This window comes from Hydrogenivirga okinawensis (genome assembly GCF_055385515.1).
This window is the reverse complement of sequence record NZ_AP042386.1, coordinates 762254-818265: the sequence shown is the minus strand read 5'-3', so window position 1 is coordinate 818265 and position 56012 is coordinate 762254. Positions and strand designations below refer to the sequence as shown.

Sequence of the window (56012 nt, the reverse complement as noted above, 5' to 3'; positions counted from 1 at the left end):
CGTTCCATCCTTTCCTCTGCTGGTTCACTATATCACTTTGCAGGAAGACGCCGCAACCCATGGTGAGCGTGGGCATGGCACGGGCGGAGAAGGCTCGCTCCGCTATTTCCTCAAGGGGGATCCCGAACCTCTCCGCAACTCCCTGAAGGAAGGCTCCGTTTCCCGAACTGCACTGTGAGTTCAGTCGGAAGTCCACAACCGCACCGTTTCTGAGGATTATTATCTTTACGTCCACCCCTCCCACGTCGCAGATGCAGTCCGCATCGGGGAAGAAGTGGAGTCCCGCGGTGGCGTGGGCAACGGTCTCCACTATAGGAGCATCAGCACCTATGATGTCCTTGAGAAGGTCCTTCCCGTATCCCGTTATCCCGACTCCCAGAACCTTAGCGTCTCCTATCCTCTCCTTTATCTTCCTGAAGAGGAACTTGGCATCCTCTATGGGATTTCCTTTGCTGAGCGTATAGACCGAGAAGAGAACCTCTTTATTTTTAGCCAGACAGACCGCCTTGGCGGTGGTAGAACCGAAGTCACAACCTATAACTACCTCCTCAATCTTACCTTCGTAAGGCTTCCTGTTCCTGTAGGCGAAGACCTGCGGTTCGTAAACCCTCCTGAACTCCTCAAGCTCCTTCTCGGTCTTCCAGAGTCCCTTTCTTCCTTCCTTCTCCTTCTGCCTATGCTGTCCCTCCTCAACCCACCACCTGAGCCTATCCATTCCCTTATAAAGTCCGCTGTCCTCCGGCTCACCCATGGCGGTGAAGGCACACCCCAAGGCGGCGTAGTAGAGGGCGTTTTCGGGAACGATTATCAACTCCTCAGGATCTTTACCCTCCGGAAGGGGAACGTTCCTCTCCTTCCAGAGTCTCGTGAGATGGTGTCTCCACGCCTCCTGAAGACCCTTAAAGAAGAGGTTCGGACCTCCCAAGAGAAGGACGTAAGGTCTCGGAGTGTTTCCCTTCGTGAGTATGGCGAGGTTCTGATAAACAACCGCTTCAAAGAGGCTCGCTATTATCTCTTCAACGGGAACCCCCGCTTTAACGAGGGTGTTCACGTCCGCTTCGGCGAATATTCCGCACTTGGAGCTTACCTTGTGGAGCTGGTAGCCGAGATAACCCATCTGGGAGAGTTTTTCGGGAGGAATTCCCAACTTCCTCGCCGACTTCTCTATGAAGGCTCCTGTCCCGCCGGCGCAGGCGCTCTGCATGAAGACCTGCCTCGTCTTCTTGTCCCCCTCTCCATGGAAGAATATGGTCTTCATGTCCTCCCCACCTATCTCCGAGACGAATCTCACCTCCGGATGGAGCTTCTCAACGGCGGTGGCGACCGCAACAACCTCCTGAACGAAGCGGGCTCCTATCATCTCCCCTATGATTCCCGCTCCCGAACCCGTTATATAGACCCTGTCCCTTCCCGGAGTGAGTCCATGTTCCTTCTCTAACCTTTCCAAAAACTCAAGGACCTTCTCCGCCTGCTTGGTGTTGTGCCTCTCGTAGTTCTTGTCTATTATCTTCCCTTTCTCATCTATGAGAACGTACTTGCAGGTAGTCGAGCCTACGTCCAGTCCTAAGATCATCTTATCCCTCCGTGATAATTGGTGATGTGCTCAGGAGGTATTGGGCGGAGAGCTTCAGAAACTTCGGAATAGGTCTTATGGTTGCCTTGGTCGTTCTGAAGATATCGGAGAGGATATCCAACGAAACTCTCGTTGTTGTGTTCCTTCTCGGACTTTTCAATGTCTTTGTCGGTGCTATATTAATCAGAGGGCGAAGAGATGAGTGATGATCAGATGGTCCTGCTACTTGCGGTCTTAGGAACCTTGGGGTTGATGTTAATATACCTTGTAACCACGAGACTTTTTGAAAAAACATCCTAAGCTCTCCCCATCAGTTTAGCCACGTGCATCACGTAGTTGGCGGAAGTTCCCGCGTAGCCGTAGTGGGGAATCCTGTAGGTAGCTTTGGTCAGTTCGGGTCTCTCCTCCTCAAAGTTTCTAATATCCTCCACGCCCAGTCCTGTTCTTTCTAAAACCTCCTCAAACTCCCTCTGGGCGCGTTTCTTAGCTTCGGTTAGTATCATCTGACACCTTGATAGGGCGTGAACCTCTGCATCTCCCTTTATCTCAATGGGAGCGTAGAGTAGGTCCGGATACTTACCCAATACCGCCTGCATCGCACCTATGGACATGGTGTTGGGCATGCACCCGTAGGGGGAGAGTTCGCATATCATGTGGGCGTGTTTGTTGAGGTGGGCGTAGAGCGCCTTACCTATTAGCATGTGTCCCTCTCCTCCGGCGAGACGGAAATGGAAGTAGGGTTTTGCAAGTCTCTTCAGTTCTTCCTGAGGAGGGAGTTGATTAGGAATGTTGTTCATGGCTCTTCTCAACCTGTTGTAGGTGAAGTGATAGAGCTTAAGTAGGAGCTTCACGATTGCCTTCTTCAGCCAGAACTTCTCCACGAAATCTCTGTTTTCTTCCATCCTCCAGAGTTCCATGTGGATCAGGTAGTCCATCCATATTGCTATCGGAGGTGGGATTACCTCGGCTCCTTCCTGTTCGAGCCACCTCTTTATGTTGTAGTTTCCGTCCCCCTCGTGGGTCTGTAGCCAGAACTCTCCGGTTATCTTCACCTTCGGCTTTACCCTGAGTCTGTCAACTTTGATCTCATCCCAGAGTTCCATAACCTCCCTCAGAGCTTTTACGAAGTAGGGAGTTGTGATGTGCCACAGGAGCGATCCCCACTTCTCACCGCGAAGCGGTCTCTTCTTAAACTTTTCATACAGTAGTTCCATACTTTCCTTCAAAACCCTGTCGGTTTCACCGGGGACAACTTCGTAGGGTCTCACCGCATACTCCATATCTGTCATCAGGTCTCCGATGAACATCGCGTAGATTAGACCGAAGGTCAGGGGCATGGTTATCTCGAGTCCTCCCTCGCTCTGCTCCATCTGGAGGAGATCAAGGAGAAAGAGTCTGAAATCGGTCATGTCAAGGTTCTCAAGAACCCTTTCATAGGACTCGTGATACTGCCCGAACCTGCAGGGACCGCATGCCCCTACCGTTACAAATATATACTTGTCTTTCACCACCTCCCTTCCTTCCTCTTCCGATCTCTCCTTCAGAAAGCGGGCGAGGTTTCCCGCGGTGAAGGTGGTCGGGCAGCAGGCTCCCGTGTCTATAAGCTCCTTCCCTATGTCGAGATCATGTCTCTCTATGTTTGGAAGGGGCTCGGCGTTGTAGCCCATGTTCTCAAGGGCTCCCTTTATGAGCTTCTCGTGTTTCCAGGTGAGTCCCCCGTAAACGAGCGTAACCTTCTCCCTCTCCTCCCTCTTGAAAGGTCTCGGTCTATATGCCCTGTAATGCTCCAAAATTTCCATGGCTCTCACCTCCCGTGTTTTTCCAGACTCCCCTCGTCCCAAAATCGATTATCTCCCTTGCGACCTTATAGACATCCACATCTTCTTTATCGAGCAGACCGATTATTATCTCCTTTACACCTCCCATTATTCCCCTTGCCACAACTTCCGTATCACATTCCCTTATAAGTCCGAGTCTTATTCCCTTATCCAAGGAGCTTTTAATCATATTTACAACCTCTTCCATGAAATCCTCTATAATTTCAAATAGACCGGGGTCACAATTTCTCTGAAGGACTATCCGTGCTAACTCCCTCTCTTCTAAGGTAAACTCAAGGACACGGGCTATGTTTTCTATAACCTGCTCAACAGGGTCCTTAGTAAGATCTATTACCTTTATTCTCTCCCTTAGCTCCGCCACAACCTCCTTCAGGAGCTCACGGAGTATTTCTTCCTTGCTCTTGAAGTATAAGTAGAATGTCCCTCTTGCTACTCCCGCCTCGTCTATTATGTGGGATATTTGGGCGTTGTAGTACCCCCTTTCAGAGAATACCCTCTTAGCCGCCTCTATAAGCTTCCCTCTCGTATGAACTGACATGTCAGTCTAATTTGAGCATAGACTATAATGCCACAGATTTTATGATTTTGATCATCAAGTCTTCACATGTGTCTAAAACATAGTTATAAACCCTTCTTTTGATTACCATATTTTCATGAAGTTTTTGGGAAAGCTTGTAGGTAAAAGAGAAGAGAGGAAAGGTCAGAGAGAGATTTACGAGTTCGGAGAACTCAAACTATATCTTGCGGATTATATAGAGCGGGACCCCGACGCCAAGATAGAGGAGTACTGGATAGAGGCTGTAGATTCAAGCGACGACGGCTACTGGACACTCGTAGGGAGAAGGTACGGAGTCTTTCAGCTCTACGACTGGCAGGGAAAGCTCCACAGGCTCCCGGCAAGGCCACCTTCCCAGTCGGTTACCGACATAGTCTTCAGCGGAAAGTACCTTGGCATAGTTGCGCCTCCCTACCTTGCCATCTACTACCTGAACGAACTGAAAGATCTCTCCTCCTGGAAGACAGTCAGGATATCTCAGGAGGGATTGCGTCCCACGGGGGGGCTCGACATAAGGAACGGAACCTTAGCCTTCGGAGTTGTGGGGGAGAAGGTATATGCAATAGACCTCGGTGGAGATCTCTCTCAGGAGACGGTGGACTTCAAGAGCACCTTCATATACAGAGATTCCGGGATAGGAGATCTCAAGGTCATAAAGATACTGCCAAGCGGTAAGCTCGCTTTGGGAGGAACTCAGGGAACCGCCATCTTCAGTATGGGAGGAAATCTTTTAAAAAAGCTTAACTGGGCTCCCTCGAGGGCTATGACCAACTTCGAGGAGAAGCTCTTTGTAGCGGACAACAACGAGGGAAAGATATTCATCTACGATCCGAACTTGGACAACGTTGAAGGGGAACTATCCTTAGAAAATCCTATTTCCACTTTAGACATCTCTCCGGAAGGGAGGTTTCTCTTCACTGCCGATCTTGAAGAGAACAGGCTCGGTGTGTACGACCTCTCTTCCAAGGAGTTCCTCGGCTTCTTAGAGGGATACGGCTACAGCATCGTGAAGGTTTCTCCCGACGGGAGTATATACACCTCAAGGTATGAGGACGCGGAGGACAGAAGGCTCTACTACTTAGAGAAGCTCGAGACGAACCTCATAGACTTCCTCTACCCGAAGGAGAGACAGAAGCAGATAATTAAGAATGCCGAAAAGCTCTTTAAAGAGTTCTCCAAGAAGCTCAAAAGCACCCTTGAGGAGGAGGAGCTTACAAAGATAAAGGAGTTCCTCGAACTCGACAGGATAGACATACCCCTCAGGAAGGTAAGAGAACTGACCGCGGAGGCAAGGAAGAAAATAGAAGGGAGAGCTTACGAGATATTCGTAAACAGGATAGAGGAAAAGTTACGGAAGGGAGAGATCACAGGAGAGGACTACAGGCTCTTGGAGGACAGGCTTTCGGGTGCGGAAGGAGATTGGAAAGAGAGGCTCGAAAGTCTTAAAGAAAAAGTTAAAGAGTACTTCGAGAAGGAATTAGAGAGACATTTAGAAAAGGTCAGGCTCGCTCTCAGGGAGGCTCACACTACCGACATAAGGGATCTCGAGGCTTTAGGGGAGGTGAAGGAGGCGAGATCCTTCATATCTAAGCTACCCAGAGAGATGTACAACTCCGCTACCGAGAGGCTCGTCAGAACCCTTCAAGAGAAGATAATCGAAGATAGGCTCAGAACCTTTTCCATCCAGATCGGTGAAGAGGAGGTCAGGTTCGGAAGGGAGAGCTTCCCGAGGTTCAAATACCAGCCTGTCAAGCTAAGGTGGAGCATAAAGGTGGAGGACAAAGTCCTTCAGGATGGGAAAGTTTTTGGGAGGCTCGTTTTCGAGAGAGAGGACGGACTGATAGCAGAGCCGAAGAGATACAACAACATCCTAACTCAGGAGGAGCTGAAGCACTTCCCCTCTTGGGTCAACAGGTATCTTAGACATCTCAATGGTCTCTGCTCTACCGAGAAGCCGAGGGTTCCCGAGTTCGTATCCTACGAGGAGACCCCGTGGTTCGTCCAGAACCTCGAGAGGTTTACTTCCTTAGTAAAGGAACAGCTCGAGTACGAGGAGGGAATACTCATTCTTGAAGGAGATGCGGGCGTAGGTAAAAACTTCCTCGTAGAGGTCTTCTCCGCTCTGACCAACAGACCTCTCTTTATAGTTCCCTGCAACTCCAAGATGGAGAAGGAGGACATAACCTTCGTCTATGAATTCGACCCCAAGAGGGGAACGAGAAGGGTCTATTCGGATCTCGTCAAAGCTCTCCAAACGCCCGGAGCGGTCATATACTTGGACGAGATAAACACCCTCCCCCCTTCCCTTGTTAAGATCTTCAACCCCCTCTTCGATTACCGGAGGTACTTAGTTCTATCCTACGGAGAGGTGGTTAAGGCGAGATCCGACGTTATTCTTGTAGGAGGTATGAACCCTCAGAACTACCTGGGTGTTTCCGAACTCCCTCAGGACATAAAGTCGAGGGCGGACGTGATGTACGTGGACTACCCACCCTTTCAGGACGAGAGAGGCTTCTACTATCCCGACGAGGCGATAATCCTCAAGGACTACATGGATCACGTGGCACCTCTCAACAAGGAGGACTTCACCTACCTATGGTATTTAGTGGTGAACGATGTAAAGACGGCGAGGGGGGAGGAACTGAGAACCTCCGAGAGGGAACACGAGATAAACCTTCTCTTTGAACTCCTCAAGATAGCCAACGAAATAAGGAGGGCTTACAGGGCTTACCAGACCCAGCAGTCGGAGGAGCCGGTTGAGTTCGTCTTCTCCATAAGGGACACCATAAGGTGTGCAAGAAGATTGAAGAAATACGGCGATGCTAAAACTACCGTCATAGAGACAATCATTCCCAAGATAAGCTCTCCCTTGGAGAAGGAGATAGTCAGGAGTATAATCGAAAGGGTGTGAGTAAAGAGTTCGTAATCTGGGGAAGGAATCCTATAATTGAGGCTCTTAGAGCAGGAAGGGAGATAGAGAAGATATATGTAGCCCACGACTCTCGCCCTCCAAGGGAACTCCTTAAGCTCGCTAAGGAGAAAGGTGTAAAGGTCCAGAGGATATCCCGTCAGAAGGTTGAGGAGCTTGCGGGAACTAAGAAGACTCAGGGGATTGTGGCTCTCCTGAGTCCCGTAGACTATGTCTCTCCTGAGGAGCTCTTTCAAGAAACGATAGATAAAAACTCCTTCTTTATAGCGATAGACCATATCACAGATCCCCAGAACGTAGGGAATCTCCTGAGAACCTGTGAGGTTCTCGGGGGCGTAGGAGCTCTTATAACTAAGGAGAGGACCTCACCAGTAAACCAGACGGTGGTCAAGGCTTCCTCCGGTGCTGTTTTTCACCTCAAGATAGCAAAGGTATCGAGTCTTTCAAAGGCTCTTAGGGAATTTCGGAAGATGGGGGGATGGATCTTCTCTATAGAGAAGGGAGGTAAGGATATAAGGAGGTTCGAAATTCCCTTTCCCTGCGCCCTCGTTTTGGGTTCGGAGGATAAGGGGGTTTCGAGATCCGTTCTCGAGATCTCCGACGAGGTTCTTACGATCCCAATGAAGGGAAAGACTACCTCCCTGAACGTGGGAGCGGCGGGAGCGATAGCCATGTGGGAGGCTGTTAGAAAGGTGATTTGAGATTATCATATCTCTATGAAAGAACATCTCCTCGACAGCGTTTTTGTCGTTGTAGATTTGGAGACGACCGGGTTTGACACAAGCAGATCGGAAATCATAGATGTGGGAGCGGTAAGGGTAGAAGGAGGAGTTATAACGGAGACCTTCTCGAGCCTTGTGGATCCGGGGTTCTTCATTCCCGAAAGAATAAGGGAGCTAACAGGCATAACCAACGCCATGCTCGTGGGAAGTCCGAAGATAAACAGGGTTCTCCCAGAACTCCTGGAGTTTATAGGAGACAGCATCGTGGTCGGACACAACATATCGCAAGACATGAAGTTTATAGACAAGTACACCCGCCTCTACTACGGCGAGAAGTTCAGGAGACCTCACATCTGCACCCTCCAGCTCTCGAGGAAGCTCCTGCCGAACCTTCCGAAGCACTCTCTCAAGGATATAGCTGACCACTTAGGCATACGCTACGATAGACTCCACAGAGCCTTAGACGACGCTCTTACGACGGCAGAGGTCTTCTTAAAACTTCTCAACCTCCTCTGGAGCAATTACGGTATAGGAGATTACTTCTCTATAAAGAGGCTCTCAAAGACCGGGAGATTTTAGGAAAGGTACTCTTTTACGTAGTCCGCCAGTTCTCTTACTATCTCCTTTTGGCGGCAGGATATGTAGACCGATATTTTCGCCTCCTCTCCGGGCGTTGGTCTGAGGGAGAAGACCACCGATTTTCCACCCTTGATATTTCTAATTGAAAAGGCACTGGCTTCAGTGGTGACTTGCATAAGAGATTTAGTTCTGCAATCCTCCAACTCCATGCTCAGCTCGAGCCGTTCTCCTTCGCTAAAAGGGAGTTCCTTGGCAGGGACAAAAAGGTTTATATGTTCCAGGGATATATCCAACACGTAGCCTTTCAGGTTAATACCACCCTCGCTTTTTACGTACACCTCTATTAAATCCTTCGGTTTCACCCTTACCGAGGTCCTCCTCTCTTCCTTCCCTTCGTACTCCTTGAACCTCCAGAGTCTTACTCTCTTGGCGTTCGGATCTATAGCCTTCACTTCGGCAATCAGGGATCCTTTGAACAGAGGATGTCTGACAATCGTGAATCTATCTATAGCGAGAACACCTAAGTGAGTAGGATTTACCTCGACAAGCACTCCTTCCCTTCCTACCGTCAATACGGGGAACTGGTTTCTTATGTGCAGCCCCTTGTATAGATTAAACAGCTCGATCCTTTCACCCCTTTTAGAAAGCTCTGAAAACCTTCTCAGTATCTTTCTCTGAGCTTCACTTTCAGGATCCACGTCGCTGAAGTCGAAGTGTCTCTCCCTGTGGGAGATCAGTTTCCTTACTATTTTGCCAACGTTCTCTAACTCTTCCTCTCTCGGTACGCAGGCGCTGAGCGTTTCTTCTATCCTTTTTATAAGTTCCTGTAGAGATTCGAAGGAACTTTCCTTATGGAAGCACTGGACAGCGAAGTCGCTCACGAGGAGCATGAAGGCTTTTGTGGCTATGAACTTGAGATCGACGCCCTTTCTCTTCATTCTCTCTATAGCCTCTACACAGCTCGATAGATCCCTATCTTTCGAAAAGAAGGTTTGGTTGTAAAGGTTTATGAAGAAGCTCTTGAGCTCCTCGGAGTTTGCCTCCACCTTTAAAGCTGAACCTACCTTCAGGGCGGTGAAGACGAACTTCTTCTCGTAATTCCTAAGGTATCCCTCCCAGCTCTCAAGCGAATTTTCCATAATTAAAGTATCGTGCAAACTACACTTTCTTTCATCCTTTGGAGCGGTGGAAAGGAGAGTTACCTTTCTCTCCTGAAGGCTCGGGAGAGGGGTTTTAAGATAATCTGCGGGCTCTCCTACGTCGATGAGAGGAGTAGGAGGCTGGTAGGTTGCTATCTGCGGGAAGATGTCGTGAGGAAACAGTTGGGCGCGCTCGAGATCGATTTCCTTCCGGTTTACGGCAGCAAGAGGAAGGGAAACTTTCGAAAGAGATTGATCGATGTGCTCAAGGGTCTCAAAGTTGAAGTGGGCGTATTCGGAGATGTGAGCCTGTGGGAGCACAGAACCTTCCTCGAGGGTGTGTGCGACGAGCTTGGAATAAGGGCTGTCTTCCCCCTTTGGGGTATGGCTGATGAGGTTATCCTCACAGAAGTTTTTAAGGTCTCGAAGCCTCTGATAATCTGCAGGCGCGTAAGGAAGACTCCTACACGTATTCTCGGGAGATATCTGAGCTGGGAGATCGTGGAGGAACTTCGGAGAAGGGGTCTGTCCATGGGCGGTGAGAATGGAGAGTACCAGACATTCGTAACCGAGGGGAAGGGCTTTAGCCTTAAGATTAAGAAGGGAAGAAAGTTCAGGAGATCCTATTATGAATGTATAGATCTGGAGGTAATGGAATGAGGGTGTTCGTTACGGGAGGAACAGGATTTGTCGGAAGATATATAGTCAGGAAACTCCTCGAGAAGGATCATGAAGTCATCCTGGGAGTGAGGAACGAAGCAAAGGCGAGGAGACTCTTTGGCGATAAGGTGTCAGTTCTTAAGGTGGACTTCTCCGATAGGAGTTCTGTAAGGAGAGCTATCGAAGGAGCGAAGCCTGAGGCGGTTGTTCATTTGATTGGAATACTTTTAGAAAGCAGGAGGAAGGGGATAACCTTCGAGAAGGTTCACTACCTGTTTTCCAAGAACCTCTACGAGGTGGCTTCTGAGCTCGGTATAAATAGAGCGGTTCACATGAGTTCCCTCGGAACGCATGACGACGCACCTTCGAGATACCACCAAACTAAGAGGTGGGCTGAAAGGACCCTTATGGAGAGCGGGATAATCTACACGATCTTCCGACCTTCCATAATTCTTGGACCGGAGCAGAGGCTCTTTTACGATATGGACAAGATAACGAGAATGATCCCGGTGGTCGCTCTCCCCGGTGGAGGTTCCTACAGATTCCAACCTGTGGACGTCAGAGATGTGGCGGATTGCTTCGTTGCCGCTCTCGAAAGATCGGACACCGAGGCTAAGATCTTTGAGCTCTGCGGAGATAGAGTAGTTACCTTTAGAGAACTGCTCAGAGACATCTTCTCTCGCTGGAACCGGAGAGTTTTCATGATCCCTGTTCCTAAAACTGTCATGTACTATCTCGGGAAGGTCGCCGAACTTATACTTCAACCCCCTCCCTTCTCCTCCGATCAGATCCTCATGATGTGGAGGGACAACGTGTGCGGTGTCCTCGGAGATGCGGTACCGAACGGAGTGAGGGAAGTTCTCGGCAAAGATCCTACCCCCTACGAAGAATCCCTGAGATGGTCCTTGGAAGGGTACAAAGATATCACTTCTTTTGAAGGATCACGTTCTTTATAAGGTAGTTCTGACCGATGTTGAGGACGTTGTTTACCGTCCAGTAGAGAACGAGTCCTGAGGGGAAGTTGGCAAAGAGGAAGGTGAAGGCTACGGAAGATATGTACATGATTATGTTCTGCTTCGGATCGGGACTCGGAGATAGCTTTTGCTGGAGTATCATCGTAAGCCCCATGACTACAGGCAGAATATAGAAAGGATCTTTGTCAGCGAGGCTAGGTATCCATAGCATGCCCGAGAGCTTCAGATCCACAGTTATTATGAGAACCTTGTAGAGGGCAAAGAATACCGGTATCTGGACGAGGATAGGAAGACATCCGCTCATAGGGTTGAAGCCTATCTCTGAGTATAGCTTCATCATCTCTTCCTGCATCTTTGCAGGGTCGTCCTTGTACTTCTTCCTTATCTTCTCGAGCCTGGGCGCTGCCTCCTGGAGCTTCATCATGGAGGTCATGCTTTTGTAGTTCAGAGGGAAGAAGATTATCCTGAGAATAAGGGTGAGGACTATTATCGATACTATCCAGCTACCGGTGTGCTCGTAAACCCAGTACATAAAGACGAAGAGAGGTTTAACGATTATCCTAAGCATACCGTAATCGAGTACGTCTCCAAGACCTATCTCCCTGAGCCTCGAGTAGTATTTGGCTCCCATGTAGAGCGTTAGAGGTTCCCTGTACTCGGCGTAGGTGAAGCTAACGAACTTTCTCTCTCCCTCCTTCTCATAACTCACTTTATCGACGACGACCCTGTCTATCTTCCCCTTAAAGCCCTTGAAGAAGTACCTGCTCTCCTCACCTGCAAAGTCTATCACTCCCTCGTAGCTCTGCTTTCCCTGGATGTCATCGAGATCAACCCTTATCACTTCCCCGTTTATCTTCAGAACCGGACCCTCGTGGGTGTAGAAGGACTTTTCGAAGGGATGGGTTCCGGCAAGGATGTAAACTCTTCTTTTCAGATCGGTGTTTATTTTGAGAAGGAAGTAGAAGTCTTTAAATTCGAGCTCTTTGATTAACTTTACCTTCTCACTCTTGAGCTTCATAATGAGCCTGTTACCTCGCTTTTCGATGTCGTAGTTACCGAAGTTGATATCGTAGTCGAGCTGGGGATCTCCTGTATAAACCTCTAAGGGGAAGACGTTCAATTTTCTCTCTGCTTCCGTTATTAGGTCGAAGCCGAACTCCCTATCCACGAAGCGAACTATCCTCCCTCCTACTGGAGATACCTCCAAGGAAAAGCCCCCGAACTCGAATTTAAGAGTTTCCCCGGATACCTTCTTCTCCCTCGTCGTGCCGAGCATAAGTTGAGGGACAGCTTCCTTCTCAATATTCTCCTTGGGTTCTTCTTTCTGTATGTCTACCTTTTCCGTCCTCTTAGCCTGAGTTTGCTGGGGAGGGGGTTTGAAGAAGTACGAAGAGAAGAGCTCAAAACTCAATATAAGGAAGGCTATGAGGGTCATAGCCAAGAATATCCTCTTGGGATCGGGTCCCTGCTGTTGGGGCATCAAGGTAGATCCACACCTCCTTTAGATAAAGGGTTACATCTCAGAACTCTCCAGAGAGCCTTCAAAAGTCCCTTCAACACTCCGTCCTTCTCAACAGCCATTATTGCATACTGGGAGCAGGTAGGATAATACCTACAGCTCGGAGGGTAAAGAGGAGAGATAAAAGCCTGCCAGAAGTGCAGGAGCTTTATGACAAACCACCTCATCTAAGGGGCGAGCCTCTTCCTTCCCTTCTTTCTCCTCCTCTTTATTATCCTCCTGCCCGCCTTCGTGCTCATACGGGCAAGGAAGCCACTCTTCCTCTTCCTCTTCTTGTTCGATATGTGAGGTTTCAGAGCCTCCGGCATTCAGGCTACCTCCTCAAAGGGAGGCGGGACTCAGAAGCCCGCCTTACCCGTAAATATTCCCGTAAACACGAAGACTATGGAGAAGAGGAGCGCATAAAGAGCGAGAGTTTCGATGAAGGCGAGACCTATGAACATTATCGTCTGAAGTCTTCCACCCACGTTGGGGTTCCTCGCTATGCCCTCCTGAGTTCCCCTGACGGCATGACCCATACCTATACCCGTGCCGAGGGCTGCGAGACCTATAGCGAGTCCTGCAGCGAGAGCCAGCAGCCCATAGAAGAGAGCCCTGTCGGAAGAGCCTGCCCCTGTTTCAGCTGCAAAGCTAAGTGCAGGCATCAGCGCTGTAAGAGCGGCGAGTGCCTTTCCTTTCATTCCTGTACCTCCTTTCACTTTATTATCAGCGATGGAACCTTAATCTCGTCTATCACCCTGCAGAGGTTGGCACTGGGCTGACAGCCCCACAGAACCATCTCGGGGTTTTTGTCTCCCACGAACTTAACCACCTCCTCCTTCAGATCTCCCGCTATCGAGGTGATCTTTATCTCAGCCTCCTCTCCCTTTATATGCCTCCAGAGATGCCTTACCCTGTCGGTAAGCCTCTTCTTTGCAGAGCTTACCGTATCGGGAGGGAGAGGAACGCCAAGGGATATACTTGCCTTCTCGAGTCTGTATATGTCCTCGAGTATAAGTAGAACCTCCACGTCTGTAGAGAGCATTTCTCCATACTTCGCTAACGTTTCGAGAGCCTTGCCACACTCCGCTGAAGAATCGGTAAGAACCAGAACTATCGCCATATCAATGCTCCTCGTGAACTACCGCTCCCGCAAGGTAAACGACGGAGAGGATCATAAAGACGTAGGTCTGTATAAAAACCGCAAGAAACTTTATAGCAACGATGAAAACCAGCGCAATGGGAGATAGAGCCATCGTAAAGGGATTTTTAATAGCTATTCCGACGAGAGCCAAGAGTAGTATGGCTCCTCCCTTCATGTTGGCGAACAACCTCAAGGAGAGGGTTATGGGACGGGCTATGTGGGATATTATCTCCACAACGAAGAAGAAGGGAGCCAAAAGAGGTATCGGTCCAAGGAAGTGCTTGAAGTATCCCAAGCCGTGCTCTCTTATGCCCTCGAAGTTATAATACAAAAACACGGTCAGCGCCATCGCAAGGTTGGTGTTCATGTTTCCGGTAGGGGCTTCGAGCCCGGGAACCATACCGAGAAGGTTGGAAAAGAAGATGAAGAGCCCCATGGCAGCTATAAGGGGGGTGTACTTCAAACCCTTTTCCCCAATGTTGTCAAGGAGCATACCCCTGACGAACCTCAGATAGCCCTCTAAGAGAGCCTGAAACTTGGTAGGCTTTATCGAAGGCTTGCCTCCGGCGAGAACCAAGCCAGTAGATATTCCCATAGAAACGAGGCCCAGTATAACGTGGTTGTAGCTTATCCCTTCCATTCTCCTTCTCCTTTTTCGGGGGAAAGATTATAACACAATCAGAGATTTATCTCCGCCCTCAGTATGTCATGAAGGTGGATTATCCCGACGGGTTTATTCTCCTCGTCCACCACTATCAGAACGGTTATTTTGTGTTCCTCCATTCTTCTAAGAGCTTCTAAAGCCATCTCGTCGGGCTTTGCGGTTTTGGGATCCCTCGTCATTACGTCTCTCGCAACGCTGATGTCGAAGTTCCCTCCTTTTCTCACAAACCTCCTGAGATCCCCGTCGGTGATTATCCCCACGAGCCTTCCGCTCTCATCTACTACTGAAGTTGCTCCGAAGCCCTTGGAGGTCATCTCTAATATAACCTCTCTCATCGGCTCCTCTTCCTTTACAACCGGTAGTTCTTCACCAGTGTGGTAGAGATCCTTTACGAGCCTGAGCTTCCTTCCCAAGGCTCCAGCGGGGTGTCTCAGGGCGAAGTCCCTCTCAGTAAATCCTCTGAGTTCCACGAGGGTCATGGCTAAGGCGTCTCCAAGGGCTAAGGTAGCGGTTGCGGAGGTCGTGGGTGCGAGCCTGAGGGGACAGGCTTCCCTCTCAACGTTTAGAAAGAGATGAACGTCGCTGTACTTGGCTAAGGTGGAGTCCTTCCTGTTGGTTACAGCTATGAGGGGAATTCCGAGCATCTTTATGTAGGGTATAAGCTCCACCACCTCCGCCGACTCCCCGCTGTTGGAGATAGCAACGACCACGTCTCCTCTGTCTATGACGCCGAGGTCTCCGTGGAGGGCTTCTGAGGGGTGAAGGAAGTGAGCGGGTGTTCCTGTGCTCGATAGGGTGGAGGCTATCTTCCTCGCTATATGTCCAGATTTGCCTATTCCTGTCAGGATCACCTTTCCCTCGCAGGAGAGTAGAAGCTCAACCGCCTTTACGAAGTTCTCGTCTAAGGAGTCCCTCAGACGTTTGAGACCCTCTATCTCTTCCTCTATTACTCTTCTCCCGCTTTTTAAAATCTCCTCTTCCTTCATGCCTTTGCTTTGTAGTTCTCTATCCCCTTCTTTATCTCCTCTATCGCGCTCTGAACGCCTTTCCAGTTCTCGACCTTGACCCACTTGCCCGGCTCTAACTCCTTGTAGTGCTCGAAGAAGTGCTTTATCCTCTCCTTAACTATCTCCGGGAGATCGTCTACCGTCTTTACGTTCTCGTAGGTAGGATCGAGCTTCGAGTGGGGGACCGCTATCAGCTTGGTGTCTATCCCTTCCTCGTCCCTCATCTCCAGCATCCCTATGGGTCTGCACCTTATGACCGAGCCGGGGACAACCGCCTCTCTCGATATGACGAGGACGTCAACGGGGTCGCCGTCGTCCGCAAGGGTTTGAGGTATGAAGCCGTAGTTGAAGGGATAGTACATGGCGGTAAAGAGGAACCTGTCAACGAAGACCGCTCCCGTCTCCTTGTCCACCTCGTACTTTATACCGCTCCCCTGAGGGATTTCGACCACAACGTAGATGTCTTCGGGAGGGTTCTTTCCGGGAGGTATGTCTTTGAGACTCATCTTCTCACCTCCTATAACTATTTTCCTATAAGTCTGAGGATGTCGTTTATAACCACAAAAGCCATAAGGGAGATTATCAGGGCAAACCCAACCTTTTGCCAGTACTCTTTAAACTTCTCCGGCAGGGGCTTCCTTCTGAACATCTCTATAAGGAACAGGAGTATCAGTCCTCCATCGAGAACCGGCAGTGGTAGGAGGTTGAAGATACCCAACTGGAGGGATATGAAAGCCATGGAGGAAAGGTAGGGGACGAGTCCGCTCTCCGCCGCCTGACCGGCGAACTGGGCTATCGCTATGGGACCCCCGAGGGTCTTTATGGATATGGCTCCCGTGATCAGCCCTCCAAGAACCTTGAAGGTCAGGAGGAACAGCTCCTTGGTCCGATCCACAGCCATAACGAGGGCTTCCCGGAGGGGTTTTGACTCTTTGTAAGTCTCTACCTTTGGAGCGATTCCGAGAACGGGTTGTTTGGTCTTCGGATGAATGGCGGGAACTACTTCTTTCTCCATTAAATTTCCGTTCCTCTCTATAGTCAGCCTAACGACTCCTCCGCTCTCCCTTATCAGCCTAACCGCTTCGTACCAGCTCCTTACCTCCTTTCCGTTTATCTTCACTATCCTGTCTCCGGGCTTCAGACCTATCTGGTGGGCAGGAGAGGGACCGACGCCAGGTATTTCCTCAAAGACCCTCCCCACGACGGGCGGTAATGGAGGATTTATACCGAGACTCTCCTGACCAGTTTCGAGCTTCGGGAGTTCTGCGGTCAGGGAGAGTGTCCTTCCGTTCCTCTCTATCACTACGATGGTCTTTCCTTTACCCTCCAAAGCCTGCCGAATTACGGCGGTCCTCACATCTTCCCACTTCTTTATCTCCTCCTCTCCGATTTTAACTATCCTGTCTCCTGGCTTTATCCCCACCTTCTGAGCCCAGGAGTTCTCTTCGACGTAGCCTACAACCGCCGGTTCCTTCATGTACTTAGGAACGTCCACGCCTACGGAGTAAACGATTGTAAGGAGGAAGACCGTCAGGATTATGTTGAAGAGGGGTCCAGCAAAGGCTATAAGTATCTTCTGAAGGGGAGACTTAGAGGAAAAGGCTTTGGGATCGTCAAGTTTTTCCTCCTCTCCGTAGAGCTTTACGAAGCCACCGAGGGGTATCACCGCCACCTGATATACAGTATCTCCCCACTTCTTAGCCACTATCGGAGGTCCGAAGCCAACCGAGAAGACCTCAACCCGAACACCGAATAGCTTGGCGAAGAGGAAATGTCCGAGCTCGTGGAACCAGATGAGGATACCTACGAGAACTAAGAAGGCTAAGAGAGTTTCCATCACTCCTCCTTGATGACCTTAACTATGACCTTTCTCTCCCTCGGACCGTCGAACTCCGCCAAGAATATGGCTTCCCAGGTTCCGAGGGTGAGCTTTCCGTCAACGATCGGGATTATCCTCGAGTTGCCGATTATGGCACTCCTGATGTGAGCCGCCGAGTTCCCTTCTCCGTGCTCGTAGTTGGGATCGTCCCACGGGATGACCTTTTCGAGCATATAGACTATATCCTTCACCACGTCGGGATCCGCTCCCTCGTTTATGAAAACGGAGGCGGTCGTGTGGGGGACGTAAACTACGCATATTCCATCCTTCACACCCGAACGGGTTACCACGTCCCTCACCTGAGGGGTTATGTTCACAATGCTCGTGTGCTTGGTGGTTCTCACCCTGATAGTTTCCGTCATGGAGAGTATTTTAACCTTCGCCCCCGAAATCCTGCAGTCTTTTCCTTATGAACTCCCAGCTCCAGGCTCTCTGCTCCGTAAGGGGAAGTTGCTTACCTATGTGCTCTTCGTAGCCTTCCACCCAGACGTACTCTCCGTCGGTGTATAGCTTAAAGTTCTTCGTCCTGCTCGCCCAGGTCCAGTAGTTGTGAGGGGTTATCCCCATTCCCTTCTTAAAGATCTCGAGCTCGTGGGGCAGAAGGGGTCTTACGCTCCTATTGGGTTTTTCCTCCTGCACTGGCTCCTGTGTCTGTTCCTGAGACTTTTTCTCTTTGGTCTCCTCTCTTTGCTCCGCCGTCTCTTCCTTTTTGGAGAATATCTCTTTCAGCTTCCTGATCATGACTTATTACTATAAGGTAGTGATATAAAAGTTCAAGGAGCAATGAACCTGTTCTTCATAACTCCTTCTTCAAATCCCTCGTCATAGCGGATTCGTATGTGTAGGGACACTCCTCTGGGATGTTGAAGTCCTCAGGATCGTAGTCGTTGTTTCTTAGCCACTTGTAGAGTTCCTTACGTGCCTCAATCCATGCGTTTTCAAGCTCAGCAGGTAACTTATTTCTCAGACTGGGATAACGCTTAAACATTACTTCTATTTCATCCCTGGCATTGTAAATGCTTTTTATCCATCCTTTCCCGGCTTGCTTACCTCCTGCTATCTGCCTGAAATTATCCCACTTGTAAAGATGTTCTAAAATTATTGCAAGGTAACTTATACACGCATCAAGGTATCTCCTTCCCATATCCTCTATCTCCTCAAGAAGGTTCTCCCAATCCACGAGGTCGTAAGCCTTCTCCTTAAGGAGTTGGAGGTTAATATCAACCCACAGGGGGAAGTCCTTATCGTAAAGTTCCTTAAGCTCTTCCTTACTAATCGTCCTCATGGAATTAAATATAGGGTTTTACAGCTTAAATTGATGATAGAATTGTCAGTTGTTTGCACGGAGGTCTGTGATGGAGAAGGTGAAGATAGTCATAGATGACAGGGAAATAGAGGTCGAGAAGGGGAAGACGGTTCTTCAGGCGGCATTGGAGAACGGGATAGACATCCCTTACTTCTGTTATCACCCTAAGCTCTCCATAGCGGGAGCCTGCAGGATGTGTGTAGTTTACTGGGAGAACATAAACAGGCTCGTAATATCCTGCAACACCCCCGTTCAAGATGGAATGGTTATAAGAACCCATCGCACGAGCGAGCAGGTCAGGGAAAACCAGAAGTACCTCCTTCAGGCTCTTATGACGAGACACCCCTTAGACTGCCCCATCTGCGACAAGGCGGGGGAGTGTGATCTTCAGAACTTCGGGGCTATATACGGACCCCAGAAGCAGGTCGTTCCTATATCGGCGCTTGAGAAGGAGAGGGAGGAGCACGACTGGGAGAGCGACTTCCTTGAGTACTACTCCAACAGATGTGTGGTCTGCTACAGGTGCACGAGAGCCTGCGACGAGATCGTCGGTGCCCACGCCCTCTACGTGGAGAGCAGAGGCTTTGATTCAAATATAGTTCCCACCGTCAGACCTATGGACACCTCTACCTGCGAGATGTGTGGGATATGCGTTTACGTCTGCCCCGTTGGAGCTATAATATCCAAGCCCTTCAAGTACTGGTCAAGGAGTTGGCTCCTTCAGAGGGAAACTACCGTATGCAACCTCTGTCCCGTAGGATGCGAGATTCAGATAGAGTTCGGTCTTGGAGACTGGAGATCTAAGAGGAAGGTCTATAGAACCAAGCCCACCGAGGAACTTAACATCTGTGCAAAAGCCTTCTTCGGCTACGACGCCCTCAACGTGGACAGACTCCTCAAACCCTATGCCCACGGAAGGGAGGAGAGCGTCGGAAACCTCGTGAACCTCCTCAGTTCTATCCTCGGAGTCCATGAAAGGGAGACAGCCTTCGTCCTGTCGGGATACCTTCCCAACGAGATAATAGACAGCGTCGTGAGAATTGCCAAAGCAACAAACAGCTACATCACCGCACCCCAGACCGCCGACTTCTTCAAGATCGGAGACCCCTTCGGAGATTACAGACCTCCGACGATAGAGGAGGTAAAAAACGCCGACTTTTACGTCTTCATCGGGGAGGACATAACCTCCACCGCCGCAGTCCTGACCTACTACACCAAAGGAAAGATTTACAGAGTCGGAAAAGGTATCAGGGACGAGAAGTTCGAGCCCGAAGAGATAAATCTTGAAGATATTGAAAAACTCGAAGGTAAAGGAGTTATAGTTGTCGGAACGACCGCCTTCGGCGGTGAGGAAGCTAAGGAGATAGGAAGGAAACTTAAAGAGCTCTCCGACAAGGGACACAATATACTTCTCCTTCCCAAGGACGGAAATCTCTACGGAGTTTACGAGAGGATAAAGGACATTTACTCGGACATAGACGCGGTTATCCAGTCCGCCCTGAGGGGAGAGATCAATACCCTGGTCCTATTCGGAGAGGACATCTTAGACTACTACCCTCCGGAGGTAATCGAACAGCTCGCCGACAGACTTGAGCATCTGATAGTCGCCTCCCCGTACGAAACGGGAGTAGCGGCGAGAGCGACCGTAAAGATACCGATGGCTCTGATGGGAGAAACCGAGGGAACCTTTACGATCCTCTTCGGAGAAGTAAAGGGAAGAAAGTTCCTCCCGTGGTCCTTTGACGACATATCCTTCTGGAAGAACCTTGAAGAGAGCTTCGAAGGTAAAGAGGGAGAGATAAAGGTTCTCAAGGGAGAGACCTATCCTCCCCAGAAACCCGAGCTTCACCTTTACAGGAACAACTGGATCACCTCAAGGAGCGAGAACCTGACGAAGTTGTACGAGAAAAATAGGGAAGTGAGCGAGTATAAGGTTTAAGTTACTTCATAAAGCCCAGAACTCTAAGGATAAATTCGAGGGCGTTTTGATTGAGGAAAACTACGAGAAAGATTAAAACAAGTATCAGAAGAGTAAACTTCTTATCAAGTCGATGAACCTCTTCACGCAGAGAAGTTTCGACCCTATGGATCTCATCCTTAAGCTCCTTAACATCTCTCTTCAACTCTTGAACCTCTTGATATATATGATCCACCTTCTCCTCAAGCCTGGTTCTCTCTATCTCCTTTACATCCGCCATGCTAATAATTTATCGTGAAGAGCAAGCAAAAACCACTCTGCTAAACTATCCCTATGGAATACCTCCGACTCGCCGAATTTTACAAGAGGATAGAGGAGACCACCAGCAGGATCCAGATGACCCAGCTCCTCGTGGATCTGTTTAAAGAAACTCCAAAGGAACTTATAGACGAGGTGGTTTATCTCTCGGTAGGAAGGATAGCCCCGGAATATTCCGGACTCGACTACAACTTCGGTGAGAAGCTCGCGATAAGGGCGCTCGCCCAGGTTCTCGGAGTGGACGAGCATGCAGTAGAGGAGAAGGTCATAGAGCTCGGTGATCTGGGAGATGCGGGACAGAGGCTCTACGAGGAGAGGGGGATAGAACCTAAGGAGAGGCTCTCCGTAAAGGAGGTTTATGACACCCTCTTGGAGATAGCCAAGACCTCAGGAGTGGGAGCCCTGAGGAAGAAGTCTGAGCTCTTTATGAAGCTTCTCTCTAAGGCTACCCCCTTGGAGGTCAAGTACCTCCTCAGGACGGTAACGGAACGGCTCAGGCTCGGTATAGGAGACAACACAATAATGGACGCCCTCGCCATCGCCTTCACGGGAGATCAGAGGAACAGACAGCACATAGAGAGGGCTTACAACCTAAGCTCGGATCTCGGCTACGTTGCGAGGATCTTGGTGGAGAAAGGACTCGAGGGGATAAAGGCGGTAAAGATAGAAGTAGGAAGACCCATAAGACCGATGTTGGCGGAGAGGATGGCGATCCCTTCCCTCATACTCAAAAAGCTTGGCGGGAAGTGCGGAGCGGAGTATAAGTACGACGGGGAGAGGATACAGGCTCACAGAAAGGGGGATCAGTTCTGGCTCTACTCGAGGAGGCTTGAGAACATAACCCACCAGTTCCCCGATCTGATAGAGTTCCTCAAGGAGTCCATACCCCACGACTTTATAGTAGAGCTCGAGTGTGTGGTCATAGATCCGGCGAGCGGACAGATACAACCCTTTCAGGTTCTCATGAACAGGAAGGTGAAGTACGTAACCCGCTTCCACATCCTCAAGTATCCCGTTGCGGGCTTCCTCTTCGATATTCTCTACCTCGACGGTGAGGATCTGACGTTAAAACCTTATCCCGAAAGGAGAGCCATTTTAGAAAAAGTCGTAAAAACCACCGACAGGATAAACTTGGCGGAGAGGAAGATAATCGACAACGTGAAGGATCTCGAAGCTTTCTTCCATCAGGCTATAGAGGACGGATGTGAGGGACTCGTCTGTAAGTCCCTTGCGGAGAACTCCATCTACGAGGCGGGCAAGAGGGGCTTTCTGTGGATAAAGTACAAGAGGGACTACAAGTCCCATCTGGCAGATACCCTTGATCTTGTAGTCGTCGGCGCCTTCTACGGAAAGGGACAGAGGACGGGATACTTTGGATCTTTACTTATGGCTTGCTACGATCCCGAAGCCGACCAGTTCAAAACCGTCTGTAAGGTGGGAACGGGCTTCACCGAAGACGATTTCAAGAAGCTCGACGAGATCCTTAAAGAACATCGGATAGACCACAAGCACCCGAGGGTGAACTCAATCCTCTCCACCGATATGTGGTTCGAGCCCTTCCTTGTTCTCGAGATAACGGGTGCGGAGCTAACCTACAGTCCCGTTCACACCTGCGCGTGGGACAAGATCAAGCCAAGCAGGGGGTTGGGGCTTAGATTTCCGAGATTTACCGGCAGGTACAGGTTCGACAAGAGACCCGAGGACGCCACAACGGAGCAGGAGATAGTAGAGATGTTCCTCCAGCAGAAGCAGTACAGAGCGGTCTAAAGCAGGCTCATCAGCAAGGGAACAGAAAGAAAGCTCACCGCTATCCCTAAGGTTATCGCCGATAAAGCGAGCTTCTCGTCGAGACCGTACCTTATGGCGAGAACTCCCGCCATCACCATCGGTGGCGTGGAGCTCTCCAAGAGGATCACTCTGTAGTGAAGGTCGTCGAGCTCAAAGAATTTAAGGATCAGAAGAACTAAGGAGGGAACAAAAAGCATCTTTAAGAAGATAGAAAGCGTAGCCCCCTTTATCGAGCCGAGAACGTGGGAGAGGGAGAACCTGAGTCCTATGGCAAAGAGGACTACCGGTATGAGCGACTTTCCCGAAATCTCGAGGAAGGAGGAGATAACCGGTGGTAACTCTGCACCTCTCAGGAGAAAGGCTAAGATGAGAGCGCTGAAAGGGGGAAAGGTCAGGATCTCCTTTAGGGAAAACCTACCTGTGGCTATAAAGAACCCCACGGAGACAACAAGGAGGAAGGATCCGAGCTGGTCGTAGAGAACGGCGTAACGAAGGCCCTCATCTCCGAAGAAGGCGAAGGTGAAGGGGTAGCCTACGAAGGCGGTGTTCCCGAAGGAGGACACGAGCAGGAAGGATCTCAGTGTTTTTCCTTCCATACCAAAGAACTTTCCTACAAGGAGGGAAAGCAGAAGGGAGAGGAGTATGACTACCCAAGCTCCGAGGACAACGCTGAAAGTCTCTTCGCCAATAGAAACCTCCCTTACCTTCTGGAGAACGAGAGCCGGAAGTGAGAAGTAAATTACATAGTTTATAAACACCTTCGAGTCCTCTTCCCTGAAAATGCCTGTGAGCTTCAGAATGTAGGCAATAATGAATATTAGGGCTACGAAGAGAACCCTGTCGGGCATGGAGGTTTTAGTATATCATTAGCTATCGGGCATGGATGTGGGAGCGGTTGTTGAAGAAGTGTCAAAGATAGTTAGGGGGAAGGAGGAGGTAGTCCTGAGGGCACTGACCTGTTTCCTCGCAGGGGGGCACCTTCTCATAGAGGACATACCCGGCGTAGGTAAGACCACCCTTGCCCTCTCCCTCGCCAAGGCTATGGATCTTAGCTTCTCGAGAGTTCAGTTCACGAGCGATCTTCTCCCATCAGATATAACGGGAACCTCGATCTTCGACGAGAGGAATAAGGAGTTTGTCTTTAAAGAGGGACCGATATTCAACAACGTCGTTCTCGCTGACGAGATAAACAGGGCTACTCCAAAGACCCAAAGCGCCCTATTGGAGGCTATGGCCGAAAGGCAGGTTACCGTCGATGGAAAAACCTACCCTCTCCCTGAACCCTTCTTCGTAATAGCGACCCAGAACCCTTTAGAGCACTACGGGACGTATCCGCTCCCCGAATCCCAGATGGACCGCTTCATGATGAGGGTCTCGGTGGGCTATCCAGATCCCGAGGTGGAGAGGGATATAGTTATGGGGATAAACCCGTTGGAGAGAGTGGAAACCGTCAGGAGAGTAGTCAAGAAAGAAGAGATTCTATCGGCTATAGGTGAGGTGAAGAAGATTTACGTATCTCCGGAGGTGGCAGACTTCATAGTTTCGATAGCCCTCCAGACGAGGAGCGATCCCAACATCCTCTTAGGAATATCCACAAGGGGAGTTATACACTTGGCTCAGTGTGCAAGAGCCTTGGCTTACATAAAGGGAAGAGACTTCGTCGTTCCCGAAGATGTCCTCGAAACCGCACCTTCCGTTTTAGCCCACAGGCTTGTCGTCCGAGAGGGTATTGACAAAGAGGAGGCTCTGAAGGAAGCCCTGCAGAGGGTTGAGGTTCCAAGATAAAATAGAGGTATGCCCACCCTGCTCATAGATATGGACGGCGTTCTTACCAAAGACAAAGAGTTTACCCCTTTCGACTACGCTCCCACCTTCATTAGAAATCTTAAGGAAAGGGGAATTCCTTTCAGGATAGTTTCCAACAACTCGACCCGGTCTCCTAAGCTAATAGTGGATGGGCTTAGGGAAAAGGGCTTTAATCTCGATTACGAGGATTTCATATCGCCTGTTGCGGTTCTGCCAGACTATCTCAGAAGCAAGGGCGTAAACAGCGTGTTCGTTATAGGCACTTCCATGCTCGCGGATTTTCTAAGAGAAAGTGGCTTTGATGTAAGAGATAGCTACGAAGTGGAGGCTGTGGTTGTCGGTCAGGACAAAGAGATAAACTTTGCCAAGCTGAAGAGGGCTGTTTCCGCCGTTTTTTTTGAGGGAGCAAAGATCGTCCCTGTGAACCTGTCAAGGATAGTGAGGGATTCAGACGGTCTATACTTCCCCGGAGCCGGATCGGTGGCGAGGATGATAGCCTTTACAACAAACTACACAGAGGAACTGCCCAACCTCGGGAAACCAGCTCCCGAATTCATAAGACTCGCCCTAAAGGGGCTGCCTAACGAGGATGTTTACCTTATAAGCGACGACATATACACCGACCTTATGGGGGCTAAGGAGATAGGGATAAGGACCGTGTTCATGACCACGGGCAAGTATAAGGAGGAGGAACTGAGTAGGGCAAACTTCAAGCCAGACTATATCTTTCACGATCTTAGGGAGCTTGAGAATAAAATATACGAGTGGTTAAGTGGCTAATCGCACTCCTGACAACCATCTCCCTTTCTTTCCCAATAGAGATAATCTCCGACAGGCTATTTACAGATCCAGAGGGCAACCTTGTGGCGGAGGGAAACGTCCATGTGGATTACAGAGATTACGTAATAAAGGCAGAAAAGGTAAAGTATAACCCGAAGACGGGAGACGTTTTCGCCTACGGAAGGGTTCAGATAGTTAAGAAGGATAAAACCTTTGAGGTTGTCGGGAAGGAAGCCTATCTAAATCTAAAGACTCATAAGGGCTACTTTCTCGACGCTGAGGGAAGGTTCAGAGAGTTTTACTTCTCGGCTAATAGAGTTGAAAAGATAACAGAGAACGAGCTTATCGTTCACAAGGGTGATATAACAACCTGTCCGCCCGATAGGAAAGAGTTAAAGATCTGTTTCTGGAGGGCTAAGGTTACCAGTAGCTACGTCTTCTCTTACAGCGACTCCCTTGAGTTCTTCGGGATTCCCTTAGCTTATACACCGCTCATAATCTTTCCAGTAGGCGATAGGAGATCAGGATTACTCCCGCCCATGATAGGAGCGAATACTTACAACAACTTCATATATATACAGCCCTTCTTCTGGGCTATCTCAGAGGACAGAGATGCTACCTTTACTTTAGATTACAGGAACAAACAGGCTAAAGGTGGATCCATAGAATACAGACAAGCTTTTACGGAGAGGGATAGGTTCTTCTTTAGACTCTCCTACTACAAGGAGCCCACACCTCCGGGTAAATGGTGGGAAGGCAGGGATCTAAGAACCTTTAGGGAAAACAGGTTTAGAATAGAGATGGGGCTCGGATACAGGGGATGGAAGATAGGGCTCGATCTGCCTTCAGATCCCTACTTCTTCGAGGACGTTTACTTCTCTCAAAGTGAGAGAACGAGACCCTTCACCCTCTCCTATATAAGCTACACCCGCCTTGAAAAGGATTACTTCCTTTCTTTCAACCTTAGGAACTACTACGATCTTACCTCTCCCGATAACAAACGGACCCTTAATCTACTACCCGAGTTCGGTTTTTACTTTAGACCTAAGAAGTACGGACTCGCTTACGTGAGTCTCACGGCGAGCTTCACGAACTTTGACAGAGATGAAGGTGTCAGATCCAGGAGGCTGATCTTTGTCCCTCAGGCGGAGATTCCTATGAAGCTATTGGGACTTAGAAATTACCTAAACCTCAAGTTTATAAACAACTTCTACTTTACGGAGAGAGAGGAATTTAGAGATGAAAAGGTAACCGCTTTTTATTTTGAGGACAGGTTGCCTTTATTTTGGAACTTTTCCTGGGGGAAGCTATCCCTGTCGAACACTATTGAACTTGTCTACACCTTCTCTCCAGAGAACTTTGACAATCCCCAGTTCGACAACTTCGACAGGGTTACCAAGGAGAATAACTTCAAGTTTAGATTGAGACATACGCTGTTGTCAGAAAGCAGAACGCTTGCAAGTTTATTCTTAGAAGGTGGGTATAACTTTCTTAAATCCTACAGGTTCCCGACGGATAGCGAACTTGTGAGGGAGGAGTTCTTACCTCTGAGGATGATTTTCTCCCTCTACCCATTAAAGTGGCTCTCTATCAGTGAGGATATGACTTACGATCCGAACCTCAGGATAGTTGCCACGAGCGTGAGCTCCGCTTCCCTAAAGCTTGGGAACCTTTCCTTAAACGGAAGCTACGTTTCTTCAAGAAACAGTAAGAGGGAGAGGCTAAGCGATCAATACACCTTGGGGATGGAAATTTCGTCCAGAGGGATGGTGTTTGGGGCTTCCTCGACGAGGGATAACATCGCTGGTAAGGAACTGTACAGGAGACTTTACTTGGGTTACAGGGGAGCCTGCTGGGCTTTAAGGTTAGATTACAGGAGTACTTACTACGGATCCGAGAAAGGCTACCTAAATGAGGTTTATCTGGTCTTCAACATATTCAACTTGAGGGATATCAAACTGCCACTGCGGCGGAGATGAGCCCTTTAAGCTTCCTCGTCTGAGCTTCTATATCTTCGACTGCGAATATACCCGAACCAACAACTATCACGTCGGCTCCCGCCCTAACCACCTCCTGAACGTTTGTCTCCTTTATACCACCGTCTATCTCTATCAAACACGCAGGATTTGTCCTGTCCCTCATCTCCCTAAGAGCTATGAGCCTGTCTATGGATCTCTCTATGAACCTCTGACCGCTGAAGCCGGGATTAACAGACATGAGGAGTACGTAGTCGGCGTAGTGAAGAGCTTCCTCTATGAGGCTTAGCGAAGTTCCGGGATTTATAACTACTCCCGCCTTAGCTCCCAGATCTTTTATAAAGGTTAAGGTTCTGTGGATATGTGGAATGTTCTCTATGTGAACGCTTATCCAGTTCGCTCCAGCCTTTATAAATTCGGGTATGTACTTATCTGGATTCTCTATCATGAGATGAGCATCTATCGGAAGACTAACCCTCCTTCTAATGTGAGAGAGTATCTCCGGACCTGCCGTTATGTTAGGAACGAAGTGTCCGTCCATTACATCGAAGTGGATTATGTCCGCTCCTCCTCTTACACAGGCCTCTATCTGCTCCCCTATGTTCCACCAGTCTCCGGCGAGTATCGATGGAGCAAGCAGCTTTTTCACCCTTCTTATTTTAATGTCTAAACACTAAATTTAAAGGTGAGAAAATCCCCAGGGAGGTGGGATATGAGTACTCTACTCTTCATAATCCTTCTCTTATCCCTTTCCTTCGGAGCGGACCTGAAGGGAAGTAAGGATCATCCTCTCGTGGGCAGGTTCTCCGGTTCCCAGATTATCGGCTACGATTTCAGAGAGTACGATGAGTTCGTTATACCCTTGGGACCCCAGACCCGTGACAAGAAGGGTAGAACGGTTCTCTCGAAGAGCGTCCACGTAGAGGGTAAAGTTACGAGGATACTCTATCTGACTCCCAAGGGAACCTCCACTCTACAGGTTATCAGGAGCTACGAGAGGTCTCTAAAGAAGAAGGGCTTCAAAACGCTGTTCGCCTGCTCCAAAAACGCATGCGGGAACTTCTTTAAATATGCCCCTACCTTTTCCAACCAGCTATATGAATACACGATAACCGGAGGATTATCCAATCAACGCTATATCTCAATGAAGCTCTCCGAGCAAGGTAAAGAGGTTTACGTTTCCATATACGCCTTCAGACACGAGTATCCCCATAACAGGTTCAAGAAGAGGGTTCTCGTTCAGGTAGATGTCGTGGAGTCCGGCGAACTGGAAGAAGACCTGATAGTCAGCGCTGAGGATATAGAGAAGGGTATAAAGGAGGAGGGGCACGTAGCTCTATACGGCATATACTTCGATACCGACAGCCACGCTATAAAGCCGGAATCGGAACCCACTCTAAAGGAGATAGCCTTATATCTCAAGAAGAATCCCAGCGTGAAGCTCTTCGTGGTCGGACACACCGACAACAGAGGAACTTACAGGCACAACCTTGACCTGTCCCAGAGGAGGGCAGAGGCGGTAGTGGAATGGCTTGTCGGAAAGGGAGGTGTAGATAGAAGTAGACTAATCCCTGTGGGCGTAGGACCGGTAGCACCCGTATCTACGAATTTGACGGAAGAAGGTAGGGCGAAGAACAGAAGGGTCGAGCTTGTGCTTCAGTAATTACTCAGCCTCCTCCTCCACCCTTATGAGGACAGGCTCACCCACAACCACGGGAAGCTCTCTTATCTCCTCGAGAGCTCTCTGAACGTCCTGCTCGTAAGCCTTGTGAGTCAGTATGACGAGGGGAACAACCGGCTCTCCCTTCCTTCCTGCTATCTCACATACCATCTCCTTCTGGAGGACCGCCGCTATGCTTATGTTGAAGTCGGCGAGAACCCTCGATATAGAGGCGAGGACACCCGGTCTGTCGGGAACGTCGAACCTAAGGTAATACCTGCTGAAGAAGTTTTTCCTCACCTTTATATCCCCCTCCTCCCAGTCTATCGGCGTGAGTTCAAGACCATTGCCCTGAACGATCGATCTTCCCACATCGACTATGTCGGAGACCACCGCCGAGGCGGTAGGTAGAGACCCAGCTCCCTGACCGTAGAACATAGTCTTCCCTACAAAGTCTCCCTCTATCATAACGGCGTTGTAAACCCCCGAGACCTTTGCGAGAGCCTCTTCCGAGTGAATGAAGGTAGGATGAACCCTTACCTCAGCCTCCCCATCGAACCTCTTGGCTATGGCAAGGAGTTTCAGCGTGTATCCGAGATCCTTACCAAGCTCCACATCGAGCCTGTCCACGTTCCTTATCCCCTCTACGTGAACTTCTTCGAAGGGAAAGTATCTGCCAAAAGCGAGGGAGGCGAGGATATTTATTTTGTGTGCCGCATCCCACCCGTCTATATCCAGAGTGGGGTCCGCTTCCGCATATCCCCTTTCGGAAGCTTCCTTCAGGGCGCTTTCAAAGTCGAGGTTCTCCTCGAACATCCTTGTGAGGATGTAGTTGGTGGTCCCGTTGAGTATCCCGTAGATGGTGTTTATCCTGTTCCCCACAAGACCCTCCCTGAGCGCCTTTATAACCGGTATGCCTCCTCCCACCGAAGCCTCGAAACCAACTCTGAGCCCTCTTTCCTTAGCTTTCAAAAATATCTCCTCTCCCTCCAAGGCTAAAAGGTGTTTGTTTGCTGTCACAACGTGTCTTCCCTTGTCAAGAGCTTCCAGCATCAACTCCTTGGCGAACCCCTTCCCTCCAACGAGCTCCACAACGATGTCCGAGCTTTCTATAACCTCCCTGTAGTCGGTCGTCCTCAAGTTTTGTGGTATCTCGAACTCCCTCTTCCTTTCCCAATCGAGATCCGCAACCTTAACAAGCTCGAACTCTATCCCTGTCTTCTTTTTTATAAGATCTCCGTTCTCTATCAGAAGCTTTGCTGTCCCTGTTCCGACGACACCACAGCCTACTATCCCTACCTTTACCTTCACGGCTCAAATATGATAGCACTTTAATAAATCGTCCAGTTACAATATGAGCCATGAAAAGAGTCCTCGAGGAAAGAGGGTGTAATTAAAAAGGCTTAGCAAGAGTTTTTCTGCCTGCAGTGGGAAACTTTTTGCTGTATCTTTCTACAAGATGATAGATTACGGTGATGCTGTTCTTATACTCACAGCCGTGAGCTTACTGTTTGCCTTAGCCCTTGTAGTTCTAAACACTAAGATTACCAGTAAGGTATCTCCTCCATCTGGAAGAGGAAGCTGAAGGGAACTGCAAGACCGCTTATGTAGGCTGTTCCCGGCTTGAGAAAGGGGAGTAGGTTGAAAACGTCTTCCTTGGACTGCTCGAAGAATATAGAAACTGCATCGAGATCGTTCTTAGTTATCAGCTTGAATATGACCTGAGTGTTGAGCTGGGAGAGAATGAACTTGCTTATGTTCGCAGGTCTCTGGGTTACCGCTATGAGTCCGAGCCTGAGCTTTCTTCCTTCCATCGCTATCCTGCGGGCGCTCAGATACGCCAAGTTCTCCCTTCCAGCTTGAACTTCAGCCGTTCCCCTCTCCGGCGCAAAGTTGTGCGCCTCCTCGAGGACTATGAGCCTGTCCTTAGGTTCGGACTTGGCGAGCTTGAGTATCTCCCTCATCACAAGTCCCGCGACGTTTACTCTCGTTTCCGTTATGTCTATATCCTTGTAGTTGTAGATCACTATCCTCTCCTCGCTTCTGAGGGACTCCTCGAGCATCTTAACAGCAGCAGGTTGGTCTCTGACCGCCCCCCTGCCGAAGTTCCTCTTCCAGAAATCTACAACCTCTATTAGTGAGTCCCTGAGGAATCTGTCTTTAACCCTGAGGGCTGCCTCCTTCACCAGAGTCTCGAGGCTCTTCTCCTTAAGAGCGGTTCTGTCCAGCTCGGGCTTCAGATGCTTCCTGAAGAAAGCCATCAGTTCCTTCTCATCGGTCGATCTCTCCGTTATTCCGAGACCACTTTCTTTAAGTAGCCTCTTCATGTCGTCTCCGTCTATCGGGAGGAGGACGTTTGGGAGGAGGACGTTCTTTACGCTCCCTATCTCCTTTAGTTCCTCGTAATACTCACCGTACATATCGAAGATGAAGACCTTTGCAGGCTCCGAAAAGTTCTTAAGGATTTTCTTTACAAAGGTGGTTTTCCCCGAGCCAGTGGTCCCTATCACTGCCATGTGCATCGAGATAACCTTGTCCATATCGAGATATCCCTTAACCTCTGTTCCCTGTAGTCTTCCCAAGTATGTGGGGAACCTCATGTCGTAGCCTGAGTGGTTTTTGAGAAGGATTGCCCTGAGGGACTCCTCCTCCACCTCGAGAATCTCCACGGGAGAACCGGCGTCCACTGGTCTTACGGGTGTTTTGAAGAGGTTCCTCTCCCTTTCGTACTCGCCGAGCACCTCAAACTTGGCGAGCTTTACTTTGATTCCTTCCTGAGATCTTGCAAACAATCCCGCCACCTTCCAGTCCTCGTTCCTCTCTGAGAATACCTCGAGTACAGTTTTCGAGTCCTTTATTTCGTCGTCCTCTAAGCTGAGGGAGAGGTTGAGACTCCTGATATCGAAGATCCTTCCGAGGAAGAAGTTTCCCCTTTCTGAAGGTATCCTCACGTAGGTCTGTTCCTGAAGGTCTCTCAGGAGTAGAACTTTCCCCTCCCTTGCACTCTCAAGACTTACAACGAAAGCTACAGTTTTTGAGAAATCGTAAGAGTCTCTTTTTATATCTTCGAAAATTTTTTCAAGCTCTTTGACCTTCTTGCTTTCTTTTATATAGACCGCCGTCTCTAAGTTTCCTTCGGGAAGTAGTCCCGAGTGGGTTATGTTCGCCGAACCGAGGATAGCTTCCTTGGAGTCGGAGACGACGAACTTGGCGTGGAGCCTCGGGTTTAAGAACACCTTTCCGCCCTTCTCCCTTACCGTCTTGAAAACTTCAGGATCCGTTATCTTGAGATCCTCGAAGGAAGAAGCCCTCACGATTATCTCGATGTTTACTCCCTCCGGCAGGAGCTGAAGGAGGTTTCTTAAAACCTCCCCTTTTACCCATGCGGAGGAAATCTTAATTTCTTTTTTGGTTTTTGAAAAAAGCTCCCTTAGTTTTTGAAGTATTTCCTCCCCTCTTAGAACCTCCATGTATTAAGTTTAATCCTCCACGTTTATCTTCTCATCTATCACGTAAGGTTTCTCCCCCCTCGACTCGTAGTAAGTTCTTACGATGAGCTCCGCTATTATCCCTGTAGAGATGAGCTGAATTCCTGCAAGGATCAGGAGAACGCCAAGGATCAGGAGAGGTCTGTCCCCGATGTCCGCACCGGTGAAGAGCTTAAGGAAAGTGAGGTAAAGCTCTATCAGAAAGCCAACTAAAAACAGGAAAAAACCTGTCCCTCCGAAAACATAAAGAGGCTTGGTTATGTACTCGTTGAGGAATTTCACAAGGAATATGTCGAGTATTACCCTGATCGTCCTTCCTATCCCGTACTTGGACTTCCCATAAAGTCTCGGGTGATGTTTTACAGGTATCTCGGTTATCCTTGCACCGAACCTCTTAGCAAGAGCGGGAAGAAACCTGTGCATGTCCCCGTAGAGCCTGTATCTTTTGGCTATCTCCGATCTGTAAGCCTTCAAGGTGCATCCGTAGTCGTGGAGTTCCACCCCTGTAACCTTGGATATTATCCAGTTAGCTATCTTGGAAGGGAGTCTTCTTGATAAAAAGGGATCTTTCCTGTCCTTTCTCCAACCGCTTACAATATCATAACCTTCTTTGATCTTTTCTAAAAGCCTCGGTATATCCTCAGGATCGTTCTGGAGGTCTGCGTCCATGGTAATTATCACGTCTCCCTTTGCATGTTCGAAGCCCGCGTACATTGCGGCCGTCTGTCCGTAATTTCTCCTGAACCTTATTACTTTTACCCTCTTGTCTTTCTGGGCAAGTTCCTTCAGTATCTCAGAAGTCCCGTCCTCGCTTCCGTCGTCCACGAAGATTATTTCGTAGTCATCATCGAGAGAGTCGAGAACCCTTTTCAACTTATCGTAAAGAACGGGTACGTTCTCTTCCTCGTTGTACGCAGGTATGACTATGGAGATCATGGCTTTCCTCTCATTATTCTATCCGCGATATCTTCATATCTTCCCACTCTCACTATATCCGTATGTTCAATAAGCTCGCTTGGAGGCTCTTTTATAACCTCCTCAACTACAGGTAGGATCACTTGAATTCCATGAGCCTTAGCAGTCTTTATCGCAGGAATGAGATCAGTATCGTATGAAAACAGTATGATCCTATCCACCAAGCGGTTATAAGCAAGATGAGCCATATCAAGACCTATGAGCATATCTACCTGCTTTTGTTCGAGTTCAAACTTCTCTATATCCCTTATCCATCTCACCGCAAGGCGACCTTCTCTTAAAGTTACAAAATCCTGTTTTTTAACGGCGTTCAGAAAGTCCCTGTTGAGTCTTAACTTCTTGCAGTAGTTTCCTGAAATATAAAGGGAATCCAAAACCCTATCGTCTCTTCCTACTATTAGTTCTTCCCCGTTCTGAGTTTTAATCCTGTCATCGAACCTGCAAGTATAAAAGAAGATCCTGAAAAGGATTTCTTCCTCCTCAAGGAATTCTTTCAGAAACTCAACTACCAAGTGCGGATCACGGTTGTAGTTTATAATTTTCTCTCCTGAGATGCCTTTCTTAGATAGGATTTTGCCATCTAAGATCCTAAAGCGAACGTTATCCCAATCTACGAAAATAGCAGTTTTAAAGTTGAACTTGAGGGGTCCGCTCAATTTCTTGGACCCCCCGCTTTAGGATGTGTGGTTAACCATTCGCGATTAATATAAAACACTTCAATCCCCGCGTCAAGCTTCATATATACTTTCCCTCACTCTTGAGTATTACCTTCAGGGTACTCCCTTCTTCTACTATGTCCTTTACCTTGTAGTCGAGGAAGTTTATCCTCTCAAGATCATCTATCCCGACCTTCATCTCAACTATGTATCTCAGAGTGTAAGCCCTGTGCGGAAGGGAGTTTATAACCCTCCTGTCCTTCCTGTAGTATTCGAAGCTGACTCTTTTATTTCCTGCGGGGAGGGTGAGGATTTTTCTGTCCTCAGTTGAAAGAAAGTCGAAGAGGATTGAGTCTTCGAAGAGCTTTCTCTGTATCTCTTCCAAGTGCCCTTTCCAGAAATCCTTTAGAGTTTTACCTTCGTAAGAAGTTTTCCAGTCGAGATCGTAGATTGGAACCGGGTCTTCCGGTGAAAGCATGCCGAGGAGAGGAGAAAAAACGATACCCTTTCGAGAGATCTCTTCCTGAACTCTCGAGGGGAGTGCCCAGAAGCTGAGCTCCTCCCAGAACCTCCCCTTATACCTTCTAAAAGCAGGGGCTAACGGCGACGTCTCTACTCCGAAGTGTCTTATGAGAGCTTCCCTCAGGGGATTGAGCTGAGGAAAATGGTTCTTCCCTTTCCTCCAAACCTCGAGGAGGTCCTCTCTGATCAGGTCCATCTTGGACTTTTTCCGGCTCCAGGGCAAAAGGTAGAAGACCATAAAAGTATTATAAGGGTAAGCTTATATCCTTATGGTAGAATTTTAAGCCATGCCAAGAAAGAAGAGCCTCAGAGATATAGACGTTAAAGGAAAGAAGGTTCTCGTCAGGGTGGATTTCAACGTTCCCTTGGACGAGCAAGGTAACATAGTTGACGACACGAGGATAAGAGCCACCCTTCCTACCATCGAGTATCTATTAGATGCTAAGGCGAAGACAATTCTAATGTCCCACCTGGACAGACCTAAAGGTAGGGATCCGAGGTTTTCCCTCGCTCCTGTAGCCAAGAGGCTCTCTCGCTTTATAGAGAAGGAGGTGAAGCTCGCTCCCGACTGTGTGGGAGAAGAAGTTAAGAGAATGGCCTCCGGGCTCAAGGAGGGAGAAGTACTTCTCTTGGAAAACCTTCGTTTTCACGAGGGAGAGACCAAGGGAGATGAGGAGTTTGCGAAAGAGCTTGCGAGCCTCGGTGAAGTGTACGTGAGCGACGCCTTCGGAACCTGCCACAGGAAGCACACCTCCGTCTATCTCGTTCCCAAGTTCCTCAGACCTGCGGTGATGGGATTTCTCTTGGAGAAGGAGATCAACTACTTTGAGAAGGCGATGATAAACCCCCAGAGACCCGTAGTCGCGGTATTGGGAGGAGCTAAGGTATCGACAAAGCTCGGAATAATAAAGAACCTCCTCAAGAGGGTAGATAAACTCTTCATCGGCGGAGCGATGGCTTTTACCTTCATAAAGGCTATGGGCTACAGGGTTGGCAATTCCCTTGTTGAGGAGGATCTCATAGACACCGCCCTCGACATCCTCGACGTGGCTAAGAAGTTAGACGTTAAGCTTTATCTGCCCGTGGACTTCGTCATAGGCAAGGAACTCTCGGATAGCACTCCCACGAAGGTCGTTCCGTGGCAGGAGATACCCGACGAGTGGATGGGGCTGGATATAGGTCCCGTCTCTGTGGATCTCCTCAAGGAGATAATCTCGGATGCCCAGACGATAATCTGGAACGGACCTATGGGGGTCTTCGAGCTCGACAGGTTCAAGAACGGCACCTTTGAGACAGCCAAGATGATAGCCCACTCCCCCGCACTTACCATAGCGGGTGGGGGAGACACGGACCACGCGATCCACAAAGCCGGCGTCTACAACGCTATAGACTTCGTCTCCACCGGTGGAGGAGCCTTCTTAGAGCTCCTTGAGGGGAATTCCCTTCCCTGCTTAGAGGTTTTAGACGACAAGGAGTGAAGATGAAACTTGAAGAGTTCGTTCAGGCTGCCAAGGAGGCGGCTCTTATCGGAGGAATGGTGCTTAAGGAGAACTTCAGAAAGGTTCTCGATGAGAATATAGAAGAAAAGGGTGAGAAGGACTTTGTAAGCTACGTGGACAGAACCTCGGAGGAGAGGATAAGGGACTTCCTCGCGAGGAAGTTCCCCGACCACAGGATCGTCGGCGAAGAGGAAGGAGGAGAAGAGGACGGGGAGTTCGTATGGTATATAGATCCTCTCGATGGGACTAAGAACTACATAGCGGGATTTCCCATCTTCGGCGTTTCTGTAGGTCTCCTGTTCAGGGATAAACCTGTAGTAGGAGCAGTCTATCTGCCTTCCTACGACTCCCTCTACTGGGCTGGAGAGGACTTGGGGGCTTTTAAGAACGGGAAGAGGATAAGGGTGAGTCCCACCTCCGATCTCAAGTACTCGGTGGTGGCTTACGGTTTTCCCTCGAGAGCGATGAGAGACCTCGACGTTTACTGGCGTATCTTTAAGGAGATTTTCGATAAAGTTGCTGCTATGAGGAGACCTGGGGCAGCCGCGGTGGACCTGTGCTTCGTTGCGGAGGGCATATTTGAAGGGCTCACAGAGTTCGAGCTCCATCCATGGGACATAGCGGCTGGAGCTGTTATACTAAAGGAAGCTGGAGGAGATTACAGGGTGCTGGAGAAAGGAAGGAAGAGGGACATAGTAGCTTCCAACGGAAGGATACAGGGGTTCTTGGAGGAGGTGGTATTCTCCCATCTCAAGGAGGATTAGGTTGAAGGTTCTTGTGCCCGTCGACTTCTCGGACATAACGAACGTAGTTCTCAGAGCTGTGAAGAGAATCGTAGAAGCCCACGGAGGGGAGGTGATACTCTTCCACGCAGTATCGCCCGCCATATACATACCTTATCCCGAGAGCCTCAGTGTGGACGTCATAGACGTAAAGATCCTTCAGGAGATAGAGGAGAATAAGAAAAAGGAGGCTCTCGAGAAGCTCAGAGGTTTTCAGGAGTTCCTAAAGCCTGTAAGGTCAAGGGCTATCGTAGAGGTGGGCGATCCTCGGGATCTCGTTTTAGAGATAGAAGAAAGGGAAAATCCAGATCTCGTCGTTATAGGGAGTCACAGGAAGGGTCTTGTAGAAAAGATCCTAATAGGTTCGACGGCAGAGAAGATAGTGAAGCACAGTCTCAAACCGACTTTAATAGTTAAGGGGGTGGAGCCGACCTTCTCTAAGAAGGTTCTGATAGCCTACGATTTCTCCAAGACCGCCGAAAAGACACTCGACTTTGCTCTGAGGTTCCTCAAACCCTTCAAGGTTAGGGTAGAAATACTTCACGTAGAGGAGCCTATAGACATACCGGTGGTTGAGAAGATAGGCGAAGCAATATACAAGAAGTACAGGGAGGAGAAGAAGAAGTATATGGAGAAGATAAAGGAAAGATTCAAAAAAGAAGGTTTTGAAGTGAGCACCACCTTTCTGAGCGGTAAGGACCCCTCCGAGGAGATAGTCGAGTACGTTCAAAAGGATCCGGACATAGAGCTGCTCATAATGGGAAGCAGAGGACTCTCTGGGCTTAAGAGGATAATATTGGGGAGCACCTCAACGGAGGTGTTCGGAAAGGTGGAGGTCCCCATACTCATATATAAGGAAGGCGGTAAGGAATGAGGTTCTTAATAGCACTCCTGATAGGAGCATCCTTCTCCTTTGCCAACTACTACTTCGACTACCTGATGTGTAGATATCTCTCAAACAAACCTAAAGAGGCTGAACTCTACTGCCTTCAGGCTCTTGATGAAAAACCGACACCCTCACTTTACATGGACACCATAAGGCTCGAGATTTCCTTGAGGAACACCGAGAGAGCCTTAAAGCTTGCCGAGGAGTATATGAGGAGATTTCCAAACTCCCAAGAGCCTTACATAGCCCTCTACAGCATCTATAGGTTGACAGGTAAGAGAAAGGAGGCTCTGAAGGTTCTGGAAAGGGCTTACCGTAAGTTTCCCAATAGCAGAGAGATACTCATCTTCCTTGCCGACGAGTACCTCAAGGATAAAAAGTACAGGAAGGCGAAGGATATACTCCAGAGGCTTGCCGAGGTCAGTCCCAACACACCGTTCCCTTACTACCTCTTGGGACAGCTTTATCTTAACGAGGGAAACGTGAACAAGGCGATCGAGTACCTTCAAAAGGCTCTCGAGATAAGGAAAACCTTCGAGGCAGCCTTCGTCACCCTCGGGAAGATATACGAGAAGAGTGAACGGTTCAGCAAAGCGGAGAAACTCTACAAGAGTATTCTGAAAGAGGACCCAAACAACAGGGTGGCTTTGGAAAAGCTCGCCCAGCTCTACATGGCTACGGGCAGGATAGAGGAGGCTAAGGAGATCTACAGAAAACTTTACGAGCTCTATCCCTCGAGCTATCAGTACAAGCACCAGTACGCAGTAACTCTCCTCCAGTCGGGAAACTTTCAGGAAGCGAAGAGGATCTTGGAAGATATATACAGGGAACACCCCGACGATCTCAACGTGGCTTACTCTTACGCTCTCTCCCTTGAAGTGACCGGAGAGCTTAAAAAGGCGAAGGATATATACGAAAAGCTCTACAAGCTCGTGCCGAACAATACGAAGATAATAGAGAGGCTCGCCAACTTATATATAAAGCTTGGGGAGTTCGAAAGAGCGGAAAAGCTAATAGAGAAAGGTTTGTTTCTCAACCCAGCCAACGTAAACCTATATATGCTAAGGGCAGGTCTCTATTCGGAAAAGAAGGACTACGAGAAGGCTATCGAGATGCTCGACAAAGTTATATCTATCAATCCGAGAGATTATAGGGCTTACTTTCTGAAGGCTATAGCTCTCGATCAACTCGGCAGGATAGTGGAGGCTGAGCAGAACTTAAGAAAAGCTCTTGAGCTAAACCCGAACGATCCCGACCTCTACAATCACCTCGGCTACTCTCTTTTGTTGTGGTACGGATCCTCACGGGTGGACGAGGCTGAGGAGCTTATAAAGAAAGCCCTTGCTGCAGATCCAGAAAATCCCGCCTACATAGACAGTATGGGCTGGGTTTATTACATGAAGGGCGATTACGAGAGGGCTATACAGTACCTTTTAGATGCTCTTAGGCGCGCCTACGACGATCCGGTCGTGAACGAGCACGTAGGGGACGTTCTTTTAAAGATGGGCTATCCGGAGGAGGCTAAAAGGTATTACGAGTCCGCTTTAAAACTCTTAAAATCCGGAAAGGAAGGGGAGAAAGATCAAGAAAAGAGGTTAATGGAGAAGCTGGAAAAGCTCAAGTGAGTCTGTACTTAAAGTAAGCGGCGCAGGCTCCCTCGGAGGAGACCATGCAGGATCCGAGTGGATTCGAAGGAGTGCACACCTTACCAAAGAGCTTGCAGTCGGTCGGAAGAGCCACTCCCCTTATAACCCTCCCGCATATACAGGCGGGGTGCTCCTTAGGTTGCGGGAGACTCACCTTAAATCTCTTCTCAGCGTCGAGATCCTCATACTTGGAGTTTATCTTCAGGGAGCTATAGGGGATGTTTCCCAATCCCCTCCACTCGAACTCCTTCCTGAGTTCGAGAACCTCCGCAACGAGCCTCTGAGCCTTTTCGTTTCCTTCGTAGCTTACGAACCTCCCGTATTGATTCTCCACCTCCGCCCTCCTCTCTTTTAGCTGCCTTACAATCATTAGAACCGACTGGAGAACGTCTACCGGTTCGAATCCAGATATCACCACGGGCTTCTGGAACTCTTCGGCAAAGTAGTGGTAGGGCTTTGTCCCTATTATCACGCTCACGTGTCCGGGACCTATGAAGGCGTCTATCCTTACCTTGCCTATCTCCCTTATCTCCGGAGCGTTCAGTATGTGCTGAATAGCAGCAGGTGTTATCACGTGGTTCGAAACGACCGACAAGTTCTTTATCCCCAACTCCTTAGCCTTCCTTATCAGAACCGCGGTCTGTGGTGTGGTAGTCTCAAAACCTATAGCGAAGAAGATCACTTCTTTATCCGGGTTTTCCTTTGCTATCTTCAGACAGTCCAGACAGGAGTAAACCATCCTCACGTCAGCCCCTTCAGCTCTAAGGTTAAGGAGACTCTTTCTGTTCGATCCGGGGACTCTGAGGAGATCTCCGTAGGAGCACAGGATTACCTCCGGTCTCTTGGCGAGCTCGATAGCCAAGTCTATCCTCGACATCGGCATGACGCACACGGGACAGCCGGGTCCGTGAACGAACCGAACGACACCTTCTAAGAGCTGATCTATTCCGAACTTCATTATCGAGTGGGTGTGCCCTCCGCAGAACTCCATGATGTGAACTGGAAGGTCGAGTCCCCGAGCCTCCCTTTTTATAGCTCTTACTAAGCTCTTTATTCTTTTGGAGCTCCTGAAATCAGCTCTCAGATCTATAAGGCTCTGCTCCATCCATACTCTCCACTTCCTCAAGCTCCCTGACGATCTCCTCAAAGAGTTCCAGGCTCTTCAGAGCCTCCTCCTCGTTAAGCTTCTGGATGGCGAAGCCCACGTGGATAAGGACGTAGTCCCCTATGTCTACCTCCTCTTGTATAAGCTCTAAGGAGATCCTCCTCTTTACGCCCATAGTATCGACAGTTGCGGTTCCATCCCCGTGTATCTCGACCACCTTAGAAGGTATGGCGAGGCACATCTTCACCTCCAGTGAATAGTTATTCATTAATATACTACCCTGCGGTCTATAGACAAGACATCAGCTCTTCTTAATATCCTCCTCAGAGAACCTGTAAACCCTACCGCAGAACTTACAGACTACCTCAGCGGGACCCTCTGCGAATATGTCGCTGAGCTCCTCCTCGGTCAGCAGAAGGAGGCTCGACCTTGCCACCTCCTCGTCGCAGGGACAGTAATACTCGATCTCCTTCAGACCTATCAGTTGCGGTTCGAGATCTTCCAAAAGCATCACCGCAATATCTTCCGGTCTCCTTCCCTGCTCCATAAGCTCGGTTACGGGGGGTAGCTCCCTAACCCTGTGCTCGAGTAGATCCACCACCTTTTCGCTTATACCTCCAAGAGTCTGGACGAGAAAGCCCCCAGCCTGTTTAACCTCTCCATTTTCACCTATAAGAACTCCTATTCCGACGGCAGAGGGTATCTGCTCCGACTGGGAGAAGTAGTAGGCGAGGTCCTCAGCTATCTCACCGGAAACCAGGGGAACTATGCTTGTATAAGGCGTCCCCATTCTCAGCTCCTTGACCACCGTGAGTGTTCCTTCCCTTCCAACTATCTTTGAGACGTCGAACTTCTTCCTTCCCTCCGCCTCTTTCGTGTATGTATCTACCTTAGGATTTTCCACAAAGCCCCTTACCCTTCCCTTTCCGTCTGCTTCAGCGACTATCGTTCCTATCGGACCGTTCCCCTCTATCTTCAGGAGAACCTTTTGGTCTGTTGCATGCTTCACGAGGGATGTGAGGAGCAGAGCTCCGACCATAGCTCTGCCAAGCGCTACCGTCGCTCCCGGGGAGAGGTCATGTATTCTCCGGGCGGTTTCCACAGCCCGAGTAGCTTTTGCCACGTAGACTCTCGCCGGCTCCCTCTTCGGGACGGCTATAACCATGTAGTCCCTGTCCTCGAAGTACTCCCTTAGATCCCTCTTAGTTTCCTCGCTCAGCTCCTTGTGGATCATGACCTATAAATATAGATCCTTACCTTCTTGGCTTCAAAATCCTCCTTTATAGCCACTATATGGGTAGGATTCTCTATAGGTTTTCCCTTGCTCACCTTGTCCTCCCTCTTGTCGAGGTAGTAGATATTACAGTCGTTATGTCTGTTTTCATTAAACTCCTCTATCGAGAGAACCTTCAGCTCCATATCGGCCGTTCTGTATCCGTAGATCAGACCGAGGAGGAAAGAAAAGGCCCTGTTCTTCTTAGGATTTATCGGCTTCACGTATTTAAATTATATCTTCCTCTTTCTCCTGAGTATCGCCGGTATTTCCTCCTCAGGTTCTACCGGGCTTATACCCTCTTCTGGAACTGCCTTTTTCACAGGAGGCGTTTCCCTCTTGATTATCCTGAAGAGGTTCTCCTCCTCTTCCTCCTTAGATTGCGCTTTATCGAAGTCGGTAGCAACGACCGCCACCCTCAGGAAGTTCTCTACACCTTCCTCTAAGACCGCACCGAAGATTATGAGAGGTTCGTGGTGAGCCCTCTCCATTATGCCGTTTATTGCCTGCTCCACCTCATTGAAGGGAACGTCCTCGCTCACCCATAGAGTGACGAGTAACCTTTTTGCTCCTTCTATGGAGTTTCCTTCGAGCAGTGGGCTCGTTATAGCCTGCTCGACCGCAAGGTCTATCTTTCCTTCCCCTCTTCCTTCTCCCATACCTATTAGGGCGAGACCTCCACCTTCCATGACCGTTCTGACATCGGCAAAGTCCACGTTTATCATCGCTGAGGTTGATATTATGTTGGTTATACCCCTGACCGCCTTTGAGAGAACGTTGTCCACCTCCTTGAAGGCATCTTTAACGGTTAGAACCTTATTGCCTATCTCGTGGAGTTTCTGATTGTGTATAACTATATAAGTATCAACGTTATCTTTAAGTTTGCTCAGTCCCTCGAGGGCTACCTTCATTCTTCTTGGACCTTCGAAGTTGAAGGGAAGGGTAGCGACAGCAACGGTTAGAATTCCCATCTCTCTTGCCGTCTGGGCTATTACCGGAGCAGCACCTGTTCCCGTTCCTCCACCGAGACCTACGGCTATGAAGAGCATGTCGGTATCTTTGAGAACGTCCTTAACCTTCTCTATATCCTCGAGTGCTGCCTGCTCTCCCACTTCGGGCCTTGCGCCCGCACCTAACCCTCTCGTGACCTTCTCACCTATCTGGATCTTGTGTGGGACCGATAGAGCGCTCAGATGTTGAACATCGGTGTTTATAGCGTAGATTTCAACGTCCTCGATCCCGTCGAGGAACATCCTGTTTACGGCGTTACAGCCCCCACCTCCAATACCCATTACCTTTATTCTCGTTGGATTAATACCGCTCTGAATCTCCATAGCCTTCCCTCCTTAGAGGATTTCTCTAAAAAAATCCTTGATCTTCTCTATGATATCCTTAATCCCCCCACTGTTGTTAGTTGAAATAAGAGCTCTTTTTTCTAATATAACACCCTCAGGTTTTGTACCGAAATTCAGAAGCCCCACTGCTGTTGCGTACTTAGGATTTTCTATTTTCTCCTTAAGTCCGATAAGGCTCGATGGAACTCCTACCCTCGCAGGAAGATCTGTAAACTTCTCTAAGAACTCCTTTATACCCTTAAGGTTTGCTGTCCCTCCCGTTATCACGATGCCCGCGTTAGCACTGTCAAGTTTATAACCCGCCTCTTCTATCTTCTCAACTATCTTTTCCACTATCTCCTCGAGTCTAACCTGAATAACTTCGGCAAGCCTGAACCTCTCTATAGAAAGTTCCCTGGTTTCTCCCCTTGGCTTTATCTTGAGTATATCGCCATCCTTTACCAGATCCACAAGGGCAACGCCGCTGTCCTTTTTTATTCTCTCAGCTTCTTCCTGATCTACCTTCATGAAGTAGCTAATGTCTTTAGTTATGGCGTTGCCAGCAAAGGGTATGCATCCAGTTATCACCGGATGTCCCTCAAGATATAGAACGAAGTCGGTAAGACCAGCCCCCATATCTATCAGGAGGACACCGTCGTCCATCTCTTCCTCTTTCAGAACAGATTTGGCAGAGGCTAAGGCGTTAACCACCCTCATTGTGGGTTGGAAACCCGCCGATGCCACAGCCTTCTCCAAATTCCTGCTAAGCGTTGTTCCTACCTTTACTATATGAACCTGAGCGGTGAGTTTCGATCCTATTAAGCCTACCGGATCTTCTATACCTTCCTGGTCATCTAAGGTGTACTTTCTCGGTATGGCGTGGACTATGTCGAATCCGTCTTCCTTGCCCTTAGCTATACTCCTTTCCAGGAGCCTGTTTATGTGCTCTTCCTCTACTTCCACAGGACTCGGAGATATATTTATCGTGTCCCTCTCATTCTGACTCTTTACGTTGGCTCCAGAAACGTTTATGACAACGTTCGTTACCTTCTGCCCCGACATCTCCTCCGCTTCGCGGACGGCGGTGGCTATTGCCCTTGCTGCCACCTCGAGCCTTGTAATAGACCCTTTGTCTATCCCCCTTGCCTTAGTTTCCCCTACACCTACTATGTGAACGTCCCCGTAGTTGTCCACCTCCCCGATAAGGGCAACTATCTTATCTGTACCTATGTCTATTGCCGCAACTGTTCTCATCCCATCTCAATTTCTTACTAAGATAAATCTCCCATAACGTAAATCAACATTTCCCTCCGGAAAATTATAAATCAACTTCAATCGGGATGAGACGTTCTCTGAAAGTAAATCTATGGGGGGTAAGATGATCTCCTTCTCCTTAATATGGAGAAGGATTTTATCTCTTCTAATATCTATCTGTTGTATCGGGAGTCCTGAAGATAGTATTTCCTCCCTGAGTTTGGTAAAGTTTTTTCCCAAAACTTGAAGGTCGTAGGTCCTGAGTTCCACGAGCTTCTTAAGGTCATCGCCCATCGGATAAAAGAGATTTCCCTCCTCATCTATCAGTAAAAGTTCCTTCCCGACCCTAACCTTTGCGACCGGACTCCTTTCTACAACTTCAACTTTTATCCTGATCCCATCCACCCCTATGTTTTTGGAAACGAATACCTCCTTCACGCGCCCTCCAAACTTACCGTTCAGACTCTCCTTTAGCTCCGTTCCGTTTAATCTAAGAAGGTTACCGCTGAGTTCTTCGATAACTGTCTTTACAGATTCCAGCGGTATCTTCTCGTTTCCCTCTACCACAACCTCCTTTATCTGGAACATGGGTAACTGGATAAGAAATGAAGGGATAAAGAACCCTGCAGTAGCCATAAAGCTTATCCATGAAGAGAAGAGGAAAACTGAAAAGATCTTCTTAGCCTTACTATTTCTTTTTTTCACATCTCCCTCCGCGTCAGGAGAGTATTATAGCAAGCATCTCCTTGAACTCTATTCCTGCCCTCTTGCATGCCATGGGAAAGAGACTCAGTTCCGTCATGCCGGGTATTGTGTTCACCTCCAGAACGTAAGGGTTTCCCTTCTTATCTACTCTGAAGTCTATCCTCGATAGATCTTTGAGTTCCAATAGCCTGTGAACCTTTAGGGCTATGTCTTGGAGCTCCCTCGAAAGATCCTCTTCGTCTAAAAAGAGATACTCCGTAGCTCCCTTCGTGTACTTACTTTCGTAGTCGTATATGCCCTTTTTGGGTCTCACTTCTATTACTGGAAGGGCTTTGTCTTTGAGCACGCCCACCGTCATATCCCTACCCTCGATAAAGGACTCTACAAGAACTTTTTCGGTCAGTTGAAAGAGTTCTTTAACTGCATTTTCAAGCTCTTTCCTTCCCTCCACAACCTTTAGCCCCACGCTCGATCCCTGATCGGCGGGTTTCACGACAGCTGGGAAGCTTCTCCACTCAGGTACAGGTTCTCCTTTCCTTACGCATATCCAATCAGGTGTAAGGATACCCTCTGATCTCAGGAGTCTCTTGGTTATATCCTTGTCCATTGCGAGGGCACTTCCAAGGACGCCCGATCCTGTGTAAGGTATGCCGAGGATGTCCAAGAGCCCCTGAATCCTGCCGTCCTCCCCGTAAGGACCGTGAAGAGCTATAAAAACTTTGTTGGGCTTTATCTCCATCAATCTCTGACAGAGATCCTCCGTAAGATCGAGCTCAAAGACCTCATGTCCCATTTCCTTGAGAGCTTCCGCTATCGCCTTCCCGGTCTTGAGGGATATCTCCCTCTCAGAGGACCTTCCACCCATCAGAACCACTATCCTCAATAAGCCTAACCTCCTCCTCGAGCTTAACCCCGAACTTCTCAAATACCCTCCTCTTAGCCTCCTCTATAAGAGATCTAACTTCCTCAAACTTCCCTCTATCCAAGTTCACGAGAAAGTTGGCGTGCTTCTCAGAGAAGGAGACTCCACCCTTTCTAAAGCCCTTCATTCCGACTCTCTCCAAAAGTTCCCCCGCGAACATCGGATATGGATTCTTAAAGGTAGAACCACTCGTGGGAAGGTTTATAGGTTGGCTTCTCTTCCTCTCGATCCTTATCTTTTCAAACTCTTTTTTCACAGAAACCTCCGACCTCTTCAAAAGGAGCTTGCAGGAAACGACGACACCCTCCTTGGGAAAGGGGGAGCTTCTGTAGGAGAAATCTATCTCCTCCCTTTTCTTGGTTATAAGGTTTCCCTCCCAGTCCAAAAAGCTCACTTCCTCGATAAAGTCCTTCATCTCGGAGCCAAAGGACCCTGCGTTCATGGCGACCGCTCCTCCGACGCTCGCGGGAAATCCCATCAGCCTGTAGATACCCTCAAGCTCGTTCTTTACCGCAAAGCTCACGATCTCTTGGAGTGGTGTTCCTGCAAGGACCTCTACGAGAACCCTTCCGTTCCTCTCTTCAACCCTCATCCCTCTCAGCCTTCTTAGACTTATCACAAGCCCCTTCACTTCTCCAAAAATCGTGTTAGATCCTCCGCCGAGAACAAAGAGGGGCATATCCTTCTCCCTTGAGAACTTTATTAGCCGGGCTACCTCTTCCACACTTGAGGGCTCAGAGAAAAAGCTCGCTCTCCCCCCTATCCTGATGCTCGTAAGGTTTCCAAGATCGAAGTCTTTGAAGATCTCCACCCTTCTATTTTAGCCTACGAAACAACTCCCTAAAGACCGCCTCCCTATCCTTCATGTATTTTTTTCCGAGTCTGATAGCCTCTTCCCTATCCAAGTAGCCCTTCCGAACGAGCAGCTGCATAAACTGGGTTAGGTTTGAAGGTCTTTTGGAAAAACCTCCCCTCTCGAAGTCGAGGACGTAAACCTTCCCGTTCCGGCCGATCAGAACGTTCTTGTCCACGTTGGCGAACTCGTCCCTCTTTATTCCGAGGGAATCCAGAAGGTAGGCGATCTCCAAGAGCTTCCTGAGAACTTCCTTCTCTTCCTCCGGATTTAACACTACCTTCCTGAAAGGAACTCCTTCTATGAAGTGGTAGACGAAGAAGTCCTCCCCCCTCAGGACAATCTGAGGGAAGGTTTCTATCCCCCTTAGCTTCTCTAAGATCTCGGCCTCCTTCTGTATAGCCTTTACAACCTCCGGACTCTTGGCGACCTTGATGGCTACATCCTTTCCTCTCCATTTACCCCTGTAAACTATACCCCTCCAGCCCTCCGCTATCCTTTCTAAGTTCTCTACCTCTCTCCTAAACTCCTCAAACCTCAGGTTCCGAACTCCCAAGAGGAGAGGTATTTCACCTGCTCTGGAGTGAGCTCGTCTATCTCCACACCCATGGCGGAGAGCTTGAGCCTTGCCACCTCCCTGTCTATCTCGTCGGGAACCTTGTAAACGTTCTTCTCTAAATCTGTATGTTTCTTAACTATGAACTCGGAAGAGAGCGCCTGATTGGCGAAGGACATGTCCATAACCGAGGCGGGATGTCCCTCGGCGGCGGCGAGGTTCACAAGCCTACCCTGAGCCAAGACGTATATCCTCCTACCGTCGGGAAGCTTGTACTCTTCCACCTCCTTCCTGATCTCCCTCTTGGAGACACTCATCTCCTCAAGAGCTTCAAGATCTATCTCAACGTTAAAGTGTCCCGAGTTGGCGACGATTGCTCCGTCCTTCATAACCTCAAAGTGTTCCCTCCTGATCACCGATGTATTGCCGGTAACAGTAACGAAGAAGTCCCCTAACTTCGCAGCCTCTATCATCGGCATGACGAGGAAGCCGTCCATCTTCGCCTCGAGAGCCTTTATGGGATCTACCTCCGTAACTATCACGTTGGCTCCCATACCCCTCGCCCTCTGAGCGACTCCCTTACCGCACCATCCGTATCCCGCAACCACGAAGTAGGATCCGGCGATGAGCCTGTTGGTAGCCCTCAGTATCCCGTCTATCGTTGATTGACCCGTCCCGTATCGGTTGTCGAACATGTGCTTTGTGTAGGCGTCGTTTACCGCGATGATAGGGAACTTCAGAACTCCATCCTTAGCCATAGCCTTGAGCCTTATAACCCCCGTCGTGGTTTCCTCCATACCCCCCAAGACCCTTTCCGCGAGCTCAGGATACTCTTTGTGGAGCGTTGAGATCAGATCTGCCCCGTCGTCTATCACTATGTGAGGTCCCTTTTCGATCACCGCCTTCAGGTGGGAGTAGTAGGTGTTCCTGTCCTCTCCCCTTATAGCGAAGACGGGTATATCGTAGTGCTTTACTAAAGCGGCAGCGACGTCGTCCTGGGTCGAGAGGGGATTGGAGGCTGTTAGAAAGACCTGTGCACCTCCGGCTTTTAGGGTCAGAACGAGGTTGGCGGTCTCGGTAGTAACGTGGAGGCAGGCGGATATCCTGATACCTTCGAGAGGTTTTTCCTTCGAGAACCTCTCCCTTATGCTCCTGAGGACGGGCATATCCATCTCCGCCCACTCGATCCTATTCCTACCCTGATCTGCGAGGGATAGATCCTTCACGTGGTAGTCCATTGAATCCTCCCTTGATTTTTATTGGGAATGGCGGAGCCGACGGGATTTGAACTCGCGCCCTCCGGCTTGACAGGACAGGATTCCGATTTTGTAATAATTGACACACAATCACTTCCCGTCATTTTTCTCATTTTTTTGTCGAAAATATGCCGAAACCCTCCAGACTCTCTACCACCCCCTTCAGGTATCCGTCGGTCAGGTGAGCGTAGCGTTTTGTCATCCTTAGATCCTTGTGGTTTAGGAGCTTCTGAACTGCGTATATGTCCCTCGAAGACATAGCTACCCAGGAAGCGAAGGTGTGTCTCAGGTCGTGAAACCTGAAGTCCTTTATACCCGCTTTTGCACAAGCTCTCCTGAAAATCTTCCCGTAGGTTTTGTCTTCGTACTTGTACGGAAGTCCGAGCTTGTTCGTGAACACGAAACCGTGGGTTATGCCCTTCTCTTCCTGTTCCCTCCTGACCTCTTCGAGCAGTCCCCTCACGGTGGAGTTCATAGGAATAGTATAAACATCTTTGGTCTTGGTCGTCTCCTTCTCTATCCTTATCACCCCTTTCTCAAAGTCCACGTTCTCCCACCTTAAAGAGAATATCTCCCCTGCTCTCAATCCCGTGTTGAGTGCAAATATTATCACGGGTCTGAACCACTCTGGGCAAGCTTCTATGAGTTTCTGAGCTTCTTCGGGTGTAAGAGACCTCACCCTTTCCGTCTCCTTCTCCTTAAAGAGCTCTATCTTCGGCATCTCCCCCTTGTATATCCCCGACTCCATAGCTTTTCTTATAACAGTTTTCATAAGCTTGAGTTCCTTGTTTATCGTGGTCTTGGAGACTCCCTCATCCAACCTCTCCCTCTTGTACCTCTCCACCACAGACCAGGTTATCCTGTCCACGAACACATCTCCAAAGAAGTCCCCGAGGAGAGAAAGACGGTAGAGGTGCACTTCTTTACTCCTCTTTTTCGCTTTAGAGTGTGTCTCGTACCACTCCCTATAATGCTCCACGAGGTCTCCGAACTTTACCTTCTCCTTTCCGGGGAGTATTTCCTCTCTGATGATCTTCGAAACAAACTCGTTCGCAAGTTCCCTCGCTACGCTCTTGGAAACGGGGCCGAAGTTAGCATAATACCTTATCCCGTTCCTCATATACTCGAAATGCCAACTCTTTCCCCTCTTTCTTAAATACCCGGTTCCCTTGGGCATAATTTAAATTTGCTAAATTCTAAACATACAGTCAATAACTTGGGTATCTGGTATGTTCGTGAAAGGTAAGCTCAAAGACATAGGGCTGTTACGAAGTTTTCATCTTCCTGCCATGAGTCACATTTGCATTTGTGTGGTGGACCGTAGATTCCAGGTTTGGGAAAATTCTTAATTAGCCAATCTATAAACTTTTTTGCTGAGGATCCCGAAGTAATAACACCATAGTATGTGCTTGTCTTAGGGACATAAGGTTTTACTTCCTTAGAGACTTTAATGGCACATTTGCCGAAATACCAGAATTCCTGCGATACTAAAACATATTTTCCTTTTAAATCGTGAGACCATTCTTCTTCTTTTCTATGGTAACCATGCTCTCCAACCCTTTCTCCATGATAAAGTATGTTATCTCCTTCTCTGAAGAGCTTCCCACTACGTGGCTTTTTCTTTTGAAATCTTGGATCTTCATAGTACTCATCAAAAGTAAGCTTTTCCTCTATTTTCATAGCATATACAAGTCTCTCCTCACCTACAGGTGAACCACTAAGTTCTTTGGAATCAAAACCACATATCCACTCTCCAACTTTTGTTTTAAGACGGATCCCGGGTTTACAGGTTGCTAAAGTCAAGTAACCATGAAAGGGGTTTGGTGCGAAACCTGTGTCTGAGGTCATTTTGTATGCTCGTATAACGATCCTCTCTTCCATCAATAGCTTTATTATAGTTAAATACCCTTTGTAATGTCTTGAGCTTGCCCTATGTCACGTGTATGGCAAATGAAGGGAAATGATTTAGCCAGACAGTATGTGCTCTAACGAATCCTTCACTTTTCTGATCAAGTTCTCTTCCAAGAAATCAGTATAGGATTGTGAGGTGTTTTCAGTAAATAAGGATACACACAGATGAGGTGCTGATTCGGATAGAAACGAAACAACTTTTATATCCGTATCACGTGATAAGATGCTTCTTGTAAAGTCATCTTCCTTTAGAGTGTCAATTATTGTTATATAGATAAGACCAGTTTTTATGTCAAATATTCTTTCGATAGCCCACTTTTTGAAAATCGCTTTCTTAAAATGATCGTTATGTCCTCCTTTTAGGAAGGAATTTTCTCTTTTTTGCTTAAGAAATCCTAAAGTTGTCTCTACTAAAAGGTATATACCTTCAGAGTCTGTTTCGTCCCTGAACAAGCGCCCGAGAATATCTATCTCATGTGTTTTTTTACCAAGATTTACTATGTACGTATTGGGATACAAAAACTTGAAACAAAACTCGCTTGCTAAGTAGATAGCCATTAGAGAATTAAATAGACCATCCGATGCAACCACCTCTTCGTTAGATGAAACAAGCTTCCTTAATATAGATATGCTTAGCTCAGGTTTTAAGCGTATTCCTATATTTGTGTTTCCTGAGACAAGCAAGCTACAATCTTCATGGTTCTTTATCCGCTCCACACCGTAATCGTGTATAAGGATGGAAAAGTATATAAGTTCATAAAACACATCTTTATTCTTGATATTGATCTTCCTGCTATTGTGTGTGTTACATAATATTTGCTCAATTACACTTTCCTTCTCGAGTAGGTTAATTAGCTTAGGAAAGGTGGAATTTTGGTGTACCGCAAACGGATCTTTATTACTCTCTTCTCCCAAGCTCTATGACCTCCCCAAATTCTGCATTCTTATATTCTTCCGTATCATAAACCTCTTCAAGGATGTCTTCGAGGGACTTATCAACATAATTACTTACAAACTCCCTCACCTCGGTTGCTTCTTGATCGGTTAGAGCTGAAAACCGTGGTGGTTCTACTAAAGTAAGTACATAGTAAGGAGATCCATAAAATCCTTCCTCGTATCTGATAGTTATGTATCCCATACGGGCGAGGTAATCCAAAGCTGATTCTATGTCATCTGAATAGGGTCCGTAGAAATAACTGGTATATCTAAGTCCAGTAAGGGATCTTCCATACTTATTCGCAAAATGTCTGTCAAGCAGGTAGAGAAGCTTAACGAGCTTAGTTTTGGAATACAGTCTCCCATTATGTAGTTGTAAGACAATCCCGATAACTTCCAAAAGCTTCTTGTTTTCAACACTCCTTTCCATAGCTAACCCTCCTCTCAACCTTCCACCACCCTGATATATATCATAATCGGAAATCTCCTTTCTGTTATGACCACTATCAGCGTTGTGGTTTAAGATGTGAAGCTCAACTCTTTCTTTATCTCATCAACTATTTTTTCATACTCTCCCTTTTCGGTAAGCTGGATAAACTTTTCCATACTCCTCACTTCTTCCTCTGTAGGTTCCCTGACAAAATGATGAACTATCTCCTTGGCTTTCTCCCTGTTAAAGTCGAGTCTTATTTTTGCAACACTCACATTCAGACCCCCAGCTTACCTTCTTATGATAAACCTTACGGTTTATAGGAGCAATTATTTATTTCTCCACATAAACCGTATCATTCTGCTTATCTCCTTGCTAATTCTTAATCCTACACTACATTAACTGATACGATGACGTATCAAAGAGAGGTTATAGTCCTCGGCGAGGAGTTCCTTCCCTACCTGCTCAAGGAGGAGACTGTGTGCTCCCTTGCGATAGAAAGGGTGAGAGTGGAGATGGAAGAGCTCGGAGATGAAGCTCCCAAAGACCCAAGACTCCGACAGGCGTGGAATTACCACCACACCGCTAAAGAGGTCTATTCCCTCGCTATGAAGAGTGCGGGGAAGGAGGAGGTGATAACATCCGCTCTCATCCTCTGGACATACGAGAAGCTGTGGGAAGGTTTTAACGTCCCTAAGGGATACAGGGATACGGAGATGACCTTGTTCGGAGCTCGCTTTGAACCTCCGAGACCCGAAGCAGTCCCCATGCTCACGGAGAGGATAGTGAGATGGCTCAGGAACTCAGATCTCCCTCCCGCAAGGAAAGGAGCAATATTCCACCTACTCTTTGAGGTAATCCACCCCTTCGTGGACGGGAACGGGAGAGTGGGAAGGATACTCATGAATGCCATCTTTATAGAGGGGGGATTGCTGAATGTTGCTTTTAGAGACAGAAACTCTTACATATCCGCTCTCAGGGAAGCTGAAGAGGGAGCAGTTATTGTGGTTGATAAGCTCTCAAGGGGAAGGAAGCTGAGCGATGAGCAAATAACGGAGACGGTGCTTGAGTATGGGAACGTAGAGAATTTTGAGAAGCTCATAGCTAAGGAACTTCTCCACAATCTCAAAGTGTATGCGAGGGAAAAGGACATCCTCTTAACTCCCGAACAGGTGGCTCAGCTTCTCGGATTTAAGAACAAAGATTATGTCAGAGTTCTCATACACAGGGGAGTGCTCATAGGTAAAAAGGTAGGTAAAGAGTGGAGAGTTTCTCTTTCGGAAGTATTGAGCTATGCAGAAAGGAGAAAGCTTTTATGATGATCATTCCTGTCTCAAATATAGTTCAAGCAAAGGATCTGTAAATTCGTAAACTCCTCTTGATACCTTTCTCAGGTATCCGAAGTTCACGAGATTGTTAAGCACCCTGTTTATAACCTGATCTCTTACATGGGGTATGTTATAGGGATTTTCACCGTTCGCTATAGTCCTCAAAACCTCAAGAGCATGCTTTACGCTAACTACACGTTCTATAAGCAGTTCTACATACGCTCTTTCTTCCTCCATGAGCTCCTCAAGAGCAGAAGCTGTATCCTTACCGCTTTTGATCTTTTCCATCACCCTGACGAGATAGTAGGGATGTCCTTTAAGGAGATTAAACAGTTCCACGAACTCATCTGCATCTATGGAAAGAGTTTCGACAGCGTAAGCTATCGTGTCCTCAAGCTCAAGACCCTTAAGCTCCATTATCGTTCCGAACCTGAAGAAAATCCCTTCCTTATCTACGAAGACCTGTTTCATGAGTGTTTCTTGGGAACCGGCAAATATGTAGGACGTGTGCTCATGATGCTGAATTACGCTCCTGAAGAGCTTTACAGCATTAGGATTAGTTTTGTAAAGCTCCCCGAATTCATCGAAAGCTACCACCATCTTCTTCCCCTTTCTCTTCGCTATCTTCTCCGGTAGCTCAAGCGCTTCCGTAAGCATTTTTCTCTCATCTTTTTCTCTGAAGACCTCAAGGTTAAGTTCTATACCCTCTTCTTTAAGGATAGCTTTCCCTTTTAGCTGGATTAGATAGGGAAGTTTTCTAATCTTCCCCTCAACACCGAAGAGGTCAAGGGCTTTGTCCAGTATATGCTTTGAAAGAGCGGAAACGCTATCCGCGTAGGGCATGAGGTCTATGTAAAGAGTCAGAACTCCTCTCTCCTTCAGCTTCTCCAATACCTTGCGTATAAGCGTGGTCTTTCCATACCTCCTCGGCGCTATTATCACAAAGCTCTCTCCTTCAAGCAAACCTCTCTTAAGTCTTTCAAGTTCACTTCTCCTGTCTATAAACTCCATAGTGTTTATAATTATAAACAAAATCTGTTTACTTATAAACAAGATTTGTTAATTTGTCTTATCCTGAACCGGCAAGAAGATAGAGCAAAGCTTGTAAAGAAAATTTCTTTACACAAATTTTATTTACAATGAGCAGAGAAATTTTACGGGATAAGGTTGAGATAGTGAATATGAGGAAAATGAGGACAGGGTGGTCAAAGCTTTTCAGTCAGCAGGAGAACATACTCGTCCTCACCAGCAGGGGCAGGGTTGCAGGTTTCTACATCCCTTACGAAGTTGCGAAGAACCTTCCCAACAAGTATAAAGTTCTTTTCCTTGATCTTCTCAACAGTTATGCAGAGAGAATAGCTCCAGAGCTTGAGGGGTTGCTGTGAGTGTGAATGGAGTAACCGTTGAGTTTCTATTCTCTCTCTGCAAACCTGATCCCTCTCCTTCTCTCCTATCTCTCGAGGTAATTATTTTTTAATGAAACTTCCATTAATTTTTAATTGTTCGTCAATGTAAAGTCAATTTTCATTTTGCACGGATATAGGAATATATATGTATCCGATCAAAATTTTAATTAGCTCTCCATTACCTCTCCATTAACTTTAATGAATTTTAATTAATGCTCTCTTCTCCTTGTCCCGCAACAACTATATCGCAGAAGCGGAGGGGAGACAATTGAAGAATAATTAAGGGTTAATGAAAAGTTAATTGTCCAATAATTGATCGTAAATCATTGATAATTTTTATGTTTTAATTGGTTAGTGATCACTGTATTTTTAGACAAAGCACTTATTTAGCTTAAGTTCTCCTCTTCTACATCAATTCCAGATTGATTTATAGCTTCAAGGATTTTGTCTTTGTACTCCTCTTCGGATATCCCTTCTCCCCCTTCTGCATTCAGAGTGACGACAATAGAAAGATTATCAAATTTTCCCTTTAGGAAATTTGTTATTCGTGTTAACGTAATCATCTGCCCATGGGGCACTCTTAGTGTAAGAATCAGCTTTTCATATCGGGTCAAGCCAGACGGAGCGGAAGGTTGTTTACTCACAACCGCAGTTGTATAAGATCCTTCGGTAGGTTGTTGAAGAGAACTGCTTCTCTCTTCTCCTCTTTTTTCTACACCTTCCGTTTCTTTACAAAGTTCGGGATTTACGATGACCTCTCCATCTTCAAAACTGACCACAGGAGTTTCCTCTGGAGATATACACTCCACCTCGCCGTTCTTAAGATAGCCAAATCTGAATATCCCTCTGGCTACACCTTCACTTACGCTATCCCTAACAACTTCCGGAGATTCCGGTCTTAACTCTCCCGGTGTCTTAAGAAATGCGGAAAAGAGCTTTTTTATTTCGAGGTAATCTTTATCCTGCAAGTACTTTTCTTTTATCACTTGAGGGGAGAGTTTCTTCAGAACTTTTCCCTGGTTCGTGAGGAAGCTATATACCTCACTGTCTAAATACCTCTCCCCCAGTGTAGGAAGACCCATATCTATCCTTTCAAAACCTTGTTTTTGGGGCAGGAAGATTTTCCTGAGGTATCTTCTAAGCTCCTCGTAAATTCTGTCTTCCATAGCTCTCAGTTTGTTTCGTAATTCTTCCCGCTGCTTTTCAGTCAATTTAAGCTGTTTATCTTTGCTCACATGTTCAAGAGCAAGGTATTTCCTTATGAAGGATCTGAAAGGTTCTCTCTGGTATTCATCTACACAAAGGAATATAAGGGTATTTCTATAAACCCTCGGGCTTTCCCCGTTCTTTTCTACAAATTCTGCACCAGGGACTTCTTTATCCAATATCACCAGCTTCAGTTCAGGAGTGTCAGGTATATCCTTTGAAAACTTTGGAAAAAGATATGTCTTTAAGGGACCGCTTTTTGAGATACTGTTTTTGACAATTTCCTCTATCCTCTCTTCTATTTCTTCTGGTTGTATGTTTTCCTCCTTGCTAACTACTATCCTGTTCAGGTTGGGTTGGTTTGTGAAG

General features: G+C 48.1%; 60 protein-coding genes (2 of these 60 running past the window's edge). 18 read left to right on the top strand and 42 right to left on the bottom strand.

Annotation, left to right across the window (positions count from 1 at the left end; genetic code table 11):
- Nucleotides 1-1573, bottom strand: the 5' portion of a protein-coding gene (locus tag ACZ483_RS04715; protein ID WP_464325020.1) for a BadF/BadG/BcrA/BcrD ATPase family protein. 596 nt of this gene lie to the left of the window's left edge; only the first 1573 of its 2169 coding nucleotides appear in the window; it begins with the start codon at nucleotides 1571-1573; its stop codon lies beyond the left edge, outside the window.
- A 26-nt stretch (nucleotides 1574-1599) separates the two neighbouring features.
- On the opposite strand from ACZ483_RS04715, the gene ACZ483_RS04710 reads away from it, so the two are divergent.
- Nucleotides 1600-1779, top strand: a complete 180-nt coding sequence (locus ACZ483_RS04710) for a hypothetical protein (protein ID WP_464325019.1) — start codon at nucleotides 1600-1602, stop codon at nucleotides 1777-1779.
- A 90-nt stretch (nucleotides 1780-1869) separates the two neighbouring features.
- On the opposite strand, the gene ACZ483_RS04705 is transcribed toward ACZ483_RS04710, so the two are convergent.
- Both ACZ483_RS04705 and ACZ483_RS04700 read right to left on the bottom strand, forming a co-directional pair.
- Nucleotides 1870-3372, bottom strand: a complete 1503-nt coding sequence (locus ACZ483_RS04705; protein ID WP_464325018.1) for a hypothetical protein — start codon at nucleotides 3370-3372, stop codon at nucleotides 1870-1872.
- Complete coding sequence (locus ACZ483_RS04700) at nucleotides 3341-3949, bottom strand: TetR/AcrR family transcriptional regulator (protein WP_464325017.1); 609 nt, start codon at nucleotides 3947-3949, stop codon at nucleotides 3341-3343. The genes ACZ483_RS04705 and ACZ483_RS04700 overlap by 32 nt, the downstream gene beginning before the upstream one ends.
- A 115-nt stretch (nucleotides 3950-4064) precedes the next feature.
- On the opposite strand from ACZ483_RS04700, the gene ACZ483_RS04695 reads away from it, so the two are divergent.
- The 3 genes from ACZ483_RS04695 to ACZ483_RS04685 are packed head-to-tail and all read left to right on the top strand — an operon-like array spanning nucleotide 4065 to nucleotide 8197.
- Nucleotides 4065-6878, top strand: a complete 2814-nt coding sequence (locus ACZ483_RS04695; protein ID WP_464325016.1) for an AAA family ATPase — start codon at nucleotides 4065-4067, stop codon at nucleotides 6876-6878.
- Nucleotides 6875-7597, top strand: coding sequence for a 23S rRNA (guanosine(2251)-2'-O)-methyltransferase RlmB (rlmB, locus tag ACZ483_RS04690; RefSeq protein ID WP_464325015.1), 723 nt, complete (start codon nucleotides 6875-6877; stop codon nucleotides 7595-7597). Before ACZ483_RS04695 ends, rlmB begins: the two co-directional genes overlap by 4 nt.
- Before the next feature lie 15 nt (nucleotides 7598-7612).
- On the top strand, nucleotides 7613-8197 hold the full coding sequence (locus ACZ483_RS04685) for a 3'-5' exonuclease (protein WP_464325014.1): 585 nt from the start codon (nucleotides 7613-7615) through the stop codon (nucleotides 8195-8197).
- Here ACZ483_RS04685 and ACZ483_RS04680 read toward each other — a convergent pair.
- Complete coding sequence (locus tag ACZ483_RS04680) at nucleotides 8194-9336, bottom strand: hypothetical protein (RefSeq protein ID WP_464325013.1); 1143 nt, start codon at nucleotides 9334-9336, stop codon at nucleotides 8194-8196. The genes ACZ483_RS04685 and ACZ483_RS04680 overlap by 4 nt on opposite strands.
- A gap of 12 nt (nucleotides 9337-9348) precedes the next feature.
- Here ACZ483_RS04680 and ACZ483_RS04675 point away from each other — a divergent pair, with 12 nt between their 5' ends.
- Together ACZ483_RS04675 and ACZ483_RS04670 are read left to right on the top strand one after the other, a co-directional pair.
- A complete protein-coding gene (locus ACZ483_RS04675) occupies nucleotides 9349-9996 on the top strand; it encodes a Dph6-related ATP pyrophosphatase (protein WP_464325012.1) in 648 nt (215 codons plus the stop codon).
- Entirely contained in the window at nucleotides 9993-10952 is a 960-nt protein-coding gene (locus ACZ483_RS04670) for a complex I NDUFA9 subunit family protein (protein WP_464325011.1), read from the top strand. The genes ACZ483_RS04675 and ACZ483_RS04670 overlap by 4 nt, the downstream gene beginning before the upstream one ends.
- On the opposite strand, the gene yidC is transcribed toward ACZ483_RS04670, so the two are convergent.
- The 12 genes from yidC to ACZ483_RS04610 are packed head-to-tail and all read right to left on the bottom strand — an operon-like array spanning nucleotide 10921 to nucleotide 18447.
- Nucleotides 10921-12450 (bottom strand): membrane protein insertase YidC, encoded by a 1530-nt coding sequence (yidC, locus tag ACZ483_RS04665; RefSeq protein WP_464325010.1) that lies wholly within the window; start codon nucleotides 12448-12450, stop codon nucleotides 10921-10923. The genes ACZ483_RS04670 and yidC overlap by 32 nt on opposite strands.
- The gene (gene yidD / locus ACZ483_RS04660; protein ID WP_464325009.1) at nucleotides 12450-12656 is read right to left on the bottom strand and encodes a membrane protein insertion efficiency factor YidD; all 207 of its coding nucleotides are present in this window, start codon (nucleotides 12654-12656) and stop codon (nucleotides 12450-12452) included. The genes yidC and yidD overlap by 1 nt, the downstream gene beginning before the upstream one ends.
- The gene (gene rpmH / locus ACZ483_RS04655; RefSeq protein ID WP_464325008.1) at nucleotides 12657-12797 is read right to left on the bottom strand and encodes a 50S ribosomal protein L34; all 141 of its coding nucleotides are present in this window, start codon (nucleotides 12795-12797) and stop codon (nucleotides 12657-12659) included.
- Nucleotides 12798-12827: 30 nt separating this feature from the next.
- Entirely contained in the window at nucleotides 12828-13169 is a 342-nt protein-coding gene (gene atpE / locus ACZ483_RS04650) for an ATP synthase F0 subunit C (RefSeq protein ID WP_464325007.1), read from the bottom strand.
- A 14-nt stretch (nucleotides 13170-13183) separates the two neighbouring features.
- Nucleotides 13184-13591 carry a hypothetical protein gene (locus tag ACZ483_RS04645; protein ID WP_464325006.1) on the bottom strand — a complete coding sequence of 136 codons (408 nt, stop codon included), beginning with the start codon at nucleotides 13589-13591 and terminating at the stop codon, nucleotides 13184-13186.
- Between the two features lies 1 nt (nucleotide 13592).
- Complete coding sequence (gene atpB, locus ACZ483_RS04640) at nucleotides 13593-14252, bottom strand: F0F1 ATP synthase subunit A (protein ID WP_464325005.1); 660 nt, start codon at nucleotides 14250-14252, stop codon at nucleotides 13593-13595.
- A 38-nt stretch (nucleotides 14253-14290) separates the two neighbouring features.
- Nucleotides 14291-15262 (bottom strand): KpsF/GutQ family sugar-phosphate isomerase, encoded by a 972-nt coding sequence (locus ACZ483_RS04635; protein ID WP_464325004.1) that lies wholly within the window; start codon nucleotides 15260-15262, stop codon nucleotides 14291-14293.
- A complete protein-coding gene (ppa, locus tag ACZ483_RS04630; protein ID WP_464325003.1) occupies nucleotides 15259-15789 on the bottom strand; it encodes an inorganic diphosphatase in 531 nt (176 codons plus the stop codon). Before ppa ends, ACZ483_RS04635 begins: the two co-directional genes overlap by 4 nt.
- A 17-nt stretch (nucleotides 15790-15806) precedes the next feature.
- Nucleotides 15807-17120: an RIP metalloprotease RseP gene (gene rseP, locus ACZ483_RS04625; RefSeq protein WP_464325002.1), complete on the bottom strand. Its 1314-nt coding sequence runs from the start codon at nucleotides 17118-17120 to the stop codon at nucleotides 15807-15809.
- On the bottom strand, nucleotides 17120-17524 hold the full coding sequence (locus tag ACZ483_RS04620; protein WP_464325001.1) for a secondary thiamine-phosphate synthase enzyme YjbQ: 405 nt from the start codon (nucleotides 17522-17524) through the stop codon (nucleotides 17120-17122). Before ACZ483_RS04620 ends, rseP begins: the two co-directional genes overlap by 1 nt.
- Before the next feature lie 10 nt (nucleotides 17525-17534).
- Nucleotides 17535-17903, bottom strand: a complete 369-nt coding sequence (locus tag ACZ483_RS04615; protein WP_464325000.1) for a hypothetical protein — start codon at nucleotides 17901-17903, stop codon at nucleotides 17535-17537.
- 55 nt (nucleotides 17904-17958) lie between these two features.
- A complete protein-coding gene (locus ACZ483_RS04610) occupies nucleotides 17959-18447 on the bottom strand; it encodes a DUF29 domain-containing protein (protein WP_464324999.1) in 489 nt (162 codons plus the stop codon).
- A gap of 70 nt (nucleotides 18448-18517) precedes the next feature.
- Here ACZ483_RS04610 and ACZ483_RS04605 point away from each other — a divergent pair, with 70 nt between their 5' ends.
- On the top strand, nucleotides 18518-20407 hold the full coding sequence (locus ACZ483_RS04605; RefSeq protein WP_464324998.1) for an NADH-quinone oxidoreductase subunit G: 1890 nt from the start codon (nucleotides 18518-18520) through the stop codon (nucleotides 20405-20407).
- Nucleotide 20408: 1 nt separating this feature from the next.
- Here ACZ483_RS04605 and ACZ483_RS04600 read toward each other — a convergent pair whose 3' ends face one another.
- A complete protein-coding gene (locus ACZ483_RS04600; protein WP_464324997.1) occupies nucleotides 20409-20666 on the bottom strand; it encodes a hypothetical protein in 258 nt (85 codons plus the stop codon).
- Nucleotides 20667-20719: 53 nt separating this feature from the next.
- Between ACZ483_RS04600 and ACZ483_RS04595 the strand changes: the two genes are divergently transcribed.
- Nucleotides 20720-22471, top strand: coding sequence for an ATP-dependent DNA ligase (locus ACZ483_RS04595; RefSeq protein WP_464324996.1), 1752 nt, complete (start codon nucleotides 20720-20722; stop codon nucleotides 22469-22471).
- Here the strand turns inward: ACZ483_RS04595 and ACZ483_RS04590 are convergent.
- Nucleotides 22468-23340: an AEC family transporter gene (locus ACZ483_RS04590; protein ID WP_464324995.1), complete on the bottom strand. Its 873-nt coding sequence runs from the start codon at nucleotides 23338-23340 to the stop codon at nucleotides 22468-22470. The genes ACZ483_RS04595 and ACZ483_RS04590 overlap by 4 nt on opposite strands.
- Before the next feature lie 31 nt (nucleotides 23341-23371).
- Here ACZ483_RS04590 and ACZ483_RS04585 point away from each other — a divergent pair, with 31 nt between their 5' ends.
- Genes ACZ483_RS04585 through ACZ483_RS04575 form a run of 3 tightly spaced genes read left to right on the top strand, consistent with a single transcriptional unit; the run spans nucleotide 23372 to nucleotide 27057 of the window.
- Nucleotides 23372-24277, top strand: coding sequence for an AAA family ATPase (locus tag ACZ483_RS04585; RefSeq protein ID WP_464324994.1), 906 nt, complete (start codon nucleotides 23372-23374; stop codon nucleotides 24275-24277).
- A gap of 9 nt (nucleotides 24278-24286) precedes the next feature.
- Nucleotides 24287-25078, top strand: coding sequence for an HAD-IIA family hydrolase (locus ACZ483_RS04580; RefSeq protein ID WP_464324993.1), 792 nt, complete (start codon nucleotides 24287-24289; stop codon nucleotides 25076-25078).
- Nucleotides 25063-27057 carry an LPS-assembly protein LptD gene (locus tag ACZ483_RS04575; RefSeq protein ID WP_464324992.1) on the top strand — a complete coding sequence of 665 codons (1995 nt, stop codon included), beginning with the start codon at nucleotides 25063-25065 and terminating at the stop codon, nucleotides 27055-27057. Before ACZ483_RS04580 ends, ACZ483_RS04575 begins: the two co-directional genes overlap by 16 nt.
- On the opposite strand, the gene rpe is transcribed toward ACZ483_RS04575, so the two are convergent.
- Nucleotides 27032-27703 carry a ribulose-phosphate 3-epimerase gene (rpe, locus tag ACZ483_RS04570; RefSeq protein ID WP_464324991.1) on the bottom strand — a complete coding sequence of 224 codons (672 nt, stop codon included), beginning with the start codon at nucleotides 27701-27703 and terminating at the stop codon, nucleotides 27032-27034. The genes ACZ483_RS04575 and rpe overlap by 26 nt on opposite strands.
- A 63-nt stretch (nucleotides 27704-27766) precedes the next feature.
- Between rpe and ACZ483_RS04565 the strand changes: the two genes are divergently transcribed.
- Complete coding sequence (locus ACZ483_RS04565) at nucleotides 27767-28717, top strand: OmpA family protein (RefSeq protein WP_464324990.1); 951 nt, start codon at nucleotides 27767-27769, stop codon at nucleotides 28715-28717.
- Here ACZ483_RS04565 and ACZ483_RS04560 read toward each other — a convergent pair whose 3' ends face one another.
- From ACZ483_RS04560 to yaaA, 5 genes are all read right to left on the bottom strand, one after another.
- Nucleotides 28718-30025, bottom strand: a complete 1308-nt coding sequence (locus tag ACZ483_RS04560; RefSeq protein ID WP_464324989.1) for a homoserine dehydrogenase — start codon at nucleotides 30023-30025, stop codon at nucleotides 28718-28720.
- Nucleotides 30026-30258: 233 nt separating this feature from the next.
- Nucleotides 30259-32184, bottom strand: coding sequence for a helicase HerA domain-containing protein (locus tag ACZ483_RS04555; protein ID WP_464324988.1), 1926 nt, complete (start codon nucleotides 32182-32184; stop codon nucleotides 30259-30261).
- 9 nt (nucleotides 32185-32193) lie between these two features.
- Complete coding sequence (locus ACZ483_RS04550) at nucleotides 32194-33138, bottom strand: glycosyltransferase family 2 protein (RefSeq protein ID WP_464324987.1); 945 nt, start codon at nucleotides 33136-33138, stop codon at nucleotides 32194-32196.
- Nucleotides 33135-33833, bottom strand: coding sequence for an NYN domain-containing protein (locus ACZ483_RS04545; protein WP_464324986.1), 699 nt, complete (start codon nucleotides 33831-33833; stop codon nucleotides 33135-33137). The genes ACZ483_RS04550 and ACZ483_RS04545 overlap by 4 nt, the downstream gene beginning before the upstream one ends.
- Nucleotides 33834-33912: 79 nt before the next feature.
- Nucleotides 33913-34551 (bottom strand): peroxide stress protein YaaA, encoded by a 639-nt coding sequence (gene yaaA / locus ACZ483_RS04540; protein WP_464324985.1) that lies wholly within the window; start codon nucleotides 34549-34551, stop codon nucleotides 33913-33915.
- Between the two features lie 91 nt (nucleotides 34552-34642).
- Here yaaA and ACZ483_RS04535 point away from each other — a divergent pair, with 91 nt between their 5' ends.
- From ACZ483_RS04535 to ACZ483_RS04520, 4 genes are read left to right on the top strand one after another with little or no spacing between them, the layout of a single operon-like run.
- Entirely contained in the window at nucleotides 34643-35833 is a 1191-nt protein-coding gene (locus tag ACZ483_RS04535; RefSeq protein ID WP_464324984.1) for a phosphoglycerate kinase, read from the top strand.
- Nucleotides 35834-35835: 2 nt separating this feature from the next.
- Entirely contained in the window at nucleotides 35836-36618 is a 783-nt protein-coding gene (locus ACZ483_RS04530; RefSeq protein WP_464324983.1) for an inositol monophosphatase family protein, read from the top strand.
- Between the two features lies 1 nt (nucleotide 36619).
- Nucleotides 36620-37510 carry a universal stress protein gene (locus tag ACZ483_RS04525; RefSeq protein WP_464324982.1) on the top strand — a complete coding sequence of 297 codons (891 nt, stop codon included), beginning with the start codon at nucleotides 36620-36622 and terminating at the stop codon, nucleotides 37508-37510.
- Nucleotides 37507-39147, top strand: a complete 1641-nt coding sequence (locus ACZ483_RS04520) for a tetratricopeptide repeat protein (RefSeq protein WP_464324981.1) — start codon at nucleotides 37507-37509, stop codon at nucleotides 39145-39147. The genes ACZ483_RS04525 and ACZ483_RS04520 overlap by 4 nt, the downstream gene beginning before the upstream one ends.
- Here the strand turns inward: ACZ483_RS04520 and hypD are convergent.
- From hypD to ACZ483_RS04440, 16 genes are all read right to left on the bottom strand, one after another.
- Nucleotides 39140-40273, bottom strand: coding sequence for a hydrogenase formation protein HypD (gene hypD, locus ACZ483_RS04515; RefSeq protein ID WP_464324980.1), 1134 nt, complete (start codon nucleotides 40271-40273; stop codon nucleotides 39140-39142). The genes ACZ483_RS04520 and hypD overlap by 8 nt on opposite strands.
- Nucleotides 40242-40514, bottom strand: a complete 273-nt coding sequence (locus ACZ483_RS04510; RefSeq protein ID WP_464325172.1) for a HypC/HybG/HupF family hydrogenase formation chaperone — start codon at nucleotides 40512-40514, stop codon at nucleotides 40242-40244. Before ACZ483_RS04510 ends, hypD begins: the two co-directional genes overlap by 32 nt.
- Nucleotides 40515-40574: 60 nt before the next feature.
- Entirely contained in the window at nucleotides 40575-41507 is a 933-nt protein-coding gene (hslO, locus tag ACZ483_RS04505) for an Hsp33 family molecular chaperone HslO (RefSeq protein WP_464324979.1), read from the bottom strand.
- A complete protein-coding gene (locus ACZ483_RS04500) occupies nucleotides 41504-41770 on the bottom strand; it encodes a hypothetical protein (RefSeq protein WP_464324978.1) in 267 nt (88 codons plus the stop codon). Before ACZ483_RS04500 ends, hslO begins: the two co-directional genes overlap by 4 nt.
- A 9-nt stretch (nucleotides 41771-41779) precedes the next feature.
- Nucleotides 41780-42880 (bottom strand): cell division protein FtsZ, encoded by a 1101-nt coding sequence (gene ftsZ, locus ACZ483_RS04495; protein WP_464324977.1) that lies wholly within the window; start codon nucleotides 42878-42880, stop codon nucleotides 41780-41782.
- 12 nt (nucleotides 42881-42892) lie between these two features.
- Nucleotides 42893-44134, bottom strand: coding sequence for a cell division protein FtsA (gene ftsA, locus ACZ483_RS04490; RefSeq protein WP_464324976.1), 1242 nt, complete (start codon nucleotides 44132-44134; stop codon nucleotides 42893-42895).
- A 6-nt stretch (nucleotides 44135-44140) separates the two neighbouring features.
- Nucleotides 44141-44839, bottom strand: a complete 699-nt coding sequence (locus tag ACZ483_RS04485) for a cell division protein FtsQ/DivIB (RefSeq protein WP_464324975.1) — start codon at nucleotides 44837-44839, stop codon at nucleotides 44141-44143.
- A 13-nt stretch (nucleotides 44840-44852) separates the two neighbouring features.
- Complete coding sequence (locus ACZ483_RS04480; protein WP_464325171.1) at nucleotides 44853-45713, bottom strand: D-alanine--D-alanine ligase family protein; 861 nt, start codon at nucleotides 45711-45713, stop codon at nucleotides 44853-44855.
- Entirely contained in the window at nucleotides 45685-46572 is an 888-nt protein-coding gene (gene murB / locus ACZ483_RS04475; protein WP_464324974.1) for a UDP-N-acetylmuramate dehydrogenase, read from the bottom strand. The genes ACZ483_RS04480 and murB overlap by 29 nt, the downstream gene beginning before the upstream one ends.
- A 4-nt stretch (nucleotides 46573-46576) precedes the next feature.
- Complete coding sequence (locus ACZ483_RS04470; RefSeq protein WP_464324973.1) at nucleotides 46577-47170, bottom strand: hypothetical protein; 594 nt, start codon at nucleotides 47168-47170, stop codon at nucleotides 46577-46579.
- Nucleotides 47152-48408, bottom strand: coding sequence for an adenosylhomocysteinase (gene ahcY, locus ACZ483_RS04465; protein ID WP_464324972.1), 1257 nt, complete (start codon nucleotides 48406-48408; stop codon nucleotides 47152-47154). The genes ACZ483_RS04470 and ahcY overlap by 19 nt, the downstream gene beginning before the upstream one ends.
- A gap of 127 nt (nucleotides 48409-48535) precedes the next feature.
- Nucleotides 48536-49603 carry a tyrosine-type recombinase/integrase gene (locus tag ACZ483_RS04460; RefSeq protein WP_464324971.1) on the bottom strand — a complete coding sequence of 356 codons (1068 nt, stop codon included), beginning with the start codon at nucleotides 49601-49603 and terminating at the stop codon, nucleotides 48536-48538.
- Between the two features lie 71 nt (nucleotides 49604-49674).
- Nucleotides 49675-50307 (bottom strand): Nmad2 family putative nucleotide modification protein, encoded by a 633-nt coding sequence (locus ACZ483_RS04455; protein ID WP_464324970.1) that lies wholly within the window; start codon nucleotides 50305-50307, stop codon nucleotides 49675-49677.
- Between the two features lie 84 nt (nucleotides 50308-50391).
- The gene (locus tag ACZ483_RS04450; RefSeq protein WP_464324969.1) at nucleotides 50392-51252 is read right to left on the bottom strand and encodes a hypothetical protein; all 861 of its coding nucleotides are present in this window, start codon (nucleotides 51250-51252) and stop codon (nucleotides 50392-50394) included.
- Nucleotides 51236-51703 (bottom strand): Panacea domain-containing protein, encoded by a 468-nt coding sequence (locus tag ACZ483_RS04445; RefSeq protein WP_464324968.1) that lies wholly within the window; start codon nucleotides 51701-51703, stop codon nucleotides 51236-51238. Before ACZ483_RS04445 ends, ACZ483_RS04450 begins: the two co-directional genes overlap by 17 nt.
- Before the next feature lie 89 nt (nucleotides 51704-51792).
- A complete protein-coding gene (locus ACZ483_RS04440) occupies nucleotides 51793-51978 on the bottom strand; it encodes a hypothetical protein (protein WP_464324967.1) in 186 nt (61 codons plus the stop codon).
- Between the two features lie 135 nt (nucleotides 51979-52113).
- On the opposite strand from ACZ483_RS04440, the gene ACZ483_RS04435 reads away from it, so the two are divergent.
- Nucleotides 52114-53022, top strand: coding sequence for a Fic family protein (locus tag ACZ483_RS04435; RefSeq protein WP_464324966.1), 909 nt, complete (start codon nucleotides 52114-52116; stop codon nucleotides 53020-53022).
- A gap of 3 nt (nucleotides 53023-53025) precedes the next feature.
- On the opposite strand, the gene ACZ483_RS04430 is transcribed toward ACZ483_RS04435, so the two are convergent.
- Nucleotides 53026-54042: an AAA family ATPase gene (locus ACZ483_RS04430; protein WP_464324965.1), complete on the bottom strand. Its 1017-nt coding sequence runs from the start codon at nucleotides 54040-54042 to the stop codon at nucleotides 53026-53028.
- A 179-nt stretch (nucleotides 54043-54221) separates the two neighbouring features.
- Between ACZ483_RS04430 and ACZ483_RS04425 the strand changes: the two genes are divergently transcribed.
- Nucleotides 54222-54416: a hypothetical protein gene (locus ACZ483_RS04425; RefSeq protein WP_464324964.1), complete on the top strand. Its 195-nt coding sequence runs from the start codon at nucleotides 54222-54224 to the stop codon at nucleotides 54414-54416.
- Between the two features lie 407 nt (nucleotides 54417-54823).
- Here ACZ483_RS04425 and ACZ483_RS04420 read toward each other — a convergent pair whose 3' ends face one another.
- Nucleotides 54824-56012, bottom strand: the final stretch of a protein-coding gene (locus tag ACZ483_RS04420; protein ID WP_464324963.1) for an ATP-binding protein. 1358 nt of this gene lie beyond the right edge of the window; only the last 1189 of its 2547 coding nucleotides appear in the window; the start codon falls outside the window, past its right edge; it ends in the stop codon at nucleotides 54824-54826.

Excerpts from the sequence above, each read along its gene's own strand:
- ACZ483_RS04705 (WP_464325018.1), bottom strand. The coding sequence starts at position 3,372 with ATGGAAATTTTGGAGCATTACAGGGCATATAGACCGAGACCTTTCAAG.
- ACZ483_RS04700 (WP_464325017.1), bottom strand. The coding sequence starts at position 3,949 with ATGTCAGTTCATACGAGAGGGAAGCTTATAGAGGCGGCTAAGAGGGTA.
- ACZ483_RS04695 (WP_464325016.1), top strand. The coding sequence starts at position 4,065 with ATGAAGTTTTTGGGAAAGCTTGTAGGTAAAAGAGAAGAGAGGAAAGGT.
- ACZ483_RS04685 (WP_464325014.1), top strand. The coding sequence starts at position 7,613 with ATGAAAGAACATCTCCTCGACAGCGTTTTTGTCGTTGTAGATTTGGAG.
- ACZ483_RS04680 (WP_464325013.1), bottom strand. The coding sequence starts at position 9,336 with ATGGAAAATTCGCTTGAGAGCTGGGAGGGATACCTTAGGAATTACGAG.
- ACZ483_RS04670 (WP_464325011.1), top strand. The coding sequence starts at position 9,993 with ATGAGGGTGTTCGTTACGGGAGGAACAGGATTTGTCGGAAGATATATA.
- yidC (WP_464325010.1), bottom strand. The coding sequence starts at position 12,450 with ATGCCCCAACAGCAGGGACCCGATCCCAAGAGGATATTCTTGGCTATG.
- yidD (WP_464325009.1), bottom strand. The coding sequence starts at position 12,656 with ATGAGGTGGTTTGTCATAAAGCTCCTGCACTTCTGGCAGGCTTTTATC.
- rpmH (WP_464325008.1), bottom strand. The coding sequence starts at position 12,797 with ATGCCGGAGGCTCTGAAACCTCACATATCGAACAAGAAGAGGAAGAGG.
- atpE (WP_464325007.1), bottom strand. The coding sequence starts at position 13,169 with ATGAAAGGAAAGGCACTCGCCGCTCTTACAGCGCTGATGCCTGCACTT.
- ACZ483_RS04645 (WP_464325006.1), bottom strand. The coding sequence starts at position 13,591 with ATGGCGATAGTTCTGGTTCTTACCGATTCTTCAGCGGAGTGTGGCAAG.
- atpB (WP_464325005.1), bottom strand. The coding sequence starts at position 14,252 with ATGGAAGGGATAAGCTACAACCACGTTATACTGGGCCTCGTTTCTATG.
- ACZ483_RS04635 (WP_464325004.1), bottom strand. The coding sequence starts at position 15,262 with ATGAAGGAAGAGGAGATTTTAAAAAGCGGGAGAAGAGTAATAGAGGAA.
- ppa (WP_464325003.1), bottom strand. The coding sequence starts at position 15,789 with ATGAGTCTCAAAGACATACCTCCCGGAAAGAACCCTCCCGAAGACATC.
- rseP (WP_464325002.1), bottom strand. The coding sequence starts at position 17,120 with ATGGAAACTCTCTTAGCCTTCTTAGTTCTCGTAGGTATCCTCATCTGG.
- ACZ483_RS04620 (WP_464325001.1), bottom strand. The coding sequence starts at position 17,524 with ATGACGGAAACTATCAGGGTGAGAACCACCAAGCACACGAGCATTGTG.
- ACZ483_RS04615 (WP_464325000.1), bottom strand. The coding sequence starts at position 17,903 with ATGATCAGGAAGCTGAAAGAGATATTCTCCAAAAAGGAAGAGACGGCG.
- ACZ483_RS04610 (WP_464324999.1), bottom strand. The coding sequence starts at position 18,447 with ATGAGGACGATTAGTAAGGAAGAGCTTAAGGAACTTTACGATAAGGAC.
- ACZ483_RS04605 (WP_464324998.1), top strand. The coding sequence starts at position 18,518 with ATGGAGAAGGTGAAGATAGTCATAGATGACAGGGAAATAGAGGTCGAG.
- ACZ483_RS04600 (WP_464324997.1), bottom strand. The coding sequence starts at position 20,666 with ATGGCGGATGTAAAGGAGATAGAGAGAACCAGGCTTGAGGAGAAGGTG.
- ACZ483_RS04595 (WP_464324996.1), top strand. The coding sequence starts at position 20,720 with ATGGAATACCTCCGACTCGCCGAATTTTACAAGAGGATAGAGGAGACC.
- ACZ483_RS04590 (WP_464324995.1), bottom strand. The coding sequence starts at position 23,340 with ATGCCCGACAGGGTTCTCTTCGTAGCCCTAATATTCATTATTGCCTAC.
- ACZ483_RS04585 (WP_464324994.1), top strand. The coding sequence starts at position 23,372 with ATGGATGTGGGAGCGGTTGTTGAAGAAGTGTCAAAGATAGTTAGGGGG.
- ACZ483_RS04580 (WP_464324993.1), top strand. The coding sequence starts at position 24,287 with ATGCCCACCCTGCTCATAGATATGGACGGCGTTCTTACCAAAGACAAA.
- ACZ483_RS04565 (WP_464324990.1), top strand. The coding sequence starts at position 27,767 with ATGAGTACTCTACTCTTCATAATCCTTCTCTTATCCCTTTCCTTCGGA.
- ACZ483_RS04555 (WP_464324988.1), bottom strand. The coding sequence starts at position 32,184 with ATGGAGGTTCTAAGAGGGGAGGAAATACTTCAAAAACTAAGGGAGCTT.
- ACZ483_RS04550 (WP_464324987.1), bottom strand. The coding sequence starts at position 33,138 with ATGATCTCCATAGTCATACCTGCGTACAACGAGGAAGAGAACGTACCC.
- yaaA (WP_464324985.1), bottom strand. The coding sequence starts at position 34,551 with ATGGACCTGATCAGAGAGGACCTCCTCGAGGTTTGGAGGAAAGGGAAG.
- ACZ483_RS04535 (WP_464324984.1), top strand. The coding sequence starts at position 34,643 with ATGCCAAGAAAGAAGAGCCTCAGAGATATAGACGTTAAAGGAAAGAAG.
- ACZ483_RS04530 (WP_464324983.1), top strand. The coding sequence starts at position 35,836 with ATGAAACTTGAAGAGTTCGTTCAGGCTGCCAAGGAGGCGGCTCTTATC.
- ACZ483_RS04520 (WP_464324981.1), top strand. The coding sequence starts at position 37,507 with ATGAGGTTCTTAATAGCACTCCTGATAGGAGCATCCTTCTCCTTTGCC.
- hypD (WP_464324980.1), bottom strand. The coding sequence starts at position 40,273 with ATGGAGCAGAGCCTTATAGATCTGAGAGCTGATTTCAGGAGCTCCAAA.
- ACZ483_RS04510 (WP_464325172.1), bottom strand. The coding sequence starts at position 40,514 with ATGTGCCTCGCCATACCTTCTAAGGTGGTCGAGATACACGGGGATGGA.
- hslO (WP_464324979.1), bottom strand. The coding sequence starts at position 41,507 with ATGATCCACAAGGAGCTGAGCGAGGAAACTAAGAGGGATCTAAGGGAG.
- ftsZ (WP_464324977.1), bottom strand. The coding sequence starts at position 42,880 with ATGGAGATTCAGAGCGGTATTAATCCAACGAGAATAAAGGTAATGGGT.
- ftsA (WP_464324976.1), bottom strand. The coding sequence starts at position 44,134 with ATGAGAACAGTTGCGGCAATAGACATAGGTACAGATAAGATAGTTGCC.
- ahcY (WP_464324972.1), bottom strand. The coding sequence starts at position 48,408 with ATGGACTACCACGTGAAGGATCTATCCCTCGCAGATCAGGGTAGGAAT.
- ACZ483_RS04460 (WP_464324971.1), bottom strand. The coding sequence starts at position 49,603 with ATGCCCAAGGGAACCGGGTATTTAAGAAAGAGGGGAAAGAGTTGGCAT.
- ACZ483_RS04455 (WP_464324970.1), bottom strand. The coding sequence starts at position 50,307 with ATGGAAGAGAGGATCGTTATACGAGCATACAAAATGACCTCAGACACA.
- ACZ483_RS04445 (WP_464324968.1), bottom strand. The coding sequence starts at position 51,703 with ATGGAAAGGAGTGTTGAAAACAAGAAGCTTTTGGAAGTTATCGGGATT.
- ACZ483_RS04435 (WP_464324966.1), top strand. The coding sequence starts at position 52,114 with ATGACGTATCAAAGAGAGGTTATAGTCCTCGGCGAGGAGTTCCTTCCC.
- ACZ483_RS04430 (WP_464324965.1), bottom strand. The coding sequence starts at position 54,042 with ATGGAGTTTATAGACAGGAGAAGTGAACTTGAAAGACTTAAGAGAGGT.
- ACZ483_RS04425 (WP_464324964.1), top strand. The coding sequence starts at position 54,222 with ATGAGGACAGGGTGGTCAAAGCTTTTCAGTCAGCAGGAGAACATACTC.